This window comes from Fructobacillus papyrifericola, assembly GCF_018437235.1.
In the GTDB taxonomy this organism is placed as follows: domain Bacteria; phylum Bacillota; class Bacilli; order Lactobacillales; family Lactobacillaceae; genus Fructobacillus; species Fructobacillus papyrifericola.
In genome coordinates this window covers 280560-337763 of the sequence record NZ_JAAMFJ010000002.1, presented here as the reverse complement: position 1 = coordinate 337763, position 57204 = coordinate 280560, and the positions used below count along the sequence as shown (strand labels likewise).

57 protein-coding genes, 3 tRNA genes and 1 riboswitch (2 of these 61 running past the window's edge) are annotated in these 57204 nt (G+C 47.6%); of the genes, 49 read left to right on the top strand and 11 right to left on the bottom strand.

The annotated features are described in order from the left end of the window. Positions 1-295, bottom strand: the beginning of a protein-coding gene (locus G6R28_RS05325) for an FAD/NAD(P)-binding protein (RefSeq protein WP_213793198.1). The gene continues 1595 nt to the left of window position 1, outside the view; 295 of the gene's 1890 nt are visible here — the first part of the coding sequence; it begins with the start codon at positions 293-295; its stop codon lies off the left edge, out of view. Positions 296-736: 441 nt separating this feature from the next. On the opposite strand from G6R28_RS05325, the gene tyrS reads away from it, so the two are divergent. The 4 genes from tyrS (at position 737) to G6R28_RS05305 (ending at position 4431) form a co-directional block, all read left to right on the top strand. Beyond that, complete coding sequence (gene tyrS, locus G6R28_RS05320; protein ID WP_213793197.1) at positions 737-1984, top strand: tyrosine--tRNA ligase; 1248 nt, start codon at positions 737-739, stop codon at positions 1982-1984. Between the two features lie 353 nt (positions 1985-2337). Then, positions 2338-3252, top strand: a complete 915-nt coding sequence (locus G6R28_RS05315) for an ABC transporter ATP-binding protein (protein WP_213793196.1) — start codon at positions 2338-2340, stop codon at positions 3250-3252. Positions 3253-3273: 21 nt separating this feature from the next. Beyond that, entirely contained in the window at positions 3274-4038 is a 765-nt protein-coding gene (locus G6R28_RS05310; RefSeq protein WP_213793195.1) for an ABC transporter permease, read from the top strand. A 90-nt stretch (positions 4039-4128) separates the two neighbouring features. Beyond that, positions 4129-4431, top strand: a complete 303-nt coding sequence (locus G6R28_RS05305) for a kinase (protein ID WP_213793194.1) — start codon at positions 4129-4131, stop codon at positions 4429-4431. Positions 4432-4477: 46 nt separating this feature from the next. Here G6R28_RS05305 and G6R28_RS05300 read toward each other — a convergent pair whose 3' ends face one another. From G6R28_RS05300 to G6R28_RS05285, 4 genes are all read right to left on the bottom strand, one after another. Next, entirely contained in the window at positions 4478-5233 is a 756-nt protein-coding gene (locus G6R28_RS05300) for an ABC transporter ATP-binding protein (RefSeq protein WP_213793193.1), read from the bottom strand. Next, positions 5226-6125: an ABC transporter permease gene (locus G6R28_RS05295; RefSeq protein ID WP_213793192.1), complete on the bottom strand. Its 900-nt coding sequence runs from the start codon at positions 6123-6125 to the stop codon at positions 5226-5228. Before G6R28_RS05295 ends, G6R28_RS05300 begins: the two co-directional genes overlap by 8 nt. Continuing rightward, positions 6125-7123, bottom strand: coding sequence for a tryptophan ABC transporter substrate-binding protein (gene trpX / locus G6R28_RS05290; protein ID WP_213793191.1), 999 nt, complete (start codon positions 7121-7123; stop codon positions 6125-6127). Before trpX ends, G6R28_RS05295 begins: the two co-directional genes overlap by 1 nt. Positions 7124-7440: 317 nt before the next feature. Further along, positions 7441-8043 carry a nitroreductase family protein gene (locus tag G6R28_RS05285; RefSeq protein WP_213793190.1) on the bottom strand — a complete coding sequence of 201 codons (603 nt, stop codon included), beginning with the start codon at positions 8041-8043 and terminating at the stop codon, positions 7441-7443. Positions 8044-8124: 81 nt separating this feature from the next. Here G6R28_RS05285 and G6R28_RS05280 point away from each other — a divergent pair, with 81 nt between their 5' ends. From G6R28_RS05280 to G6R28_RS05265, 4 genes are read left to right on the top strand one after another with little or no spacing between them, the layout of a single operon-like run. Further along, entirely contained in the window at positions 8125-8589 is a 465-nt protein-coding gene (locus G6R28_RS05280; RefSeq protein WP_213793189.1) for an RrF2 family transcriptional regulator, read from the top strand. Then, a complete protein-coding gene (locus G6R28_RS05275; protein WP_213793188.1) occupies positions 8582-9001 on the top strand; it encodes a fluoride efflux transporter FluC in 420 nt (139 codons plus the stop codon). The genes G6R28_RS05280 and G6R28_RS05275 overlap by 8 nt, the downstream gene beginning before the upstream one ends. Further along, positions 8991-9329, top strand: a complete 339-nt coding sequence (locus G6R28_RS05270; protein WP_213793187.1) for a fluoride efflux transporter FluC — start codon at positions 8991-8993, stop codon at positions 9327-9329. The genes G6R28_RS05275 and G6R28_RS05270 overlap by 11 nt, the downstream gene beginning before the upstream one ends. Before the next feature lie 53 nt (positions 9330-9382). Further along, a complete protein-coding gene (locus G6R28_RS05265) occupies positions 9383-10273 on the top strand; it encodes a DegV family protein (protein ID WP_213793186.1) in 891 nt (296 codons plus the stop codon). 54 nt (positions 10274-10327) lie between these two features. On the opposite strand, the gene G6R28_RS05260 is transcribed toward G6R28_RS05265, so the two are convergent. Then, the gene (locus G6R28_RS05260) at positions 10328-10672 is read right to left on the bottom strand and encodes an iron-sulfur cluster biosynthesis family protein (protein WP_213793185.1); all 345 of its coding nucleotides are present in this window, start codon (positions 10670-10672) and stop codon (positions 10328-10330) included. Between the two features lie 180 nt (positions 10673-10852). On the opposite strand from G6R28_RS05260, the gene trhA reads away from it, so the two are divergent. The 28 genes from trhA (at position 10853) to G6R28_RS05120 (ending at position 35916) form a co-directional block, all read left to right on the top strand. Beyond that, entirely contained in the window at positions 10853-11494 is a 642-nt protein-coding gene (trhA, locus tag G6R28_RS05255) for a PAQR family membrane homeostasis protein TrhA (protein ID WP_213793184.1), read from the top strand. Positions 11495-11540: 46 nt separating this feature from the next. Next, entirely contained in the window at positions 11541-12185 is a 645-nt protein-coding gene (locus G6R28_RS05250) for a carbonic anhydrase family protein (RefSeq protein WP_213793183.1), read from the top strand. 92 nt (positions 12186-12277) lie between these two features. Continuing rightward, positions 12278-13645, top strand: a complete 1368-nt coding sequence (locus tag G6R28_RS05245) for an MFS transporter (RefSeq protein WP_213793182.1) — start codon at positions 12278-12280, stop codon at positions 13643-13645. A 98-nt stretch (positions 13646-13743) separates the two neighbouring features. Then, on the top strand, positions 13744-15633 hold the full coding sequence (locus tag G6R28_RS05240) for a M13-type metalloendopeptidase (protein ID WP_213793181.1): 1890 nt from the start codon (positions 13744-13746) through the stop codon (positions 15631-15633). Positions 15634-15699: 66 nt separating this feature from the next. Further along, a tRNA-Tyr gene (locus tag G6R28_RS05235) sits at positions 15700-15782 on the top strand. Between the two features lie 29 nt (positions 15783-15811). After that, positions 15812-15883 (top strand) — tRNA-Gln (locus tag G6R28_RS05230). A gap of 373 nt (positions 15884-16256) precedes the next feature. Then, the gene (locus G6R28_RS05225; protein ID WP_213793180.1) at positions 16257-16703 is read left to right on the top strand and encodes a hypothetical protein; all 447 of its coding nucleotides are present in this window, start codon (positions 16257-16259) and stop codon (positions 16701-16703) included. 21 nt (positions 16704-16724) lie between these two features. Further along, complete coding sequence (locus G6R28_RS05220; RefSeq protein WP_213793179.1) at positions 16725-16886, top strand: hypothetical protein; 162 nt, start codon at positions 16725-16727, stop codon at positions 16884-16886. A 104-nt stretch (positions 16887-16990) separates the two neighbouring features. Next, the gene (locus tag G6R28_RS05215) at positions 16991-17449 is read left to right on the top strand and encodes a helix-turn-helix domain-containing protein (protein ID WP_213793178.1); all 459 of its coding nucleotides are present in this window, start codon (positions 16991-16993) and stop codon (positions 17447-17449) included. A 94-nt stretch (positions 17450-17543) separates the two neighbouring features. Further along, positions 17544-18764, top strand: coding sequence for a phosphoglycerate kinase (locus G6R28_RS05210; RefSeq protein WP_213793177.1), 1221 nt, complete (start codon positions 17544-17546; stop codon positions 18762-18764). A gap of 75 nt (positions 18765-18839) precedes the next feature. Then, the gene (locus tag G6R28_RS05205; RefSeq protein ID WP_213793176.1) at positions 18840-19727 is read left to right on the top strand and encodes a DMT family transporter; all 888 of its coding nucleotides are present in this window, start codon (positions 18840-18842) and stop codon (positions 19725-19727) included. A 151-nt stretch (positions 19728-19878) separates the two neighbouring features. After that, complete coding sequence (gene helD, locus G6R28_RS05200) at positions 19879-22257, top strand: RNA polymerase recycling motor HelD (protein WP_213793175.1); 2379 nt, start codon at positions 19879-19881, stop codon at positions 22255-22257. Further along, a complete protein-coding gene (locus G6R28_RS05195; protein ID WP_213793174.1) occupies positions 22247-22957 on the top strand; it encodes a nucleoside/nucleotide kinase family protein in 711 nt (236 codons plus the stop codon). Before helD ends, G6R28_RS05195 begins: the two co-directional genes overlap by 11 nt. Before the next feature lie 90 nt (positions 22958-23047). Further along, positions 23048-24553, top strand: coding sequence for an MDR family MFS transporter (locus G6R28_RS05190; protein WP_213793173.1), 1506 nt, complete (start codon positions 23048-23050; stop codon positions 24551-24553). 1 nt (position 24554) lies between these two features. Continuing rightward, positions 24555-25223, top strand: coding sequence for a DUF4811 domain-containing protein (locus G6R28_RS05185; RefSeq protein WP_213793172.1), 669 nt, complete (start codon positions 24555-24557; stop codon positions 25221-25223). A 204-nt stretch (positions 25224-25427) separates the two neighbouring features. Continuing rightward, complete coding sequence (locus tag G6R28_RS05180; RefSeq protein WP_213793171.1) at positions 25428-25628, top strand: cold-shock protein; 201 nt, start codon at positions 25428-25430, stop codon at positions 25626-25628. Positions 25629-25755: 127 nt separating this feature from the next. Next, on the top strand, positions 25756-26466 hold the full coding sequence (gene gpmA / locus G6R28_RS05175; protein WP_213793170.1) for a 2,3-diphosphoglycerate-dependent phosphoglycerate mutase: 711 nt from the start codon (positions 25756-25758) through the stop codon (positions 26464-26466). 65 nt (positions 26467-26531) lie between these two features. Continuing rightward, positions 26532-27818 (top strand): uracil-xanthine permease family protein, encoded by a 1287-nt coding sequence (locus G6R28_RS05170; protein ID WP_213793169.1) that lies wholly within the window; start codon positions 26532-26534, stop codon positions 27816-27818. A gap of 344 nt (positions 27819-28162) precedes the next feature. Then, positions 28163-28879: a F0F1 ATP synthase subunit A gene (atpB, locus tag G6R28_RS05165; protein ID WP_213793168.1), complete on the top strand. Its 717-nt coding sequence runs from the start codon at positions 28163-28165 to the stop codon at positions 28877-28879. An 88-nt stretch (positions 28880-28967) separates the two neighbouring features. After that, positions 28968-29195: an ATP synthase F0 subunit C gene (gene atpE, locus G6R28_RS05160; protein WP_091503142.1), complete on the top strand. Its 228-nt coding sequence runs from the start codon at positions 28968-28970 to the stop codon at positions 29193-29195. 24 nt (positions 29196-29219) lie between these two features. Beyond that, positions 29220-29726 carry a F0F1 ATP synthase subunit B gene (atpF, locus tag G6R28_RS05155; protein ID WP_213793167.1) on the top strand — a complete coding sequence of 169 codons (507 nt, stop codon included), beginning with the start codon at positions 29220-29222 and terminating at the stop codon, positions 29724-29726. Positions 29727-29735: 9 nt separating this feature from the next. Further along, on the top strand, positions 29736-30278 hold the full coding sequence (gene atpH / locus G6R28_RS05150; RefSeq protein ID WP_213793166.1) for an ATP synthase F1 subunit delta: 543 nt from the start codon (positions 29736-29738) through the stop codon (positions 30276-30278). Between the two features lie 12 nt (positions 30279-30290). Next, the gene (gene atpA / locus G6R28_RS05145) at positions 30291-31808 is read left to right on the top strand and encodes a F0F1 ATP synthase subunit alpha (RefSeq protein WP_213793165.1); all 1518 of its coding nucleotides are present in this window, start codon (positions 30291-30293) and stop codon (positions 31806-31808) included. An 11-nt stretch (positions 31809-31819) separates the two neighbouring features. Further along, entirely contained in the window at positions 31820-32737 is a 918-nt protein-coding gene (locus tag G6R28_RS05140; protein ID WP_213793164.1) for a F0F1 ATP synthase subunit gamma, read from the top strand. 48 nt (positions 32738-32785) lie between these two features. Further along, the gene (gene atpD / locus G6R28_RS05135) at positions 32786-34186 is read left to right on the top strand and encodes a F0F1 ATP synthase subunit beta (protein WP_213793163.1); all 1401 of its coding nucleotides are present in this window, start codon (positions 32786-32788) and stop codon (positions 34184-34186) included. 11 nt (positions 34187-34197) lie between these two features. Then, on the top strand, positions 34198-34641 hold the full coding sequence (locus G6R28_RS05130) for a F0F1 ATP synthase subunit epsilon (RefSeq protein WP_213793162.1): 444 nt from the start codon (positions 34198-34200) through the stop codon (positions 34639-34641). Positions 34642-34801: 160 nt separating this feature from the next. Continuing rightward, positions 34802-35749, top strand: coding sequence for an aggregation-promoting factor C-terminal-like domain-containing protein (locus tag G6R28_RS05125; protein WP_213793161.1), 948 nt, complete (start codon positions 34802-34804; stop codon positions 35747-35749). 95 nt (positions 35750-35844) lie between these two features. Further along, positions 35845-35916 (top strand) — tRNA-Glu (locus tag G6R28_RS05120). 154 nt (positions 35917-36070) lie between these two features. On the opposite strand, the gene G6R28_RS05115 is transcribed toward G6R28_RS05120, so the two are convergent. Next, the gene (locus G6R28_RS05115) at positions 36071-37054 is read right to left on the bottom strand and encodes a ketopantoate reductase family protein (protein ID WP_213793160.1); all 984 of its coding nucleotides are present in this window, start codon (positions 37052-37054) and stop codon (positions 36071-36073) included. Positions 37055-37184: 130 nt separating this feature from the next. On the opposite strand from G6R28_RS05115, the gene trpS reads away from it, so the two are divergent. The 3 genes from trpS to G6R28_RS05100 all read left to right on the top strand — a co-directional run bounded on the left by trpS (position 37185) and on the right by G6R28_RS05100 (position 40627). Further along, entirely contained in the window at positions 37185-38201 is a 1017-nt protein-coding gene (trpS, locus tag G6R28_RS05110; RefSeq protein ID WP_213793159.1) for a tryptophan--tRNA ligase, read from the top strand. Between the two features lie 122 nt (positions 38202-38323). After that, positions 38324-38905, top strand: coding sequence for a hypothetical protein (locus G6R28_RS05105; protein WP_213793158.1), 582 nt, complete (start codon positions 38324-38326; stop codon positions 38903-38905). 18 nt (positions 38906-38923) lie between these two features. Beyond that, positions 38924-39095, top strand: a riboswitch (Lysine riboswitch). Between the two features lie 89 nt (positions 39096-39184). Next, positions 39185-40627 carry an amino acid permease gene (locus G6R28_RS05100; RefSeq protein ID WP_213793157.1) on the top strand — a complete coding sequence of 481 codons (1443 nt, stop codon included), beginning with the start codon at positions 39185-39187 and terminating at the stop codon, positions 40625-40627. 53 nt (positions 40628-40680) lie between these two features. Here G6R28_RS05100 and G6R28_RS05095 read toward each other — a convergent pair whose 3' ends face one another. The 4 genes from G6R28_RS05095 to G6R28_RS05080 all read right to left on the bottom strand — a co-directional run bounded on the left by G6R28_RS05095 (position 40681) and on the right by G6R28_RS05080 (position 45216). After that, the gene (locus G6R28_RS05095; protein WP_213793156.1) at positions 40681-42693 is read right to left on the bottom strand and encodes an FtsX-like permease family protein; all 2013 of its coding nucleotides are present in this window, start codon (positions 42691-42693) and stop codon (positions 40681-40683) included. Between the two features lies 1 nt (position 42694). Next, positions 42695-43450 (bottom strand): ABC transporter ATP-binding protein, encoded by a 756-nt coding sequence (locus G6R28_RS05090; RefSeq protein ID WP_213793155.1) that lies wholly within the window; start codon positions 43448-43450, stop codon positions 42695-42697. Positions 43451-43547: 97 nt separating this feature from the next. Then, the gene (locus tag G6R28_RS05085; RefSeq protein ID WP_213793154.1) at positions 43548-44543 is read right to left on the bottom strand and encodes a sensor histidine kinase; all 996 of its coding nucleotides are present in this window, start codon (positions 44541-44543) and stop codon (positions 43548-43550) included. After that, complete coding sequence (locus G6R28_RS05080) at positions 44536-45216, bottom strand: response regulator transcription factor (RefSeq protein WP_213793153.1); 681 nt, start codon at positions 45214-45216, stop codon at positions 44536-44538. The genes G6R28_RS05085 and G6R28_RS05080 overlap by 8 nt, the downstream gene beginning before the upstream one ends. Before the next feature lie 134 nt (positions 45217-45350). On the opposite strand from G6R28_RS05080, the gene G6R28_RS05075 reads away from it, so the two are divergent. From G6R28_RS05075 to nusG, 10 genes are all read left to right on the top strand, one after another. Next, on the top strand, positions 45351-46094 hold the full coding sequence (locus tag G6R28_RS05075) for a sulfite exporter TauE/SafE family protein (RefSeq protein ID WP_213793152.1): 744 nt from the start codon (positions 45351-45353) through the stop codon (positions 46092-46094). A 366-nt stretch (positions 46095-46460) separates the two neighbouring features. Beyond that, positions 46461-50090, top strand: a complete 3630-nt coding sequence (gene rpoB, locus G6R28_RS05070; RefSeq protein WP_213793151.1) for a DNA-directed RNA polymerase subunit beta — start codon at positions 46461-46463, stop codon at positions 50088-50090. Positions 50091-50112: 22 nt separating this feature from the next. After that, positions 50113-53772, top strand: coding sequence for a DNA-directed RNA polymerase subunit beta' (gene rpoC / locus G6R28_RS05065; RefSeq protein ID WP_213793150.1), 3660 nt, complete (start codon positions 50113-50115; stop codon positions 53770-53772). 106 nt (positions 53773-53878) lie between these two features. After that, positions 53879-54328, top strand: a complete 450-nt coding sequence (locus G6R28_RS05060; RefSeq protein WP_213793149.1) for a hypothetical protein — start codon at positions 53879-53881, stop codon at positions 54326-54328. 202 nt (positions 54329-54530) lie between these two features. Beyond that, the gene (locus G6R28_RS05055) at positions 54531-54950 is read left to right on the top strand and encodes a Mini-ribonuclease 3 (protein WP_213793148.1); all 420 of its coding nucleotides are present in this window, start codon (positions 54531-54533) and stop codon (positions 54948-54950) included. Then, positions 54934-55686: a 23S rRNA (guanosine(2251)-2'-O)-methyltransferase RlmB gene (rlmB, locus tag G6R28_RS05050; RefSeq protein ID WP_213793147.1), complete on the top strand. Its 753-nt coding sequence runs from the start codon at positions 54934-54936 to the stop codon at positions 55684-55686. The genes G6R28_RS05055 and rlmB overlap by 17 nt, the downstream gene beginning before the upstream one ends. Positions 55687-55725: 39 nt before the next feature. Next, positions 55726-56298, top strand: a complete 573-nt coding sequence (locus G6R28_RS05045) for a hypothetical protein (RefSeq protein ID WP_213793146.1) — start codon at positions 55726-55728, stop codon at positions 56296-56298. Between the two features lie 70 nt (positions 56299-56368). Further along, entirely contained in the window at positions 56369-56518 is a 150-nt protein-coding gene (gene rpmG, locus G6R28_RS05040; protein ID WP_213793145.1) for a 50S ribosomal protein L33, read from the top strand. A gap of 9 nt (positions 56519-56527) precedes the next feature. Beyond that, positions 56528-56704, top strand: a complete 177-nt coding sequence (gene secE / locus G6R28_RS05035) for a preprotein translocase subunit SecE (RefSeq protein WP_213793144.1) — start codon at positions 56528-56530, stop codon at positions 56702-56704. A 98-nt stretch (positions 56705-56802) separates the two neighbouring features. Next, on the top strand, positions 56803-57204 hold the 5' portion of the coding sequence (gene nusG, locus G6R28_RS05030) for a transcription termination/antitermination protein NusG (protein ID WP_213793143.1). 168 nt of this gene lie beyond the right edge of the window; the window shows 402 of its 570 coding nt (coding positions 1-402); it begins with the start codon at positions 56803-56805; its stop codon lies beyond the right edge, outside the window.

The window sequence follows — 57204 nt, the reverse complement described above, 5'->3', positions numbered from 1 at the left end:
GGTGATCATTTAAGTAGTCGAAGGCAACGGTCTGCGCCCAAGTTAAGAGGTTGGGGCGTTCGATTGGTGTTTCGTGATCCAGTAATTCATAGTCGTCAAAAAGAGTGACCTGGTTGGCGTAGGTATTCATTAAGAAGGCATGGTTATTGGTCAAAAAAGGATCCCAAACGCGGCCACCGATTGGTTGGGGGTCGAAGAGGTCGATTTCATAAGTTGCTTTTGTATTGACGGTAAAGAGTAACCGTCCTAAAATGGCCAGGTTTCTGGGACCCGCACCAATGAGTGCAATTTTCATCGAAGATTTGCTCCTGCTATTCAAACAAAAACGCCAACATCAGATGTTAGCAAGGCGAATCAAACATATATCAAGCCCGGTAATTTTGTAATCGATAATGATATGTTCTATACATACATTGTAAGAAAAAGGATGAAATATGTCAAAAATTACAAAATAGACCAATCACTTAGAATGGGCAGCCTTGAGCTGATGTGCTATAATAAATTCATCATTGTTGCAGAGCGGAAGGGCACTGGTACAAAGAGAGCTGACGGTGCTGTGAGTCGGTCTAACTCTTCCGGGTACACAACGAATAGAAAATGACGTTTAGCGCCGCGTTAAGGCCAATTAAAGTGACCCCACAAAGGGGTAATTTAGGTGGTACCGCGGTTTTTGTCGTCCTAATCCAATTGGATTAGGGCGACTTTTTTAATTGTTATAGAAAAAAGGGGGAAGAACATGAATTTTATTGAAGACTTGAAATGGCGTGGGGCACTGAACCAAATTACAGATGAAGAAGGCTTGTTGAAGGCCATGGATGAGGGCCAAATTGGCGCGTATGTCGGAACCGATCCGACGGCTGATTCCCTGCACCTGGGCCACCTAATTCCCTTCATGGTTTTGAAGCGTTTTCAAAATGCTGGTGGGAAGGCCGTCATCATTGTCGGTGGGGCTACCGGATCAATTGGTGACCCCCGGCCAACAACGGAACGCAAATTGCTGTCAGACGAACAATTAAAGGAAAACGAAAAGGGCATTTCAGCCCAGGTCACCAAGCTCTTTGGGCAAAACGGTACGACGATTGTCAACAACGCCGACTGGTTGAACAACCTCTCCTTGCCAACCTTCCTGCGTGACTTTGGAAAGCTTTTTTCCATTAACGTGATGTTGAAAAAGGACGTGGTCGCCTCCCGTTTGGAAACTGGAATTTCCTATACCGAGTTTACTTACCAAATTTTGCAGGCGATTGACTTTTTGCACCTCTGGCAAGAAGAAAACGTTCGCTTGCAAATTGGTGGGTCTGATCAGTGGGGAAACATCACTTCCGGTGTTGATTTGATTCACACGGTGGAAGGAAACGATGCCCCTGCCTTTGGTTTGACGATTCCATTGATGACGGATTCAACTGGTAAAAAGTTTGGTAAGTCTGAAGGAAACGCCATTTGGTTGAACGCTGAAAAGACTTCGCCATATACCTTCTACCAGTTCTGGTACAACCAGGCCGATGCGGATGTCGTGAAGTACTTAAAGTACTTTACCTTCCTATCGAAGGAAGAAATCGAAGAGCTTGAAAAAGAAGTGAATGAAAACCCAGGTGCTCGTCTTGGGCAAAAGCGTTTGGCCGAAGAAGTGACGGCCTTTGTTCACGGACAGGCTGCCGTAGAAGAGGCGGAGGCTTTGTCAAAGGCCCTCTTTTCTGGTGACGTAGCCGAATTAACGGTTCAGCAAATCAAGGATGTCTTTTCAGGTGTACCGGGCTTTGAAACGAGTGCTGAGAAGCAAAACATCGTTGACTTCCTTGTCGAGGCCGGTATCGAAAAGTCCAAGCGCCAGGCCCGTGAAGATGTGACCAACGGGGCAGTCCGCATCAATGGTGAAAAAGTTACCGATGTGGCAGCCGAAATTGATCCAAAGGCTGCCTATGAAGGGCAGTTTGTGCTCGTTCGGCGTGGTAAGAAGAAGTACTTCTTGGGAACGGTTAACTAAACCGATTTGATTATTTTCGATAAATTTCCAAAATTAATAAAAATAAATGGAAAGTTTAACTTGAATTTAATCTGGGCGCACCATAATAAAAGCATGATATAGCAATATATCAAGAAGCCAGGTTCCTAGTCACTATAAATACTTCTCTCTAAACCTAATTTATACCTTCTCTCCCGTACTAGGAATCTGGTGATTGAATTGCTCCCCGAAAGGGGAGTTTTTTTTATGGAATGGTTAAACTTTGCCAAATATTAGGCGGTGATTTTGCCCTTTGTTATAATAGGGGCAACTCGAAATAAGTTAAAAGCTTGCTGTAGTTAAAGCAAGGCGTTTTACAAAAGGAGACGGTGCCTATGTCACTATTAGAATTGCGTCACCTGTCCAAGCACTTTGGTTCTTACAAGGCCTTGGACAACGTATCATTTTCTGTTGAACCCGGTCGAATTGTTGGTTTGATTGGACCAAACGGAGCTGGAAAGTCAACGGCCATGCGTGCCATGACTGGTTTGATGCGCTTTGATTCCGGAGAGGTGACTTTCGACGGACAAGCGGTCAAGTTTTCAAAAACCAAGGCCTTGGCGAAGATGGGGAACTTGATTGAGTATCCTGCCATTTATCCAAATTTCACGGCCGAAGATCACATGAAGTACTACGCCATGGATTCAAAGGATCCTGAAGATATCCATGAATTGATGAAACTAACCGGAATCGATGGTGATAATTTCGGTAAACGAAAGGCGAAGAATTTCTCCCTTGGAATGAAGCAACGGCTTGGAATTGCCATTGCCCTGGTTCGTAAGCCAAAGCTGGTCATTTTGGACGAACCAATGAATGGCTTGGACCCCCAGTCCGTCCGGGAAATCCGTGCCTTGATTCAGAAGTTGGCTGGCCAGGGAATTGCTTTTTTGATTTCCTCCCACTTGCTGGATGAATTACAACGCCTGGCTGATGACGTGGTCATCATCAATAAGGGGAAGATTATTCGTCGGGCAACAATGGCGGAATTCCTCTCGGAAGACAAGGCCCAAATTAAGGTGAAGACATCGGATAACCACGCCATGGTCAAAGCCGCTGAAGCAGCTGGTTGGCAAGTGGCGATGGGGAGCGAAGACGACGTGCTGATTACGGCTGAAGAGGGCGTTAACGCCCAAGCTGTCTTGGCCAAGGCAACGGAAGCTAATTTGGAAGTGCAAGATATCCAAACGGCAACGGTTAACTTGGAAGATCATCTGATGGAAGTGCTGTCTGAAAACAGCACCCGTGCCTAAGTTGTACGTAAAGGAGAACGCATGCTTACTTTATTAAAACAAGAATGGATGAAGGCCGTGAAGCAAAACCGCTTCTACATTTGGGCAATCCTGGCCTTTGTCACACCCATTGTGGTTTTGACCTGGTTGGTTCCAGCCGATTCACAGCAGGCTGGTTATTACAGCCTTGGTGGAGCTGGCTTGATTGTTGCCATTTCGGCATCGGTGATTTCCGCTCTGACTTTTACGCAGGAATTTAATTACGGGACCATTCGTCCCTTGCTTTCCCGCCAGTACTCACGCCTCCAAGTCTTTGTTGCCAAAATCATCATGATTGTCTTCGAGTACGTTTTGGTGCTGACTTCGGCGGTCTTGGGTACGCTGGCTGGCCGGCTCATTTTCCAAATGACTAACGGGACAACCGAAACCGAGATACAGTGGCAGCCCTTCCTGTTTAACCAGGTAATGGACGTGATTATGACCCTCTTTTTCTTCGCCATTGTCTTGATGGTGTCCAATCTGGTTAAGTCTACGGCAGCAGCCGTATCCATTGGTATCGTTTTGTCTGTGGCGACGTCCATTATTGCCGCAATCACGACTTTTTTGGTGCAGTTCTGGGAACCGCTGCGTTGGAACCCATTGACGGTGGAAGCCTTCCTTTCACAATTTAACGGTCAAAAAGTCCAAAATGAATACATGATGAACTATTTTGGAACGGATGTCTGGGTTGTTTGGGCAGTATACATCTTCTATTTAGTTGTGATTTATGTCTTAACTTACCTGATTTTCCGTCGTCGATCCGTATAATAAAAGAGCAGACGCTAGTCTGCTTTTTTATTTGTCTAAATCGCTAGGTCTGACTGCTTTTTTTTGCTACAATAAGCAAAGGAGTTACGCATGTCACGAGAAAAGAACGTCTTTAACGATAAACAACGTATTTTACGTCTATATTCTATCCTGATTTCTAAACAGGCGATGTCGGTTGATCAGATTGAAGACCTCTTCTTTGTTGGTCAAAAGACCGTCCAGCGAGACATTGCGGCCATTCGTGAGTTTCTAACGGACTTACAACAGGGCGAAGACGTCCAGTCCGAAGTGGTCTACGATCGGAAATTGAAAAAGTATAAGATAACCGAACGCGATCATCTTTTTGAAGTCTTTAATAAGATCAATTCAGAGGAAAATCCCTTTGATTTTTAAACAAAGAAAAGTCCTGCTCAGCTGAGCAGGACTTTTTTGATTCATTTTAGTGAACGAAGTAGGTTAAGAGGTCGGCTTCGGTTAGCTGATTCTTTTCTTCGTCCTTGACGTCTAAGACAATCTGGCCGGCGTTTAAGACAATTAAGCGATTACCATACTTCAAGGCGTCTTTTAAATTGTGGGTAATCATCAAGGCGGTTAGCTTGTTATCCTTGACTTGGTGGTTGGTGGCGGCCATCAACTGGTCCGAAGTCTTTGGATCAAGGGCGGCCGTGTGTTCATCCAATAGGAGTAAGCCAGGCTTTACCCGAGTTGCCATCAAGAAGGAAAGGGCTTGACGTTGCCCACCTGAAAGCGAACCGGTTGCCGTTTGAAGGCGGTCTTCCAAGTTATTGCCCATTGTCTTGGTTAGCTCGAAGTATTCGGCTAACTTCTGGCTGGTCAGCTTGCGGTTCTTCAAAGTCCGCTTAGACCCGCGCTTTTCTGCGAGTAAGAGGTTTTCTGCCACCGTCATCCGGGGAGCAGTGCCAAGCTTTGGATCCTGGAAGACCCGGGCTAAGAAGGAAGTCCGCTTAACAGCAGGCATCTGCGTAATGTCTTTGCCCTCGTGTTCAACTGAACCAGAAGTGATGGGTAAATCACCAGAAATGACGTTGAAGAGGGTCGACTTTCCCGCCCCGTTCGTACCAAGGACCGTGATAAAGTCCTCTGGGTAAATGTCCAGATTCAAATCGTTTAAGATCGTAGTGCCGTTTGGCACGGTGACTGTGGCATCTTTTAATGAAAATACAGGATTAGTCATTTACTTTACCTCCCATGTGCAGGACTTTATCAAGCTTCAGATACTTTCGAACCTGAGGCAGCATCATGGCCAGAGCCAAGATGATTGATGAAATCAAGTTCAAGTCGTTTGTTGAGAAGCCAAGTTGCAAAACGGCCAGGAGAACCAAGCGGTAGATGATGGAACCGATGACAACGGCCACCAAACGTTGGTTCAAGGACAGGTTTCCAAAGGCCACTTCCCCAATGATGATGGAGGCCAGGGCGATCACGATGATTCCGATTCCCATGTTAATGTCAGCAAAGCCGTTGTTTTGAGCGATAACGGCACCACCAAAGGCGATTAAGGCGTTTGAAACCATGAGGCCCATGATGGTCATGCGGTCGGTCTTGATACCAAAGGCGGCTGCCATGACTTTGTTATCGCCGGTAGCGATAAAGGCTTGACCGAGTTCGGTTTGCAGGAACCACATGAGGAAGGCCAAAAGCATGGAAATGACGATTAATCCAAGAACGACACCATCGAAGTACTTCGGCAGATCGGAGAGGAAGGGCACGGAGAAGATGGTCTTCTGATCCAAAAGTGAAATGTTGGCGGAGCCCATGATTCGTAGGTTAATCGACAGACAGGCCGTCATGACCAGAATACCGGCCAAAAGAATGGGGATCCGTCCCTTGGTGTAGAGGACACCGGTAATCAATCCGGCGATAGCACCAACAAAGAGGGCGGCAATGGTTGCTAAGAAGGGGTTTGTGCCATGGGCAATCAAGGCAACGGCCGTTGATGCACCCAAGGGGAAGGAACCTTCCACCGTCATGTCTGCAAAGTTTAGAATACGGAAGGTCAGGTAGAGGGCAACGCCGAGAATGGCCCAGAGAATACCCTGTGAAATGGAAGAAACGATGATGGACATTAGTAGACCTCCTTGTTTGCTTTGGCATTGGCCACGATGTCTTCTGGTAAGGTGATGCCAAGGTCGGAAGCCGTCTGCGTGTTAATGGCGTAGTTTCCCTTGGAGACCATTTGAACTGGCATGCCGGAGGCCTTTTCACCCTTTAAGATGCGGGCGGCCATTTGTCCGGCTTGGTAACCGACTTGGTATTGGGACTGTGAGTAGGTGACGAGGCCACCGTCTGCGACCATGGTGTCGTTTGACGGAATGACTGGCACGTTCCGGGCCTTTGCGGCCGATACCAAAGTCTTCATCGCCGTGGCCACGGAGTTATCCTGAGGCGCGTAGATGGCGTCGACTTCACCGGCCATCGTTGTGGCGACTTGGAGCATGTCGTTGGTTGACGAAATGGTGTAGGACTTGACGTTGTAGCCGGACTTTTGCAAGGCCTTCTTCATCTGCGCGGCGTTGTAAGTTCCACCGGCATCCGAAGTCGTCGAGATAATCCCGATCGTCTTCGCCTTTGGTAAGACTTCCTTAAAGACGGACACTTGCTTTTGGTAAGGGGAGTCACCGGCAACGCCCGTGACGTTCTTGCCGGGCTTTGAAAGCGAGTTAACCAGCTTGGCGCCGACCGGGTTGGTAATGCCGGCCAAGACAACGGGCGACTGGTTCTTTGAGGCCTGAGCCAGCGACAGCGCGGCGGGCGTTGCGATTCCAACGGTCAGGTCATCGTTTTTATTAATGAAGTCCTGGGCCATTGTCTTCAGGTTGGCCTGGTTGGCCTGGGCGTTTTGGTAAGCAATTTTGACGTTCTTACCATTTGTATAGCCCCCGGCCTTCAACCCATCGACAACTCCTTGATGGATTTGGTCAAGGGCGGGGTGGGTTACCAGTTGTAAGATGCCAACGGTTGGCACTTGATTATTTTTCTTGGCGCTGCTTTGCCCCTCAGTGAAAAAGGCGACGACCAAGAAGGCTAGGATAACCGAAGTGACGGTTAGTAGACGTTTATTCATCATTCTCTCCCTTAAATTGTGTACCCAGACAGAATTTTGGGCATAAAAAAAGTCTGCCTGGGTCATGTGTTATACCCAAACAGACTTTTAACCATTACGAAGAAGCCGGTTGGGACAATACTGTCGTCACAGCTTGTCCGTTAACCGAAAAGCTGCTTTCCTACCGGCGCCACCATTGGCGATTTACTTGTGATTGGAATGCAGTCATAAAAATGCTCCTAAAGTATTAAAAGTTAAACTAATCATACAAGAGGACCTGGCTTCTGTCAAGAAAAATGAAAATAAAAAAAGAAAACCTTGCGGTTTTCTCAGAAAAATTACTGAAAGAGCTTAAAACGTGCATCGTCTGCCAGGTAGGTCTTTTCGTCAGCAGGGGCTTCGATGGAGCCAAAGGGCATTTGACCACGAAGAACCCAGCTGTCAGGAATGTTGAAGGCTTCCTTGACGGCTTCGTCAATCAATGGGTTGTAGTGCTGCAAGGAAGCGCCAATACCGGCTTCGGCCAGGGCCATCCAAACGGAATAAAGGCCAATGCCCATTGCCTCTTCTGCCCAGTCGTCAAAGTTGTCAGCATACAAAGGAGCCTGTTCTTTCAAGCCGTCGACGATTTTTCGATCGGTAAAATATAAAACGGTTCCATAGCCAGATTGAAAGGCGCCCTTGACTTTGGCAGTCGTGGCGGCAAAGGCTTCCTCAGAAGGTGACACTTCTTTCAAGGCTGTCAAAGTCATTTCCCAGAGCTTTTCGTGTGAAGCGCCCGTTAACAAGACGGCTTGGACAGACTGTGAGTTAAATGGTGAAGGGCTGTTCTTCACACTTGTTTTAACCAAGTTGAAGAGTTCCTCATCGGTTTTGTTGACCTCTTTGCCGAGGGCGTAAATGGAGCGGCGCTTTGCCTGTAGTTCGTTAAATGTTGACATCTGCTTTCCTCACTTATGTATTTCATAAAAGTACATATGTTATAGTATACTAGTAATGATAAAAATACAAGGGGTTTTAACATGAAGCCATCTTTAAAATTAACCAACGCGATTCACATCTTAATTTACATCGCCCGGGCCGATAAGGAAACTAAGTTTTCTTCTAAGGAAATTGCGGCCTCGGTCAACACGAATCCTTCACGCATTCGAGCCTTGATGGCCGACATGCAGGCGGCCCAGATTATTAAGCGTGAGGGGGACCACTTCTCACGCCCCATCTTAGCTAAGCCGGCAAAAGACATTAACATGGCCGATGTTTTACGAGCGGTCGACCCTGATTCCTCCGTTTTTCCTTTGGATAACAAAGTCAACAACGACTGCCCGATTGCCAAACAGGTCAACCCGGTTCTTTCATCATATTACGATGCACTTGACCAGAGTCTGCTCCAGAAGATGGCCGGGATTTCCTTTGAAGAAATTCTAGAAGATGTTAATCAAAAAGCTGGTGTGACCCTCTGTCACACGGGGGATGCCTTAAATGCCTGAAAGCAAACCCCAAATTGAGCTGTTAGTCGTCTTCTTTGGCGGTATGATTGGCGGCGCTGCTCGTTATTTGTTGAGCCTGGTCCCCCTGGTTGGCACATGGCCAGCCATGACGGTCTTGATTAACACGGTTGGGACCGGCTTACTGGCCTGTTTGGCTGCCTACATGAAAGAAAAGCAGGAGAAGCCGGCTTACCTGCAGTCCTTCCTCGGAACGGGGATTTTGGGTGGCTTTACGACTTTTGGGGCACTCATGGTGGAAAGTCAGCAAATGATCAAAAATAGTCATTATCTGTTCTTAGTCCTCCTTTGGGTCGCCTCGCTTGCGCTGGCTTTTCTGGCTCTTCACTTTGGGGAAAAGTTCGGACGAAAGCTTTCTTATCCACAAGCAAAGGGGGCCGACCATGTGGCTTAAGCTTTTCTTGATTATGCTCTTAACCGGTTGCGGAGCTAGCTTACGTTCCTTGCTCTTGATGCTCTGGCCGCTTCGAAACGCTTATTTAACTGGGGTCTTTTTGGTGAACTTAACCGGTTCTTTTGTCTTAGGGCTCTGTGCCGGATTGCCCTTGGTTGGAGAAAGTGCCCTCATGATTGAAACCGGCCTGCTGGGTGGTTTTACGACTTTTTCATCGATGATGACGGAAAGTGCAACGAGGGGTTCCTGGCAAAAACAGGGTGCTTACCTGCTGCTTCAAATCATGGCGGGGTTTGCCGCATTTACACTTGGTTATTGCTTTCATTAGCATTCTGTTTTAACTTATTATAGGTACATAAGAGAAGATTTAGGAGAAAAACGATGTCAAAAATTGCTGTGATTGTTGATTCCTCAGCTGCTTTACCACAGGGAATTCGCAACTCCTACAACATTATTGAGGTATCGATTCCCATTTTGTTTGGGCAAGAAACCTTCATGGGTGGGCAGGATATTACTTCCGTTCCCCAATTATTAAAGATGATCGACGAAAAAGAAGACCTGCCAACGACCTCACAGCCCTCGCCCGCACAGTGGGAGAAGGCTCTGACGGAGGCCAAGGATGCCGGCTATGACGAAGCCATCATCGTGACCCTGTCATCCGGGATTTCTGGCGCCTTCCAGACGGCAACGGTGGTTGCTTCCGAATACGAAGGACTGAAGCGAGTCGAAGTCGTTGACTCCAAGTTGGTCAACATGCCCGAAGCTGATCAGGCTCTTTTGGCGGCTAAACTGGCTGACGAAGGTGCCGACATGGATCAAATCCTTGCGGCCGTTGCGGACTTTAAAAAGCACATGGGGATTCGCCTGGTGGTTAACGATATTTCCCACCTGAAGCGGACCGGCCGCCTTTCGCGCGGCCAAGCCCTGATTGGTGGCCTTTTGAACATCAAGCCAATTCTCGAATTCGATGTTGAAGGCGATGGTAAGATTGGTGCGGTCGGTAAGAGCCGCAAGATGTCGGGGGCTAAGGAGCAGATCCAAGAGGCCTTCGAGGAATACCTGTCCAAAGTCGACTTTCCGGTTCGGGCACACATTATCGATGCTGACAACCAGAAGTTGGCAGATAAGTGGCTGAAGGACTTCAGTACCAAGTACCCAACCGTTACCTTTGAACGGGCGCCAATGGATGCCGTTATCACGGTTCACACGGGCGAGGGGGCCATGGCGGTTGTCTGGTCAAGAGATTACAAGTCTTATAAAAAAGAAGCATAATAAAAAGGCAAGTCGTTTTTCCGACTTGCCTTTTTTCTTGGTAAAATGAATGGCTTAGAGTGACTTGATTCCCAGTGCAGGATCCAAGACGCCACCACGACCTGACAATGAGTAACGAAGGTACTTTTCGTTCAAATCAACCGTCATTTCATCGTCCATTTGATCCAATGAATATGGCTTAGCGTAAACCACACCCATGTTGGAATCAATGGTTGCACCGAATTCAGATAAATCGGTATCCTTGGGAACAAAGAGTAAGTTGAAGGACAAAGCAAGGGTGCAGTTAGCTTCATCTGAGAATGGGCCAACCCCGTCATCAAAGTCCAAAACCATCTTCTTGTCTGGTCCGGCAAGCTTTTCCAAACGAGCCTTTGCAGCATCACTAAACGTTAACTTCATGTGACGACCTCCTGTGTCTTCAATTTCTACTTAAGATTATAAGTAAAGTATAAAAGTCTTCAGCCAATTTGTCAATTGGTATAGTTTTGATTTTGTATTCCTTGGATTGCTTTTGCTAAAAAGGAAAAACTGGTATAAACTGTTAAAAAAGCATTTTACCCCCACTTTTCAGGAGTTAACATGAAAACCAGGACAAAAACGTATCAAATTGTCTATGAAGTCTTAAACGCCGTCACCCATGGGCTCGGCTTTGTGCTGGCCCTTGTGGCGGCGCTCTTTCTGGGGCTAAAGATTGCAAAAGAATCGGCTAGCCCGCTGGAAATCGGGGCGGTCACCGTTTACCTGCTCTCGATTTCACTCTTCTTGCTGGCTTCGACACTTTTCCACTCCCTGGTCTTCACTAAGGCTGCCAAAGTGTTCCAGTTCATGGACCACGCTGGCATCTACTTAGTGATTCTGGGATCCTATACACCATATACCTGGCTTGTCTTAAAACAACCAGTTGGCTGGATCATCTGGACGGCCATTCTCCTCATGGCCATGGCCGGCCTCGTCTACGACATCTTTTTTGTCGGCCGCTGGCCCTGGGTGGCCGTGACCATTTACCTGGTCATGGGTTGGCTCATTATTTTGGTCATGCCCATGATGTGGACTAGCCTGGCACCGGCCGCCTTTTGGCTCTTGCTGGCGGGTGGGGTGGTTTACTCTCTGGGAACGATTTTCTACTTAGTACCAGCCATTCCGATGGGCCACGTTTATTGGCATATCTTTGTCATCGTCGGTGCCGGATTGATGTATTTTTCCATTTATCAAAGCATTTGAACCACTTCGTTAACGTAATAAAGGATAAGCAAAAAAAGAAAGCCTCATGAATAAACTTGACTACCACTATCAGGACGCCTGGCGCTTCACGACCACGGCCACCTGCCAATCGCCAATTGATGTAGTGGCTGCAAGACTGTCGGATGGACCAGCAATGGTCATCGATTGGTCCGGCTTGCAGACAACTGCCATAAGCAAAAAAGAACAGGTCATCGGGGACCAGTTTTTTTGCCGGGGCAAGCTGCTGATTGATGGACAATCATTCGAACTGATCCGCTTCCACCTGCACGATGGCTTTGAGCACCTTTTTGATGGACAGGGTGGGACGGCCGAGCTGCACTTTGTTTTTGAACGGCCCGATGGGGGAACCTTGGTTTTGGCGGTTTTCTTCGATGAAGATGTCAGCGCAGCTGACCGTTTTAAAGACCTTTGTTCCGGTCAGCAGACCGAGGCCGATTTGCAGGACTTTTTACCAAAGAATGCCTCAACTATCATTTCATACCAAGGAACGCTCACAACGCCACCATTAAAAGAGGACGTTCAATGGCTCCTGGTTCAAGAACGCCTAACCATTAGTCCGGCCGATGTCTTGGCTTTGAAGCAGGCTTATCCCGAAAACCACCGAGCCGTTCAAGCCGATGGTGGCCGGGCGGTCAGTCGGCATAGCCTTCGTCTTCTTTCCAATCCTTGACCTGGTGTGCTTGAAAAGAGTAAAGTAAATAAGAAGAAAAAGCAGGACAACCCTTGTTGGCCCTGTTTTTATTTTGCTAAAGGAAGTTCATTATGAAAGAAGCAACGTTAAAACGAGCCGCCTTAGTTGTGGCGGCCGCCCTTTTTATGCAGATGCTGGATTCAACCATTGTGACCACAGCACTGCCACAGATTGCCATTGATCTGGGCGTCAACCCATCGACCGCCTCGCTTTTGGTCTCGGTCTACATGCTTTTTGCCGCTATTTTCATTCCCCTTTCGGGCTGGCTTTCCCGCCGGATGAGTCGCAAAGCGCTTTTCTTGCTGGCGGTAACCGTCTTTACCCTGTCTTCCGTGGCTGTCGGTCTGTTCGATAACTTGCTTTATATTTTGGTAATGCGGGCCCTGCAGGGAATGGCGGGTGCGATGATGATTCCGGTTGGAAAACTGATCATTCTTGAAAACGTGGAGTCAAAGAACCTCCTTCAGATTCTTTCCTTTCTGGTTTGGCCGGCTTTAATTGCCCCTGCCATTGCCCCATTGCTTGGTGGCTATATCGTCTCAGCGCTTTCCTGGCACTGGATTTTCTTCTTGAATCTGCCGATTGGACTGGGTATTTTGGTTGCTGGCTACTACTTGATTCACGATGAAAACGCCCGGCAAAAGACACCCTTTGACTTGCTTGGCTTTATCCTGGTGGCCGCTTCTGCCGGCTTAATCTTGATTGCCGCAGAATTGCTCTCGCACGGCTTGCAGACCCTTCTTATTGGTGCTTTGGTTCTGCTTCTCGGCCTGGTCTTGTCCGTCTTTGCCTTCTTGCACTTGCAAAAGGCAGAAGAACCACTCTTTGCCTTGGACGCTTTAAAAGTCAAATCTTTCCGCATCTACCAAACGGGGGGCTCCATCTTTTGGATGACAATTGGCGCGCTGCCATACCTGCTAACGCTCTTACTGCAGGTTCCTTTCCACTGGACGGCCGTTGAATCGGGGACTTACGTGATTTTCATCTTCCTTGGGAACTTGGCCATTAAGCCCTTTACGACACCCATCATCCGTAAAATGGGCTACAAGTACGCCTTGGTTTTGGCCCTTGGGCTTGCAACCATGGCGACTTTCCTAATGGCCGCCTTTAACCAGGAAACTGTTAAAATTTGGATTGCAACCGTTGCCTTCCTGTCAGGAGTGGGCCGTTCCCTTGCGCTGACATCCTACAACTCCTTGGCCTTTGCCGAACTGTCCAAGGAAGAAAAGAATGCCGCCAACACGTTGCAGTCGGTTATGCAGATGTTGTCGCAGGCCTTCGGGGTCGGCTTTGTTGCCACCCTCGTGGCGCTCTTCTCCCAAATCTTTGTCGTTAGCCTGGCCTATCAGGTGACGCTGTTCTTGGTCGGCTTGCTCTCGCTCTACCCATTGATTGAAGTGCTGACTTTGCCTAAGAACGTTGGGGATAAAACACTATAAAAAGTCTTATAAGTCCGCAATGCGGACTTTTTTATTGCAAAAAAATGAGAACTACTGGATAATGGCGGTAAGAATTCATGTTATAAAAGGGGGGCAACATGGCAAAGACGAGATTTCAAGACGACTTTTACCAGGCGGTGAACGGGGAGTGGATTGAGCAAGCGACCATTCCGGCCGATCGACCAGTCACAGGTGGCTTCTACGACTTGGTGGAAGGAATCGAAAAAGAAGAACGACGGGTTCTTGCTGCAATTGAAAAGGGCGAACAGCAGGTCCCAGAAGGTTTGGGCGAGTTTGTTAAGTTGCACCGCTTAACCAAGGATTGGCAAGGGCGCGAAGCGATTGAAACAGCGGAAGTAAAGAAGTTTTTGCAGCCGCTGTTGTCTTTGACTTCCTGGGCTGATTACCAGGAAAAAGAGGGGCTGTTGATTCAGAAGGGCTACACGACCCTTTTAGCCCCAACCATTAGTCCGGATTCAAAGAACACCAGTCGCAATGAACTTTGGCTGGCCAGCCCTGACTTGATTTTGCCCGATACGACTTCCTATCAGGACAAGGATCAAAAAGAGGCGCTTTTACAGACTTGGACTACGATGGTTGAAAGCCTTTTGCAACGCCTGGACTTGACGGAAGAGGGGGCGAAATGGGTAGACCAGGCGATTGCCTTGGACGCGCTCTTGGCCGACCGAGAATCCTCTTCGGAAGAACTTTCAGATTCGTGGAAGAACTATCACCCAATGACCCTTGCAGAAGCAAGTGAGAAGCTGCCGGAAGTAAAACTAGGTGAAACCTTGGCCACAATTTTGGGGCAGCAACCAGAAAAGGTGATTATCTATGACGGCCCCTTCTTTGATCGAGCATTTGAGCTTTATGCTGAAAAGAACTTTGACAAAATCAAAGGCTGGTTGCTTGTCCAAAACCTGCTTGAAGTGACGGCCTTCTTGGGAAACGACACCCGTGTCTTGGCCGGTAGCTACGGTCGGGCCCTTTCCGGGACGAAGGAAGCGATTAGCCCTGAAAAGTCGGCCTTCCGTCAGGCCAGGGCCTTCTTCAGTCAGGCAGTCGGCAAGTGGTACGGGGAGACCTACTTCGGACCAAAGGCCAAAGCCGATGTGGAACAAATGGTTCAGGAATTGATTCAAGTATACGAAGGCCGCTTTGATCAAATTGACTGGTTGTCGGAAGAAACACGGGCCAAGGCCAAGGTTAAGCTAGCGGCCCTCGGTGTCAAAGTCGGCTATCCTGAAAAACTGCCGGACTATTTGGCAAAACGACGGGTCGATGAAAAGGCCTCGCTAGTCGAAAACGTTCAGCGCTTTTCAGAAGAAGCGGTCAAAGAGCACTTCTCAAAGTGGGGCGAAAAGCCGGACAAGTCTCGCTGGGGCATGTCGGCGGATACGGTCAACGCTTACTATTCACCGGACTTTAACCACATTGTCTTCCCAGCGGCCATCCTACAGGCGCCTTTTTATGACTTGAAACAAACGGCCAGCCAGAACTTTGGTGGGATTGGGACGGTCATTGCCCATGAAATCACTCACGCCTTTGATACCAACGGGGCCCGCTACGATGAGCAGGGAAACCTGAAGGAGTGGTGGACTAAGGAAGACTTTGAACGTTTTGAAGAAAAGACAAAAGCAGTTGTCGAAGCCTTCGACGGCTTGGATTCGGCCGGTGCCAAAGTCAATGGCCACCTGACCGTGTCAGAAAACGTGGCCGACCTTGGTGGTGTCTCGGCTGCCTTGGCTGCAACGAAGGCAAGTGGCGATGCTAATCTCAAGGCCTTCTTTGAAAACTTTGCCACCCTTTGGCGGCAAAAGGCTGAACCAAAGTACTTGGCCTTGCTGGCCACGATTGATGTGCACGCCCCAGCCAAGCTGCGCACGAATGTCACCGTGAAGAACTTTGACGACTTTGCAAAGAGCTTTGCCGTTAAAGAGGGGGATGGCATGTACTTGGCTCCGGAGAAGCGGATCCAAATCTGGTAAAAAGTTCTTGAAAAACCTTGTCAGAGAACAGCTTTCTTGTTAATATAGAGAAGTTGTTTAAGACATGGGAGTGTAGCGAAGTCTGGCTAAACGCGACGGACTGTAACTCCGTTCCTTCGGGTTCGTAGGTTCGAATCCTACCGCTCCCATTGCCTCGCTTCAGGCAAATTTGAAGCATTGCCCCTTGGCCAAGTGGTAAGGCAGAGGTTTTTGGTACCTCCATGCGCTGGTTCGATCCCAGCAGGGGCAATCAAGTAAAAAAAGCAGACCGAAAGGTCTGCTTTTTTTGTGGACTGAAACTTATTTGGAATTTTTTGAACAACTTATTAGACTGTTCTTCCAATCTTGTTTAACATCATCAAACTCCCTATCCAAAGGCGTTTTAGTGGTGTAAGATAAGGATAAATTAAAGGGGAAAACTGGAAACTTCCCCGCAAAAGTTTCTTGGATAAAGTGGTGGAAGAGTGCTTTATCATTTTCGTCTGAAGGGATCAAAATGATGATGATTACTGCCTACCACGGAACTAGCAAAAAGAACGCTAAACAAATTCTAGAAAAAGGTTTTCGAATAAAAAGATGAAAAGCTTTATCCAAATGATTTGGGGCATGGTATCTATGGCTACATGGATAGTGAAACTGCAAGTGGTGATACGTACTTTATGCAGAGCGCAAAAGAGAGCGCGTTTCTTTTTGCAAAGCAAATTCGTAAGATAGCTGAAAAGGATGTGGCTATATTAAGAATGGACATTGAAATCAATAGTACCGAGTATCTTGATTTGAATGAAGTTGAAAATCGTAATCACGTTGTCCATCTTTACCAAGAAGTTTTGGCGGATTTATTGATTGATATTAGGATCAAATATCCTGTCAATCGGTCAAGTCGGCGAAAACAAATGGATGGTGTTGTGCTTGAGAAATTAAATCAAGATGCTTTGATGAACTTGCCAGAAGTTATCATAAAAGATACTTATACACGGTTTTCTGGTATACTTTCAAATTTTACCAATGGACGCGAAATTGTCATTCTAAATCCTAAAGTTATAAAAGCAATTCGACTCTTAAATGTTTAAACCAATAGTGGAGAAGAGAACATGATTATTAATGGACGAGAAGTTAAGGGGGTTATGTTGGGACCGGTTGACAAAGAAATGGTCCGAGAAAAATTAACCCCAAAAGTTCGCCAAGAGTGGTTGGAATTACTGGAGGAACAGGATCGCCGGATCGCCCAATGGGAGAAGGAGCACAACTTCTAAAGTTGTTGATTTTACCGACTTTTTTCCGGAGGCAAAAAATCTTTGCTTGGCCTACAGAAAGGAATTTTGTAAGGTAAAGGTAAAGATTTCTGGAGGCGGCGATAATGGAGTTTGGAAAACGGTTAAAAGCGCTAAGACAAGAAAAGGGACTGACTCAAGAAGACTTAGCGAAGGAATTTTACACGAGCTGGCAGAACATCTCGTCCTGGGAAAATGGCAAAAGTTATCCAAACATGACGGATTTGATTCGCCTTTCGGATTTCTTTGATGTCAGTTTGGATGTTTTCTTAAAAGAGGATGGACAGGTTCAGGAGAGCTTGGAAAAGGCGCCGGTAAAAAAGATCTTACGAAGTGTTTTGCTCACCTTAACTTTTTTGGACCTGTTATTTGCCATAGCCCTTCTCTTGAAGCATCTGAATGTGATTAATTTGGGAAAGATTGCCAGCATATTAATCACCCTTTCACTCTTTGTTGTCATTGCTGCGATTATTAATCTTCGACGCTTCGGCAAGGCCTTTGACATTGACATGACTTTTCCTTGGCAACTGCACCTCCGCAAGTAACAAAATGTACAAATTTAGCAGACCCTGCAGACATTTGCTAATATTTGCTTTATAATTGGTCTTGTTAAATAAAGTAATGATTTGGGAGGCAGACATGGCAAAATTGACTGTTCAAGATTTGAAGAATTTGGCCGGTAAGAAAGTACTGATGCGAGTGGACTTTAACGTCCCTATTAAGGATGGCGTTATCGGAAACGATAACCGTATCGTGGCTGCTTTGCCAACCATCAAGCACGTCATCAAGGAAAACGGACGTGCCGTTTTGTTCTCACACTTGGGTCGTATCAAGACCGAAGAAGATAAGAAGGAATTGTCATTGGCACCCGTTGCCAAGCGCTTGGGTGAATTGTTGGGACAAGAAGTCATCTTCGTTCCTGAAACCCGCGGTGCTAAGTTGGAAGAAGCTATCAACAACTTGCAAGATGGTCAAGTTTTGATGGTTGAAAACACCCGTTTTGAAGACGTGAAGAACGGCGAACAAGTTAAGCTTGAATCAAAGAACGACCCTGAATTGGGAAAGTACTGGGCTTCACTTGGTGACGACCTCTTCATCAACGATGCCTTTGGAACGGCCCACCGTTCACACGCATCAAACGTTGGAATCGCCTCAAACGTTGACCAAGCAGCTGCTGGTTACTTGATGGAAAAGGAAATCAAGTTCTTGGGCGATGCCGTTGATACGCCAAAGCGTCCATTTGTTGCCATCATTGGTGGTGCCAAGGTTTCTGACAAGATCGAAGTTGTTCAATCTCTGTTGAAGAAGGCTGACAAGGTCATCGTTGGTGGTGGAATGGCTTACACATTCGACGCTGCCAAGGGTTACAAGATTGGTAACTCATTGTTTGAAGAAGACAAGGTCCAAACTGCTAAGGACTTGATGGCAGAAGCCGGCGACAAGTTGGTATTGCCAGTTGATTCAGTTGCAGCCGACGCCTTCTCAAACGATGCCAAGACTGAAATCGTCGATGGTGCTGCTGGTATCCCTGATGGTTACATGGGTCTTGATATCGGTCCTAAGTCAGTTGAATTGTTCAAGAACGTCTTGAACGATGCCAAGACGGTTGTTTGGAACGGCCCAATGGGTGTCTTTGAAATGCCAAACTTCGCCAAGGGTACTTTGGCCATTGGTGAAGAACTCGTGAAGGTTACGGAAAAGGGTGGTACGACCATCGTTGGTGGTGGTGACTCAACGGCCGCTGTTCAAGCCTTGGGTGTGGCCGACAAGTTGTCCCACATCTCAACGGGTGGTGGTGCTTCACTTGAATACCTCGAAGGTAAGGAATTGCCTGGTATCGCTTCATTGACGAACAAGTAAATTTAATTTTAAAAAGTCGGCTTCGGCCGACTTTTTTAGTGGATGACGAATAATCGATCAAGAATGGAGAACATGATGGGTAAACCGAAAACTGGAATCTTCTTAGCAGTTATTGGCGCTTTTTTCTGGGGAGCCTCTGGTACGGTTGCGGAAGCCCTGTTTCATCAGCAAACAGTTTCAGCCACTTGGTTAGTTGGTTTACGCCTTTTTTCCGCTGGTATTTTGCTCTTGCTACTAGCAAAGGGATTGCGTCTATCCATTTTTTCGATTTGGCAGAATCGTAAATCGGCAATTTTGCTTCTCTTGTTTGCTTTTCTAGGGATGTTACCCTCTCAGTTGGCCTACTTCATGGCCATTCAATATGGGAATGCACCGACGGCAACGGTGCTACAATTTTTAGGGCCGATTTTTATCATTCTCTACTTAAGTTTTGCTAGTCACACTTGGCCGAGCCGAGTGAAAATGCTGTCAATCATGCTAGCAGTTGCTGGGACCTTTCTTTTAGTAACAAATGGGCGCTTCGATACCTTATCCTTTGCCTTACCAGCAATTTTATGGGGGATCGGGGCCGGGCTAAGTCAAGCTTCCTATACCCTATTGCCAAAAGAGCTACTTGAAGAATTTGACGCCACGGTTGTCGTTGGCTGGGGAATGTTCCTCAGTTCCTTACCATTTCTTCCGACTTTGGTTCGGGAACCCGTCAAAGTCGATCAGCCGCAAACAATTTTAAGTGTCCTCTTTATTATCTTGTTTGGGACAATGATTGCTTATTTGTTCTATTTAAAGTCGACCCAGTACATCTCGCCTTCAATCACCGGAATGTTGAGTGCGGTGGAACCGCTGACAGCAACGGTGATGTCCCTGATTTTCTTGGCTACGCCGCTTGGTGGCATTCAACTAATCGGAGGGGGAATGATTCTTTCGACCGTCTTTATTCAGTTTGGATTTAAGGACGTGGAATAAGCAAGCGGTTTTCGGTAAAGTCGGCTTCGGCCGACTTTTTTGCTGTCCAAAGGATGAGGCAAAATTTCGGGTGTGCATTTTGTGACAATGGTATCTTTCTAAATTGGATAGGCGTATAATGGATACAACGTAAATTATGGAGAGGTGTACTGTGGCAAACGAGCAAAAAGTCCGCGAACAAGAATACCTAGATCAAACGCTGAAGCAAATCGACTTGGCCCAATTGGAGGCGCAAGAAGAGATTAAGAAGTCCAAGGGCTCACTTTCAGACGTTGCTTCCGGCTGGGACGATGTCCGTGTCAAGACTTCCACTTATTCTGGAATTGTCGAGACCGCGATGTCGATTCGCCAGCAACAGCAGGCCATTGAAGAACGCCAATCCGCCAAGTCCCGTGCCGAAGACCGCTACCAGACTTTGGCCAAGCAGAAGGAAAAACCCTACTTTGCCCGCATCGACTTTATCGACGATGCCGAAGAGAAAAGGGAGAAGGAAACGGTCTACATCGGCCTGGCCTCCTTTGCAGACGATGACGGCAAGTTCTGGGTCTATGATTGGCGAACGCCAGTTGCCTCGATCTACTATGATGGCGGCCTTGGTAAAGTCGATTACCAAACACCGGCTGGTAAGCAGACGGCAGACGTGACCTTAAAACGGCAGTTTGAAATCGAGAAGGGTGTAATTGTGACCCTCTTTGATACGGAAGAGGCAATCGGGGATGCCATGCTCCTGAACGCTCTGTCTGGTGAATCGACAACCAAGATGAAGTCGATCGTCACCACCATTCAAAAGGAGCAAAACAAGATTATCCGTAACACGGATGCCGATTTGCTCTTTGTCCAAGGGGCGGCCGGTTCTGGTAAGACCGCGGCCATCATGCAGCGCGTTGCCTACTTGCTCTACCGCTACCGCGGAAAACTGAACTCTGGTCAGGTGGTGATGTTTTCACCTAACCAGCTCTTTAACGACTACGTTGACCAAGTCCTGCCCGAACTTGGTGAACAAAACTTGGTTCAATTGACCTTCTACCAATACGCCTCCCATCGCTTGCCACGCTTTGAAGTGCAAACTCTGGAAGAGCGCTTTGAGAGCAACCACCAAAACGAAAAGATTGAACGCCTACTGGGTTCCTTGGACATGTTCAAAGCCGTTCGGGCCTACGCAGAGGACCTGAATCAATCCGGCCTCAAGGTGCGGAATTTGAACTTCCGTGGGGACGTGCTCCTTTCAAAGGAGAAGATTCAATCGATTTACTACCAATATAATGAAAACTATAAACTGTCCCAGCGTCTCGAGGCCACCCAGGAAAGCCTGATTCGTTCACTGCGTTCCCAGGTTGGTGCGCAGATGAAGCAAGACTGGGTTGAATTAGCCATCGAAAACCTGTCAAAGCAGGAATACGATGAAATGGTTGGTGCCGGACAGGTCCGCCTGGGGGATGATGAAGTCAACGATGCCGGTGACTTGACCCGCCTCCACCAGTTGGGAGAAGGGCCAAAGGAAAGAACCTTTGCCTCCGACAAGCAGGAACGAAACTTCCTGGCTAAAAAGATTGTCACCCAGGCATTGCGGCCATTAGCAAAGCGAGTTCGTCGAGCCGGCTTCATTAACATTAACGCCCAGTTCGTCGACTTGCTTCGGGCCTTGCCAAAGTATTTGTCACTGGCTGATTACCAAATTAGCGAAGCAGAATGGCGGACTTATGTCGATGCCTTCGTTGCGTCTTTGAAGGAGAAAAAGCTTTCACTGCCAGCAACGACTATCTACCTGTACCTCTATGATTTGATTACTGGAAAGCACGGACAGCGCGAAATTCGTTACCTCTTCATTGACGAAATTCAGGACTACACGCCTTTCCAGCTGGCCTTTTTGAAGTTCTCCTTCCCAAACGCCAAGTTTACAGTCTTGGGCGACTTGAACCAGGCCATCTTTACGCAGGACTGGGCCTCTTCTTTGGAAGAGGACTTTGCCTCCCTCTTTGACCCTGACAAAGTCGACTTTGTCGAATTGACGCAGACCTACCGGTCAACCAAGCAAATCACGGACTTTTCAAAGGGCCTGCTACGGGATGGTAAGACCATCGAGGCCTTTAACCGGTCCGGTGATCTGCCGGTCATGAAGTTGGCAAAGACTGAAGGGCAAGCGATTGACGAAGTTAAAGCTCAGTTAATAAAGAACGCGCAAGATGGGGAACAGACAGCGATCATTACCCAAACCCTGGCTGAAGCAAAGGCCCTGGCAAAGGAATTGGCCGATCAAAAGATTACGCTGATTCGTTCCGAAAACCAGCGTCTTGCACCCGGCGCCGTAATTTTGCCTTCGTATTTGGCCAAGGGCTTGGAGTTTGACGCCGTCATTGTTTGGCAGGCTGATGCTTCTCACTACAGTGAAGAAAACGTCCGCCGCTTGCTCTACACGGTCACTTCCCGTGCGATGCACCGGCTGACTTTGATTGGATCAGGCCAACTGTCACCAATGATTGAGGAGCTGCCAAAGAGTCTCTACAAGTTGGAGGATGGCCATGCTAAATAAAGTAATTGAACGCTTGAAAAAGTCCCAAACGGGGGCTTTTTTTACCGTTGGGATAACGGGTTCGGTGGCCGTTGGTAAGTCGACTTTGGCTGAGCGTTTGGCCAGTGGCTTAGAGGCCGTCGGCTACCGGGTAGCTGTGCTATCAACGGACGCCTTTTTGAAGAGCAACCGCCAACTGCACGAAGAGGGAATCTTTGATGAAAAGGGCTTTCCCAAAAGCTACGATCTAGAAGGCGTAGAAAAGCTAATCAAAGCCTTTGCTGCTGGTGAAAAAATTCAAAAAACCGCTAGTTATTCACAGACTTTGGCAGACATTGTGCCCGGTAAGGAAATGTTTGTTAATCGGCCGGACATTCTGATTCTAGAAGGGGTGGTTGCCTTGCAGCTCCCAAGTGACTTGCTGGATGCGACTTTCTTTATTGAAGCCGACATGGCAGATGTGAAGGACTGGTATTTGGAACGCAATCTGCTGGCCACGGTTAAATCCGTGAACGAACCGGCTTCCTGGCGGGCTCAGTATGCCGATATGCCGTTGGTCGACTTTTACCGCTTAGCCATGTCGGTTTGGGAAAAAACCAATCAGAAAAACTACGTTGACTACATTGTTAAAACGAAGGCCAAAGCCGATTGGGTTCTGAACCTTGATCATTACCACCAGCTGGTCGCAGTTGAAGCCGGGAAACGCTTGGCAGAAGGATAAACTTTGTGCAGATTTTCGATTAGTTGACTTTGTGTTTTTTTAGAAGTAACATGTCTATCTGGATTATTTCTTAACAAATAGGAGGAAGAAATGGCAAATTCAAATGAACAAGTCACCGGGAAACCGATGAATAAAATTGCCATGATGGCCTTGCTGATGATTGGTTCTTTCGTAATCATCTTGATGCAGACCTCATTGGGAACGGCGTTGCCCGCTTTAATGACGGCGTTTAACGTTGATTCAGCCACGGTTCAGTGGCTGACGACCATCTTCTTGATGGTCAACGGAATCATGGTGCCGGTTTCGGCATACATGACGACTCGAATTCCAACTAAGTACCTTTATCTTTCGGCACTGGCCGTTTATATTTTGGGAACCTTTATGGCCTGGACGGCCCCAACTTCAGCCTTCTGGGTAATGATGCTGGCCCGTGCGCTTCAAGCCATGGCAGCTGGAATCGTGATGCCTTTGATGCAGGTTGTTGCTTTGACCCTCTTTTCTGAAAACTCCCGAGGTAAGGCCTTGGGTTCAATTGGATTGGTGATCGGAATGGCACCTGCCATTGGACCAACGCTTTCTGGTTGGATCTTGGATGGTAAGCACAAATTCTTGGGCTTGACCTGGGGTGGCGACTGGCGTTCAATCTTCGGATTGGTGCTGCCACTGGCCATCATCGTTTTCTTCCTTTCCATCTTCTACTTCAAGAACGTCTTGGAAACCCAGAAGGTTTCTTTGGATATTCGTTCATTGATCGAATCAACGGTCGGCTTCGGCTTTTTGCTCTTTGGATTTGCCATGGTTTCAAACCACGGTTGGGGATCCTTTAGCTACGTCATCACGCCAATCATTGTTGGTGTCTTGGTGATTGCAGAGTTTACCCGCCACCAGTTGCACATGGAAAAGCCATTCTTGGATGTCAAAGTTTTGATGAACAAGCAATTTGCTTTGACGACGACCATGGTGTCGTTGACGTTCATCGCCATGTTGGGTGTTGAAATGGTCTTGCCAACCTACATGCAAACGGTTCGCGGCTTGACTGCTTTGGATTCTGGTTTGACTTTGTTGCCTGGTGCTTTGATGATGGGCTTGATTTCACCAATCGCCGGCTCGTTTTACGATAAGTACGGTGCCAAGCGTTTGGCCATCTTCGGCTTTGCTTTGGTCACGATGGCGACCCTGCCATACTACTTCTTGACGGCAGAAACACCAACGATTTACATCACGGCCTTGTACATGGTTCGAATGGCCGGTATCGCCTTCACGATGATGCCGCTGACTTCATCTGCCATGGGTGCCTTGCCTAAGGAACAAAATGCACAGGGAACGGCCGTTAACAACACGGCCCGTCAGATTGCCGCTTCACTTGGAACGGCTGTTTTGGCCTCTGTTATGCAATCGGTTGCAAATGATAACATGCCAGCCAACTCACTTAAGGCAGCTGATCCATTGGCTTACGGTTCAAAAGCGATTACGGCGACCTTGGATGGTTTCCACACCTCCTTCTTCGTGGCGGCTTGCTTTGCTTTTGCTGCCTTCGTCTTGGCTTTCTTCTTGCACAGTGGCAAGGTGAACCAACCAGAAGGAAAGGAGAAATAACATGATCATTATTCTATTAATTCTCTTTGTCATCCTGGCCTTTTTCGCCATTATGTTGGTGAAGGATGCTAAGTTGCGTTGGTTGTACACGGCCTTGTCATTTGCTGCCGTTGCCTTCTGCCTTGTTTTGATCACGGGAAACGCCCACGATCACTGGGGTATGAAGGTGAAGACCACAACGAAAAAAGTCCAAATTTACTCGGCCCAAGACCAAAACACTTACGGCGTTTTGGCCTATCAACCGGTGGGGACTTCCGGCCGCGAAAAGGCCTTTGTTTATAAGGCAAGCACCACGGCTAAGGAAGCAACGGTGGCAAAGCCCGACTTGAAGACGAAGACGGCCATCCAGGATATTGATGGCAACCAGGCCTTCCAAGTCACAAAGACTAAGGAATACATTTACGATAACGGCTTCTACCAGTTCCTCTTCGGTTGGGCTGGTAACAATCACGAAGTCAAGTCCAAGCAGGTGACTTACCAAGTCCCTGCCACTTGGATTGCCTTGTCGACGCAGGACGGTGCCAAGTTGAAGGCCATCTTGGCACAAAAGATGGGGGATGCCGACTTTATTTCTTGGATCCAACAAAACAAGCAAGAGGCAGCCGACGACCCTGATCAAGCAGCCAAGGATGCGGTTTCTTACTATAAGAACGTCTTAGCTAATGGCTAAAGATAGTATACTTTTGTAATTATTTTGTAACGTTTGAAACATTATTTAGCGAATTCATTGTAAAGTTGATTCGACTATGCTACACTTAACTTGTATTTAAGTTTGAATTTTGATTTTGATTTGTTTTTTTCGGAAGGCGTCATACCAAAACCATCATATTTATATACATCACACAGATGGGATGAACCCAAAGGAGAAACAATCATGGAAAAAGGCACTGTAAAGTGGTTTAACGGCGAAAAGGGCTACGGCTTCATTACTCGCGAAAACGGTGAAGATGTGTTCGCACACTTCTCAGCTATCCAAGGCGAAGGCTTCAAGACTTTGGAAGATGGCCAAAACGTAACGTTTGATGTTGAAAACTCAGACCGCGGTTTGCAAGCTGTTAACATCGTTAAGGACTAATTCATCGAATTAGTTTAAAAGCACAGACATTTGTCTGTGCTTTTTCTTTTGCCCGAAAGCCTGCAAAGAAGCGGGGGAATGTTGTATAATAAACAAGAATTATTCAAGCAAACAAAGGAGCTAGAACATGGCAAAATTAGTTTTGATCCGTCACGGACAAAGTGAATGGAACGCATTGAACTTGTTTAACGGTTGGGTGGACACGAAGTTGTCTGAACAAGGAATTGAACAAGCCAAGCACGCGGGTGAATTGTTGAAGCAAGAAGGGATTGCCTTTGACCAAGCCTACACGTCAGTTTTGACTCGTGCTATCACGACTTTGCACTACGCTTTGGAAGAAGCTGGTCAACTTTACGTTCCAGAAGAAAAGTCATGGCGTCTAAACGAACGTCACTACGGTGCTTTGCAGGGACAAAACAAGGCGGAAGCCGCTAAGAAGTGGGGAGACGAACAGGTTCACATCTGGCGTCGTTCATACGATGTTTTGCCTCCATTGCTTGAAAACTACGAAGAAACAGTTGAAGTACAGGGTAAGACTTACCCTGCTTTTGACGCTCGCTATGCCGATGTTCCTTACGGTGAATTGCCATTGGGTGAAAACTTGAAGGTTACTTTGGAACGTGTTTTGCCTTTCTTTGATGAAAAGATCAAGAAGGACTTGGAAGCTGGCAAGGACGTTGTCATCGCTGCCCACGGAAACTCACTCCGTGCCTTGGTTAAGCACTTGGAAAAGATCTCTGATGATGACATTTTGAACGTTGAAATTGCCAACGGACAACCAATCGTATATGATTTGAACGCTGATTTGTCAATTAACGACAAGAAGACGTTGAAGTAAAAATAAAAAGCCTACTGAAACTCACGTTTTAGTGGGCTTTTTCTGCAGGAAAACAGGAGCGCATCATGCAAGCAAAAAACGACAATAACGCCCCACGCTACTCACTTTATGAACGACCACCCTTTCCAACACTAGTTGGCTTGTCACTGCAACATCTCTTTTCGATGTTTGGTGCGACGATTCTCGTGCCCTTGTTGGTTGGTCTGAATCCCGGCGTGGCACTCTTTTCATCTGGAATCGGAACGCTGATTCACTTACTCGTGACAAGGGGCCGGGTTCCAGCCTACATGGGCTCTTCCTTCGCCTTTATCATTCCGATGACCTCCCTTTTAAAAACCTTTGGCTATCCGGCAGTTGGGCAGGGCGTTGTGGCCGTTGGTTTATCCTACCTGGTCATCGCCTTAATCGTTGCCAAAGTCGGAACCGGCTTTATGGACAAAATCTTTCCACCCGAAGTCGTCGGACCGGTCATCATGGTGATTGGTCTTTCCCTAGCGGAAACGGCGGCTCAGTCCGGTACACAAATTAACGGGCACTACGATTGGCGGGCCTTTTTGGTTGCGTCTTTGACGCTACTGGTGATGATTTTTAGTAACCAATACCTAAAGGGCTTTCTTGGTATGATTCCGGTTTTAATTGGGATTGCCTTTGGCTATTGCCTGGCCTTGGTCTTTGGCTTGGTCGACTTGTCTCCTGTGCAAAGCGCCGACTGGTTTTCAATGCCAAAGTTCGACTTTCTCTTTATGAACCACGGGCACTTTGACGGGGCCTTCTACCCATTGGCCATGTTGACCATGGTTCCGCTGGTTTTGGTCACGCTCTCGGAACACCTGGGTCACTTGCTGGTCTTGAAGAAGATTACGGGGCATGACTTTTTCGTGGATCCCGGTTTGAACAAGACGCTTGCAGGCGATGGTTTAGCCTCCGTCTTTGCTGGTTTGGTCGGCGGTCCTGCCGTGACCTCCTATGGTGAAAACATCGGGGTGATGCAGCTGTCCAAGGTTTATTCGGTCTGGGTCATTGGTGGAGCCGCTGTTTTGGCTTCTGGCTTTGCCTTCATTGGCAAGCTGTCGGCCATGATCCAATCCGTTCCAGCCGCTGTGACCGGTGGTGTCGGATTAATGCTTTACGGTGTGATTGCCACGGCCGGTCTGCAGGTTTTGGTGGACAACAAGGTCAACTACAGTCAGAAGCGAAACTTATTAATTGCCGGACCGGTCATGGTGATTGGAATTGGAAACTTCCATTTGGCCCTTTCCTCCCAAGTGGACTTTTCCGGTGTGGCACTGGCAACGGTGCTGGGGGTTATCCTAAACCTCCTGCTCCCAAAGGAAGGAAGAGCGGCCAAATAAGGCGCTTTAAAAACACATGATTTTTTTATCATTGTTTGGATAATAATTCACAAAAAGCAAAAAAATGTCCTTTATTTTACGCGTTTTTTGTAAAATACGAAGGCCTTAAATTTTAATTTTATTGTTATAAAAGGCTTAATAAAGCCTTTTTATGGCATTTCAACAACAGAAATTCGTTTCTGTTGCATAAAAAGGCAGAAGAAAAAAATCTTCCCTTTTTTGTTGTGAAATAAGCACAAAATCACTTGTATTTAGAAAATAGTGGGCGTATTATTGGGGGTATATTTTGAGGTAGAAGATGATGTCTTGCGTCAAAATAGAAACATGCAGAAAGGAGAAAACCGATGGATGAAGCGACATCAACCTTTTCTTTCCTGGGTTTGACTTTCACCTGGACAACAGTGCTTTCGACTTTACTGGCGATGACCGTTGTTGTCTTGTTGGCAGTCTTTCTCACACGGAAAGTGGCCATTCGGCCGAGTCGTGGTCAAAACGTCATTGAATACGTTTTGGACTTTATAAGAGGAATCTTGGGCGACCAGTTGCCGAATAATCTCGCTCGTCAGTTTGGGCTTTACGGCTTTACCCTGTTCTTGTTCTTGGTCGTTTCAAACGAAATGGGCCTCCTTCTTCAGGTGAAGAACGCCTCTGACGTCACCTTGATTAAATCGCCAACGGCTGATCCACTCATCGCCTTTAGTTTGGCTATCATGTCCTTGACGCTAGCCCACGCAACCGGAATTAAAACGCTTGGTTTTGGTGGCTATCTGAAGAACATGTTTTTGAAGCCATACGCAGCGATGTTTCCGCTAAACGTAGTCGAACAAGTGACCAACTTCTTGACGCTGGCACTGCGACTCTTTGGAAACATCTTTGCGGGTGAGCTGATGTTGAACTTGTTGGCAAGCATGGCCTTTTCATTACACGGCTTCGGCTGGATTGCCGCCTTGCCGCTTGAAATGGCCTGGCAGGCCTTCTCATTATTGATCGGTGGGATCCAGGCCTACGTCTTCGTGATGTTGACGGCTGTCTTCACGGCCCAGTTGTCGGGTGAAGAATAGGAACTGACTGCTGATCTTGCAGACGCGGGGGACCGTTATCATCCAATAGTAAAGAAGAAAGCTCTTTCGTATTTAAAGGAGAAAGCAAATGGATTTACAGAACTTAGGTGTCATTGCAGCTGGAATCGCCTTCGCCGGAGCCGCCATTGGTGGTGGTATCGGTGTTGGTGTGATGTACTCACAGTTTTTGGCCGGTATGTCTCGCCAGCCTGAATTGGCTGGAAAGCTTTTGTCACGTGCCTTCCTTGGGTTGGCCTTGGCCGAAGCCCTGCCAATCATCGTTGTTGGTATGGCCTTTACTTTGATCAACAAGTAAGAGGACCTTTAGAGGAGATAGAAGATGGCGCAAACATTAATTATGACAAAGGCAATGCCACTTGGTGATATGGTCTTTATTATCGTCGCCTTCCTCCTACTGATGCTCATCCTGAAGAAGGTGGCCTACGGACCTTTAACACAGGTTTTGGACCAACGAGCAGATAAGATTAACAAGGACTTGGACGAGGCGGCTCAAAAGAGTCAAGACGCCGCATCCTTGGTTGATCAACGAGTTAAGGAACTGGCCCAATCAAAAGATCAGGCCAGCCAATTGATTGCGACGGCGAAGAAATCCGCCAAGGAACAATCCGACTCCCTGATTCAAGCAGCAAACACGCAGGTTGCTGGCATGCGCCAATCAGCCGAAGAAGATGCTGCTCAGATGAAGGACGATGCAATGAACACGGCGAAAAAAGACGTGGCGGACTTGTCCGTACAAATTGCATCCAAGTTGATTCAAAAAGAATTATCTGCGGATGATCAGCGGGCCTTAATCGATGCCTATTTGGCAGAATTAGGTCAGCAGTAAGGAGGACAGATGGCTAACAAGAAAGAAAAAGTCGTCGACCAATACGCCAAGGCGCTCTTGGCATACGGCGAAGACCAAGATTCTTTTGACAGCCTACTGGCTGACTTGAAAACCGTTGTCGACGTGGTAGCAAGCGAACCGAAATTAACGGCCCTGCTATCCGCCCAAACGATTTCAGAAGAAGACCAAGTCTCCTTATTGGACACGTTAACAAAGGGTGCCGATCAAGCGGTGGTGAACTTAACGAAAATTTTGTTAAGCCACCATCACTTCGCCCTCTTGGAAGACGTTTCAAAGCGTTTCGTTGATTTATATCAGGATCGTCAAGGAATTCAATCCGTGACAATCACAACTGCCGTGGCAGTTGATGATGATCAGAAGAAGCGGTTGGAAGACGCCTTTCAAAAGCAAAGCGGTGCCAAGAAGGTCGAAGCAAGCTATCGGGTTTTGCCCGACTTGTTGGCCGGCGTGTCCATGCAATCCAAGTCAATTTTGATTGACGGATCGCTGAAGACAAAGATTGCCAAATTACAGGCAGAGTTACTAGGTTAGTGAGGAAAAGACATGGCGATTCAAGCTGAAGAAATTTCTGCTTTAATTAAGCAGCAGCTCGAAAAGTTCGACACAAAGCTGACTGTAGAAGAAATTGGAACCGTTACCTACATCGGTGATGGGGTTGCACGTGCAACGGGATTGGCAAACGCCCTTTCCGGTGAATTGGTAACCTTTAACAACGGTGCGTACGGAATGGTCCAAAACCTGGAAGAATCCGAAGTTGGAATCATTGTTTTAGGTTCCTCAGACGGTATTCGTGAAGGGGACACAGTTAAGCGAACTGGTCACGTAATGGAAGTACCAGTTGGTGAAGAATTGATCGGGCGTGTCGTCAACGCTTTGGGACAACCCATTGATGGTTTAGGCGACTTAAACACAACAAAGACACGGCCTGTCGAAGCCAAGGCACCTGGTGTCATGGCTCGTAAGTCCGTTTCCGAACCCCTTCAAACGGGAATCAAGGCGATTGATGCCCTTGTTCCAATTGGTCGTGGTCAGCGTGAGTTGATCATCGGAGACCGTAAGACTGGAAAGACATCAATTGCCATCGATACAATCTTGAACCAAAAGGATCAAGACATGATCGTTATTTACGTAGCGGTTGGTCAAAAGGATTCAACGGTTCGTGAACAGGTTGAGACTTTGAAGCGCATGGGCGCAATGGATTACACCATTGTCGTGAACGCAGGGCCTGCTGAAGCAGCTGCCTTGCTTTACTTGGCACCCTATGCCGGTGCTGCCATGGGTGAAGAATTCATGTACAACGGTAAGCACGTCTTGATTGTCTTTGATGATTTGTCAAAGCAAGCAACGGCATACCGTGAGATATCCTTGATTCTTCGTCGTCCGCCTGGTCGTGAAGCCTACCCAGGTGACGTCTTCTACTTGCACTCACGTTTGCTTGAACGTGCAGCCAAGTTGTCTGACGAACTGGGTGGTGGTTCAATGACGGCTTTGCCAATCATTGAAACCCAGGCTGGTGATGTTTCGGCCTATATTCCAACGAACGTGATTTCCATTACCGATGGACAGATCTTCTTGGATGCCGATCAGTTCTACGCGGGTGTTCGTCCTGCCATCGATGCCGGAACTTCTGTTTCCCGTGTCGGAGGAGACGCCCAAATCAAGGCAATGAAGAAGGTTTCTGGAACGTTGCGTCTGGACCTGGCTTCATACCGTGAATTGGAATCGTTTGCCCAGTTCGGATCCGACTTGGATGCCTCAACGCAAGCTAAGTTGAACCGTGGTAAGCGAACGGTCGAAGTCTTGAAGCAACCATTGCACAAGCCAATGGCTGTTCAACACCAAGTCTTTGTTCTCTATGCTTTGACACACGGCTTCTTGGATGATGTTGAAGTATCCGATATCCAACACTTCCAAGAGGAATTCATTGCCTACTTGAACGCCAGCCAAAAGGCTTTGTTGGACGAAATCGTTTCAACGAAGCAATTGCCTGACACCGATAAGATGGATGCAGCAGTGAAGGCCTTTAAGGACAGCTACACGGGTTCTTCTGCTGATCAATAAAAGGAGGCAAGATGGCTTCTTTACAAGACATTAAACGGCGTATTGCCTCGACGAAAAAGACCCGTCAGATTACCTCGGCCATGCAAATGGTCTCGACGGCCAAGTTGAGTCAGATTCAACGTTCAACGACTGGTTATCACGAGTATGCCTACCGCTTAAAGGCGGTGGTTTCCCACTTGATTGAAGCCCATGTTTTGGACAACGTTGATTCTTCCCACTTACCAATGGTAGCCAAGCGACCAATCAAAAAGACTGGTTTGCTCTTGGTGACTTCTGATCGTGGTTTGGTCGGTTCATATAACGCCAATATCATCAAGAAGACAAACGCCTTGATGAAAGAACAAAACTTAACCCCAGACAATACGGTTATTTTGGCAATCGGGGGTAACGGGGCCGACTTTTATAAGAAGCGTGGCTTTACCGTTGCCTTGGATCACCGCGGGATTTCGGACGTACCAACCTTTAACGAGGTTCGCCAAGTCCTGAAAACGGTGATTTCCCTGTACGAATCAGAAGCTTTTGACTCCCTTCACTTGGTTTATAACCACTTTGTTAACCGTTTGCAGGCTGACCAACGAAACGTTCAGCTCCTGCCTTTGACAAAGGAAGTGGTCGAGGAAGCCAGGGTGGAAGAGGGCGCGGATGGACGTGAACAGTCCTTCCAAACGAATTCCGCTTATGATTCGGAGCCAGATACGACGACGGTTTTGAACGTGGTTTTGCCACAGTACATTCAATCGTTGGTCTTTGAAGCCTTGCTCGATGCAAAAACTGCCGAGCACGCCGCTTCATCAACGGCCATGTCGTCTGCAACTGATTCTGCTGATGATTTGATTTCAACGCTTGGTTTGCAATATAACCGGGCCCGTCAATCGCAAATCACGACCGAAATCACCGAAATTACCGGTGGTATGGTTGCACTGGAATAAGTATATGATGGCGGTGTTTGACACCGTATACACAGAAAGGAAACAAGCATGACTACTGGAAAAGTCGTACAAGTGATCGGTCCAGTCGTTGATGTGGCCTTTGACGAAGGCGTCGAAATTCCTGAAATCAACAACGCCTTGTTGGTTGATTTAGGGGAAGGTAAAACGCTGACGATTGAAGTTTCGTTGGCGATGGGAAACGGCGTTGTCCGGACCATTGCCATGGACGGAACCGATGGGTTGCAACGCGGTATGGAAGTGACAGACACTGGTAAGCCAATTGAAGTTCCCGTTGGGGACGCCACTTTGGGCCGTGTCTTCAACGTCCTTGGCCAACCGATTGACAACGCCGGAGCCATTGATGATTCAGTGGACCGCCACCCAATTCACCGGGCAGCACCGGCTTATGACGAATTAACAACCTCACGAGAAGTTTTGGAAACCGGAATCAAGGTCATTGATTTGCTGGCCCCATACATTCGTGGAGGTAAGATTGGACTTTTCGGTGGTGCCGGTGTTGGTAAGACCGTTTTGATTCAAGAGTTGATTCACAACATTGCCCAGGGTCACAACGGTATCTCAGTCTTTACTGGTGTCGGGGAACGTACCCGAGAAGGTAATGACATGTACCACGAAATGAAGGAATCTGGCGTTTTGAAGCAAACCGCCATGGTTTATGGTCAGATGAACGAACCACCAGGTGCACGTATGCGTGTTGCCTTGACTGGTTTGACGATGGCCGAATCATTCCGTGATAACGAAGGAAAAGATGTTTTGCTCTTCATCGACAACATCTACCGATTCACGCAGGCCGGATCTGAAGTTTCTGCCTTGCTTGGACGTATTCCTTCAGCCGTTGGTTACCAGCCAACCTTGGCTTCTGAAATGGGTAAGCTCCAAGAGCGAATTACGTCAACGAAGAAGGGTGCCGTTACTTCTATCCAGGCCGTTTACGTGCCTGCCGATGATTATACCGACCCTGCTCCTGCCACGACTTTTGCCCACTTGGATGCGACGACCAACTTGGAACGTTCATTGACGCAGCAAGGTATTTACCCTGCCGTTGATCCTTTGGCCTCAACTTCATCCGCTTTGGATCCTGAAGTTGTTGGACAAGACCACTACGAAGTGGCAACCGAGGTACAACGGACACTTCAGCGCTACCGCGAATTGCAAGACATCATCGCCATCTTGGGTATGGATGAATTGTCAGATGAAGAGAAGGTCACGGTTAACCGTGCCCGTCGTATTCAATTCTTCCTCTCACAACCATTCTCAGTTGCCGAAACCTTTACTGGTGTAAAGGGTGAATACGTCCCAATCGCTGAAACGGTTCGCTCATTCAAGGAAATCTTGGCTGGTAAGTATGATGACCTGCCAGAAGATGCCTTCCGAAACGTTGGTCCTATCGAACAAGTGGTGGACAAGGCGAAGTCAATGGCCCAATAAGGGGGTAATCCATGGCTGAACAAACACAAGAAAAGACTGGTATCACTGTTAAAATCGTGACACCTGAAGGTCAAATTTATGACCAAGCAGGTGCTGAAATTGCGGTTATTAACACTAAGGGTGGCCAGTTGGGAATCATGGCGGGCCACGAACCAATTTTGGCGGCTTTAGCCATTGATGAAATGATTGTTAAAAAAGACGATCAAAAGCGATCGCTTGCCGTTAATGGCGGTGTGGCGGAATTTTCAAACAACCTGTTGACTGTGATTGCTGATTCAGCTGAAGTGGCGGATGATATAGACATCAACCGTGCACAAAACGCGAAGAAGCGGGCGGAAGACCGTTTGGCACAGGCACAGGAAGTGAAGAACCAACGCGAAATTGATATGGCGCACGTCGCTTTGATGCGGGCCATTAACCGAATTCACGTGGGATCCGTTCAAGGCAATCGTTAATTTAGGAAGAAGACTAGCTTAGCTAGTCTTCTTTTTTCTTTAGACTTTCTTATCCCTTATTTAATCGGTACTTAATCTTTGAAAGCGTATGATAAAGGTAAGAGTAATTTCGGGGAGTGGACCATTTTCCGAAATGAGTCATAGAAAAGGAGAATACGATATGACAATTAAAAATAAGTTGTTATTTGCTGCCGGTTTGGCTGGTTCGGTTGCCCTTGGGCATCAAGCTGCTTCTGCCGACCAGGTACAACAACACACGATTAAGTCAGGGGAAACGTTGACGGCCATTGCCAAGTTGTACAACACAACGGTGGCACAGCTGGCCAAGGATAACAACATCCAAAACGTCGACCAGATTTATTCGGGTGAAAACCTGGTAATCGGGCAGGCTACTTCAAAGAACCAAGCCACAACGACAGCGACAACTGAGACACAAGCCACGGGGGCTTCAAACACGAACGCCTACACGGTGAAGTCTGGTGATAACTTGTGGACTTTGGCACAGCGTTTTAACACGTCCGTTGCTAACTTGGCTTCTTGGAACAACATCCAAAACGTGAACCAACTGTCCGTTGGTCAGGTCTTGAAGACGGCCGCCGCAACAACTGCTACGACCGCTGAGAACCAAAACAACGGGGCTGACTCACAGGCTCAGGCCGATTCAGGCGCAGCTCAAAGTCAAGCGGACGCCCAAACAGCAGCAGCTGCCCAAGCACAAGCTGATCAAGCTGCACAACAAAAGGCTCAAGCAGATGCACAGGCCCAAGCGGACGCCCAGGCAGCGGCACAAGCGCAAGCAGCTGCTCAAGCACAGGCTCAGGCTGATGCACAAGCACAACAAGCTGCCAGCCAAGCGCAAAGTGACGATAACGCGGAAAACGATGCCTTGCAGACGATTATCATGCTGGAATCTGGCGGAAACGTCAACGCCCGCAATGGTATTTACTTTGGTATCGGACAGTTGTCACCAAGCCTGCGTCAAGCATACGGCATTGGGGATAGCACGGATTACCAAGCACAGTTGCACGCCATGCAGCAATACATTGCCGACCGTTATGGTTCAGCACAAGCCGCTTTGGCCCACCACCGTCAGTACCACTGGTATTAAAATTAATTTTTTTGATTTTTCTATTGACGAGGGTAGCGTCGCCTTGCTATACTAACATAGTTGTTTGATAGCAATACCAAATAACAACTGACCATGGCCCGTTGGTCAAGTGGCTAAGACGCTGCCCTTTCACGGCGGAATCGAGAGTTCGATTCTCTCACGGGCTACTAAAAAGGTTCTACATCATTTATTGGTGTAGAGCCTTTTTTGTTTGCATTTTTCGAATTTGGCCAAAAGAAAAAGCCCTCGAAAGGGCTTTTGAATAAAAACTTCGGTCAATCATGCAACAAAAAGCTCTCGTAAGAGAGTTTTTTTACTGCTTTACTTTTGTGCCAACTGGTTAACAGGTGGGTTGAATTCACGCATGGCTTCGGCCAAGTGAACCAAACCAGTGATAAAGCGCTGCGTTGGGGCAGCAACACCGTGTTCTTCAGCCAAGTCGGCGATCCATCCATTAATGTAATCCACTTCTGTTGGACGTCCCTTAACAAAGTCTTGGTACATGGAAGGGAAGTGCAAAGGCACAACTTCGCGGGCAACGTAGTCCACTTGAACCAACATCTCTTCGCGAGTTTCAAGCAAAGTGATACCAGCTGCGTCAGCGGCATCGTAGGCTTCGTCAACCAAGGGCTTAGCGATGGTTGGAACAAATTGGTCGTATGAGAGCAAGTTTCCCATTCGTGCCTGGAACATCGTCGCGATGGAGTTTTCAACGGCGTTAAAGAACACCTTCGTCAACAACGTACCCATAAAGTTGTTTGAATAAGTTGGGTTCAAGTGGGCCGCTTGGAAGTCCTTCATGACTTCCTTGGTTTCTTCCGTTTCAATACCGGCACGATTTGAGTAGGCAGAAGCACCTGTGTTAGCCTTACCGATAAAGTCGACATCGCCATAGTCATTTAAAATCGTGGCAATCATGGCCGTTCCACCGATGATCTTCTCATCCTTGAAGTAAGACTGCAACTTTTCGATGTGGCCCATCCCGTTCATGGCACCAACGGCCACTTGATGGTCCTTGAAATGAGGCGCCATACGCTTCAAAGTCTCTTCCATCTGCATTTGCTTCATGAAGAAAATCCAAACGTCGGGATTGCCTTCATATTCTTCCGGTGAATAAATATTCACGGCCACCGGATGCTTGTCTTCGTGGTCTCGTGATTGATAAACCAAGTTTCCCTGGGCTTTAATCTTATCAACGGAGGCCTGCGTTGGTTCGACAAAATCGACGTCTTTTCCAGCCACTTCTTGGAGCAATAAACCGTAGCGCAAGCCCATGGCACCTGCCCCAACAACTGCATATTTCATACGTGAACCTCCTTTTGATTAAAGTTTTATCATTTGTTCTTAATAATATACCAATAATAAAGCGACCCTGCAAGACTTTTAACAATTCGTTATAATGAAAGAGTTAGAAAATAAAGGATACGACGTTGACATGGAAAAAGAAATTTACCTGACCGGTGATCGGCCAACTGGAAAGCTACACATTGGACACTACATTGGTTCTTTGAAGAACCGGGTGGCCATGCAAAACGAGGGGATTTATGATCCCTACATCATGATTGCCGACACACAGGCCTTCACTGACAACGCGCGCGATCCCGAAAAGATTCAGCGTTCATTGGTCGAAGTGGCCTTGGACTACTTAGCGGTTGGTATCGACCCAAGCAAGTCGACCATCTTCGTACAGTCCCAAATCCCTGCTCTGGCAGAGTTGACCATGTTTTACATGAACTTGGTTTCTTTGGGCCGTCTGGAACGAAACCCAACGGTCAAAACGGAAATTAAGCAGAAGGAATTCGGGGAAAGTATCCCCGCTGGATTCTTGACTTATCCGGTTTCCCAAGCCGCCGACATCACGCTCTTTAAGGCGACGAAGGTGCCGGTCGGTGACGATCAGCAGCCCATGATTGAACAAACCCGTGAATTGGTGCGTTCCTTCAACCACGCCTACAACACGGACATTTTGGTCGAACCCGAAGGGGTCTTTCCACCAAAGGGCCAGGGCCGTTTGCCTGGTATTGACGGCAATGCCAAGATGTCGAAGTCTCTAAACAACGGGATTTACTTGTCAGACGATGCCGAGACTTTGGCTAAAAAAGTCAAGTCTATGTACACCGACCCAACCCACGTCCGTGTGGAAGACCCCGGACACGTGGAAGGCAACGTGGTGTTCACTTACTTGGACATTTTTGATCCCGATAAAAAGCGGGTGGCTGAGTTGAAAGAACACTATCAACGGGGTGGCTTGGGTGACATGAAGCTCAAAAAGCACCTCTTGGAAGTGATGGAGGCTGAATTGGCACCAATTCGCGAACGCCGGGCCGAATACGCCAAAGATATGCCAGCCGTCATGGCCATGCTCGAAGAAGGCTCAAAGAAGGCCAACGAAAAGGCCGAAGCAACCATGAAACAGGTTCGGGCCGCCATGGGGATTAACTACTTCGGTTAACACGCTGCCTAACCTTAATTGACAGATTGGAAAGAAAGGTCGCAAATTAATTGATTTACCCACTGAAAAGAAGGCGGTATTTACCATTTTTGTCCCTGTTAATTTTCATTGTTTTGTCCGCCATGCTGCGTTTTAATAGCTCTTTTTTGACACTTTTAGACGCCTGCTCGACGATTATTATTCAAACGATTGCGAGTTCGAAGATTGGTTTTCTGCTGATTCCCTCCTACTTTTTGAAAAGTTTTTGGCTGGCCTGGGTCGTGACCATCCTCTGGGCCATCTTTTTGCGGGCCCTGAACTTTAAAGTCGGCTTTTGGTGGGTACTGGCTTCTTCATCGATTTTGATTATCTTTTCCTGGGGATGGTCTTTGCTGACTTTCTTATACTGGGATAACGGACCCGTCATGTTGCAGATGATGCCACCGGTTGGGAACGTTCTCTGGTCCTTTTTCCTTTTCCAGGTGCAACAGGTGCTCGTTGTCCGCCTGCACTTGGCCGCTTGGTTTAAGAAGACCTTGGGGGCCTTGCTGATTGCCTTCTGGCTCTTCTTGGCGGCCGCTTCGATTGTCGAACACGACCTGTCAACCACCACCATTATTGGCGCTGCGCTCTTTGGTTACTACTTCTTTCGCCTAACGGCGGGACTTTATATTCGTAATGGCAAACGCTGGCAACAGTTTTTTGGTGTTGACGGTAAAATTTAGTTGTGCTAATCTAAAGTCAACAAACAAAGAGGTTGCGACCAAGATGAGTCGCACCGGGGAGTCCACCCAGGGCTTTGATCCGGTGTTAAAGGCGCGGTTGCCGAAAGTTTCTACTCGGGGGAGTAGAGGCTTGGGACGGGGAAGAAGATTTCTCGGACTGTCGTTTTTTAAACGGTGCGCTTTGCTATCATTTATCAAATGTGATGACAGATCGACTCTTTGTGTGGACAAAGGGTCGATTTTTTTGTTTGTTAAAAACAAAATGGAGGTTTTTGCAAAATGGCAGAAACAAGTGGTAATACAATTCAACACCAGCTCCAAACAAGACACGTCTCAATGATTGCCTTGGGCGGGTCGATTGGAACTGGGCTCTTCTTGACTTCTGGGGCTTCGGTCTCAGAGGCTGGTCCCTTTGGGGCCATCCTGGCTTACTTGGCCATCGGGGTTATGGTTTACTTCCTGATGACTTCGCTTGGTGAAATGGCGACTTTTGCCCCAACGTCAGGTTCCTTTGCAGAATATGGGAACCGCTTCGTTGATCCAGCCTTTGGCTTTGCCCTTGGTTGGAACTACTGGTTTAACTGGGCCATCACCCTGGCCGTTGATACGGTGACGGTTGGACTGGTTGCCCAGTTCTGGTTGCCCCAAGTGCCATCCTGGATCTTTTCGGCAATTGCTCTGGTTTTGATTTTCCTGATTAACCTCTTCTCCGTCCGGACCTTTGGTGAAACGGAATTCTGGTTGTCCTTGATCAAGGTGATCACCATCTGTTTCTTCCTCTTCATCGGGGTCTTGGCCATCTTTGGCATTATTCATTCAAACACCAACGTGATGCGGAACCTGTCCGTTGGCCAGCACGGCTTTGTCGGCGGTTGGCAGGGTGTCTTGTCGGTCTTTGTTGTGGCCGGCTTCTCCTTCCAAGGAACGGAATTGATAGGAATTACTGCCGGTGAAGCAAAGGATCCAAGCAAGTCCGTGCCAAAGGCCATTCACTCCGTCTTTTGGCGAATCTTGCTCTTCTACATCGGGGCCATCTTCGTGATTTCTGCCTTGGTTTACTACCAAGATCCCCGCTTGATGTCCGCTGCGGATTCCGGTAACGTTTTGATGTCACCATTCACGATTGTCTTTAAAAACGCCGGCATCGCCTTTGCCGCTTCCTTGATGAACGCGGTTATCCTGACTTCCGTTTTGTCAGCGGCTAATTCTGGAACCTACGCATCAACGCGTACACTCTACTCACTGGCTGAAAAGGGCCAGGCACCAAAAATCTTTGCTCGCTTGACAAAGAACGGTGTTCCTTGGGCTTCTTTGCTCTTGACCATGGCCGTTGGTCTGGTTGCTTTCACTTCCGAAATGAAGGGTGGCAACATTGTTTACGGTTGGTTGGTTTCGGCTTCTGGTTTGACCGGTTTTCTGGCCTGGATGGGGATTGCCATTGCCCACCTACGCTTCCGGAAGGCCTACGTGGCTCAGGGCTACAACGTCGATGACTTGGTCTACAAAGCAAAGTGGTTCCCCTTCGGCCCGATCTTTGCCTTGCTGATGTCCTTGCTGGTTGTCTGCCTGCAGGATCCGGCCTCCTTTGCCAACTGGCAATGGGATAAGATTGCCGTGACTTACCTGTCCGTGCCAATCTTTGTAATTCCTTACTTGGGCTACAAGTGGTCCAAGAAGACGAAAGTGATTCCGCTAGAAGAAGTGGACCTTTCGGGTAAGTAATAAACTAAAAAAGTCGTTTCCTCTATGCAAGGAGGAAACGGCTTTTTATTTGCTTAATCTCGAAAAGCAGTTACTTGCTTGAAGTAGGTGCGCGAGGTTAACTTGTAAATCAAGAAGTAGATGATCACCATCAAGGTGATGGTTACTGCCATTATCCAATAAACGGCAGAGGTCATGGGTACGGCAAAGGCGAGAAGCAGCTTTTGAATCATCGGGAAAGCAAATCCCAAGTGCACAATTGAGACGACAATTGGTAATCCGAATAACCAGACAATCTGTGAACGGATTGTCTTTTTTATTTCGTCTTCGGACATACCGACTTTTTGTAAAATCTCAAACTGGCTCTGATCGGCCTTTCCTTCAGAAATCTGCTTGTAGTAAATCATTAGTCCTGTCGCTAAGATAAAGGACAAAGAGAAGAGAATTCCAATAAAGAAGAAGCCACCATAGAGGGCGTTAGCAATCTTTTGGTTGTCTTCTTTGTCTTCCAAATCAAAGAAGGGGTTCTGGGACTTTTGCTTAATGTTCTCATAGAAGGCCTTCTTCCGCGCCCCTTTAGCAGTGATGTCCAAGTAGAACTGCTGACTTTCTTTTTGCGCAAAGCCAAGGGAAAGTCCATGAGTACTAAAGGCAGAGGAAAGGTCCGATACATCGACAAATTGGTTGACTAGTTTCGTATAGGCGGAATCAGCGGTTATGATGACTAGCTGCGGATAGAGCTGATTGCTTCCCTTAGGGTAGCCGCTTAGCGAATCAAGAGTTTTAGTAATCTGGTAATTCTGACCATCCATCTCCAAAGAGTGGGTCTTGAAGAGGTTACTATCCGCAGTGTTTTTCCCAGCACCTTGGAACAAAGCGATTTGCTGGTCTGACAAGCGAATCTTCTTTCCAGTCAGTTTTTGATAATTTTCTTGACTCATGAAGGCGACGTTGCGAAGCTGACTGCTTTCAGAAGTGTTTGGTTTTGAAAGCTTGCCGGACTTGTTCAATTGAAGTGTTTCATTATTTGAAGTGGTTACTTCGTAAGCCTTTTTGATTGAAACAGAATCTTTTTTAGCCAACTGTTTAATTTCTGCCAGGGAGAGATTGTTTCCTGTTGTTCGAACGATCGTATCCGTTGGAAAGAGATCGTTCATGAGATTGGAACGCCCAAAGAACATGGTTGCGGTTGTTAGAGACACAACTAAGGTCATGGTTGACAACAACGTGATGGAAGCCAATCCAACCGCATTTTGCTTCATGCGAAATAGCATATTGGAAACGGTGATGAAGTGCTTACTCTGATAGTAGTAACTCTGATTTTTTTGCAGTGTTTTCAATATCAAAGTCGACGCCGCAATGAAGAGTAAGTACGTGGCCACGATAATCAAAAGTGCTGCAAAAAAGAATTGTTTGACTGCCTTAAGTGGTGTCGGCACCGTCAAAGATAGACCGTATCCGATCGTAAGAGCGATAAAGCCAAGTAGAAACAGAATCCAGCGATTCTTTGGTTGGCCTTCGACTTTCTTTTCAGACTTCATCAAATCCAAAGTATTGGAGCGATAAACGGCAATCGTGTCGACAATCGTCAAAATGATGAAGATTAAAGCGAACAATAAGACGGTAAAGAGAAGAGCGGGGATGGACAAGGTCATCTTGAAAGAACTTCCGTCTATTAGCTTAATCAAAAGCATGATCATGACTTTGGCAAAAACAAATCCAGAAATGAGTCCGATGATCAGGCTAATGCAAAAGGAGAGAAACTGCTGGATGAAAGAGATTTTCAACAAATTCTTTTTTTGCATTCCGAGAATGCTATAGAGACCAAATTCCTTTTGTTTCCCCCGATTTAAAAAGGAGTAGGAGTAAATCATGATGACAATCGACAAAAGACCGATAATGACCTGACCGAGAACCAAGAGGAGACGGACGATTTCGGCTGCCATTAGCCCCTTCACACCAGGTGCGTAGATCAAAAGTTGCATGAGGAAGTTCAGGGCAATGGCTGACGAGGAGGCAAGTAGGAAAGGCAGATAACTTTCTTTGTTTTTTCGAAGTGAATCGAAGGCAAGTTTGAAGTGAAACATCTTATGACTGCCCTCCCAACAAGTTGGTCATGGCATCGTTGATGGCCAAAAGCATTTCTTGTTCGGACTTGTCGCCGCGGTAAAGTTGGTGGAAGACGCGTCCATCCTTGATAAAGAGTACGCGACCAGCGTGTGAAGCCGAAAGGGAGGAGTGGGTCACCATGAGGATGGTTTGGCCGTTTTGGTGGCAACTGTCAAAAAGGTTCAAAATATCAGCAGCATTCTTGGAATCCAAGGCACCGGTTGGCTCATCACAGAGAAGTAGTTCGGGTTTTGTAATTAATGCGCGACCAATGGCCACACGTTGTTGCTGACCACCGGATAATTCGTAGGGGTACTTGTCTAACAAATCGCTGATGCCTAGTTGCTTGGAAAGTACTGCTAGCTTTTCTTCCTTACCCTTGGTATTTTTTGCCAGAACAAGTGGTAGATAAATGTTGTCCTTTACGGTCAAGGTATCGAGCAAGTTAAAGTCCTGAAAGACAAAGCCCAAGTGATCCCGTCGAAAGGCAGCTAGGTCCTTGTTTTTCAAGTTGGCCAAATCATCTTCTTTTAGGAGAATGTGACCGGCTGTTGGCTTGTCCAAAGTGGCGATACAGTTTAACAAAGTCGACTTTCCTGAACCAGACTCGCCCATAATCGCAATGAATTCGCCCTCATTGACCTGAAAGTCAACGTCCTTTAGGGCCTGGACTTTTTGAATCGAACGCTTGGATTTGTATTCTTTTTTCAAGTGGTTAACGGATAATAGTGTCATTTTTGACTCCTTATTTTCTAAGATATCCTTAGCTTAACTTAAAAAGGACGACCCCCGTGCTAACAGCAGGGTCGGTCATCCTTACAATCTTGTTAGGTTAGCGCAATGTCTTCTGCCGACAGTCAATCGTTACGGTCGTTCCTTGTCCAATCTCGGAGTCGATTTGAATGGAATGGCCCAGTTTGTCTAATATCTCTTTGACTAAGTAGAGACCGAGACCAGAAGCATTGTCTTCAACGCGTCCGTTAAAACCTGTATAGCCCTGATTAAAAATCTGAGGTAGGTCGGCTTTGTCGATACCAATTCCTCTATCTTGTATGATAATTTTCTGATCTGTGGTGCAGTTAATGGTCAATCCGCCGACTTTTGTATACTTAATCGCGTTATAAATGACCTGTTCGAGAACAAAGGTCAGCCATTTTGAATCAGTCACCAAATCAAAGTCACTATCACCAAGCGATAGTGACAGATCCTTTTCAATAAAGAAAACCTTGTATTCTTTGACAACTCGGAGAACTAACTCCTTCGCCGATTGCGATTTGAAGACTAAGTCAGATGAAATGTCTTGTAAACGAATGAAGGAAAGGAGCATGTCCAAGTATTGGTTCACCAAGAAGAGTTGTTCCTTGGTTTGCCTTTGGTCAACCGTTCCCGTTTGATTCATCAAATCCAAGACGGACAGGGGGACTTTGATCTGGTGGGCCCAGAGGGCGTAGTAATCCTTTAATTGCTGGTTTTCCTCCTGCTGCTGATCGGAAAGCGCCCGCTTTTCATGCAGGACCTTTTGCAGGAGTTCCGTCAGTAATTTTTCCTGACTACTGTTGGCCACTTCTGCCCGGACGGTCTCCAATTCGCTTTCATTAAGAAGACGAAGCGCCGACCGGCGTTTTTTCTGCCAGCGGTAGGCCAGTAAGCAAGTGATGATAGCAATTAAGTAGCACTCGGGGATGAGTAGGTCGCTTAAGATGGCTTGTCCATTTGGATGAAGTAGGGCAACCCAGACTTGAAGGGCGATGGTGAGGGCAAAAAAGAGGTAGAGGGAGAGGTGGTCTGAAAGGAAAAGTCGACTGTTTTTGATAAAAGACTTAATCATGGAGCGAAAGCCCCTTTCCCTTCACTGTTGCCAAATGTTCGTCAAAGCCGATTGCCTTAGTCTTGGTGCGAATTCGGTTGACCATGACTGACAGGGTGTTGCGATCGACGAAGAGTTCGTCATCCCAAAGGGCTTCCATCAGCGTTTCTTTGGATACGACCTGGCCGGCCTTTTCAAAGAGGGGAAAGAGCAGCTTGGTTTCGTTTTTGCTGAGTGCGATGCTGTCGCTCCCCTTGACCAATTCGTTTTCTAAGATATTTAGGGAAAAGTCGCCAAAGGAGAGAATGGTCTGGTTAGCCGGACTCGTTTTTGCTGAACGGCGGAGCAGGGCCTGGATTTTAACAATCAGCAAGTCTAGGTTGAAGGGCTTGGTCATGTAATCGTCGGCGCCAAGATTCATGGCCATGATCTGGTCGGTGTCTTCCTGCCTTGACGAGAGAAAGAGGATGGGTACTGAGGCTTTTTTACGGATTTCTTGGGTCCAGTAAAAACCGTTCCGGAAGGGCAGGTTGACATCCATGATGACTAAATCGGCCTTGGACGCGGCGATTTCTTTGTCAACGTCGTGAAAGTCCTGGCAGGCGGTTGTGGAAAAACCCCAGCCAGAAAGTCCTTTTTCCAAAAGCTGGACGATTTCTTGATTGTCTTCGACGATGAAGAGCCGTTCGGACATGTGCCTTTCCTTTCTTTCATACAAAACATGGCATAATCTGCCCTTATCTTAACACAGAAGGAAGGGCCGACCGGTTTAGACCGCAGGAGTGCTATACTGATGCTAGATTGACTAAAGGATTTTTGGAGGGTCAGATGCTTTCTTTCTTCTATTTATTGATCATGAGTCTCTTTGCTGGTATTTTAAACGGGATTGTGGGGATGGCAGCCCTCACGCTCTACCCGGTCTTGCTTTCGCTTGGGATTTCGCCAGTTGCTGCCAATGCGACCATCACGATTTCCCAGAGCGGTTCCGGGGTTGGGACCCTTCTTTCTTCATTAAAGGAGTTACGACAGCACTGGCAGCAGGCCATCTGGATTGCCGTGCTGAACACGGCGGCCGGCGTTGTTGGGGCGCTGTTGTTAATTCATAGCTCGAATGCCGACTTTAAAAAAGTCGTGCCCGTCTTCATTCTGATTGCTGCCATCATGATTCTTCTGCCAAAAAAGGCCAAGCAGCAGGGGCAGAAAAGTGCCTTCGTTCGCTTCATTAGCTGGGCCGGGATTTGCTTGGTCGGTCTCTACATTGGCTATTTCGGCGCTGGCTCTGGCCTGCTGATGATTGCCGTTTTGTCTCGGGCTTTAAATGAAAAGTACGCTACCTATAACGCCATTCGCAACTTCGCCACTTTCCTGAATAACGGCGTGGCTGGAATTCTCTTTGCCTTTACCATGCCCGTTCACTGGGCGGTGATTCCGGTGCTCTTAATCGGACTCTTTGCCGGTGGCTACATCGGGCCGATTGTCGTCCGCCATGTGCCCCAGGATAAGATTGAACGCTACGTTGGCATTTTTGCGCTGCTGCTTTCAGCAGTGCTGGCTTGGCAGGCTTACTTTTAATATTTTCGCCATGGCACTGCTTGCTTTTTCTTACATCAAAGAATAATCCGTAAAAAGTCGTCTTTTGGGTCGACTTTTTCTATTGGTCCGTACCTTTACTCGTTTTTGATAAATTTGTCAAGAACTTCCCTTGTATTTTTCGAAAAGACCCGTATAATAGTATTCAGTAACACTGTAAATAAATATGGCGGCTGGTGATCTATTGTCCATCAGAGCTCTTATAGTAGGCAAGGTCCACAACTTTTTAAGTTGCAAGACTTGCTTTTTTTGTGCCTTTCGGAGCAAAAATAAGGGCTTTTTCGTTAATTTTTAAAGAAATTTTATATTTATTTTGCATGAACAGTGAATTTAGATGAGGTGATAAGTGTGGCAGGACATTTAGTAAAATACGGTAAGCACCGTACCCGTCGGTCTTATTCGAAGATTAAGGAAGTCCTTGATCTCCCTAATTTGATCGAAGTGCAGACAGCATCTTATAAGTGGTTCCTTGATGAAGGAATCAAAGAGATGTTTAACGACATTATGCCAATCGAGGACTTCCAAGGAAACTTGTCTTTGGAGTACGTTGACTACCAGTTGATGGAGCCAAAGTACAACATCGATGAAGCCCGTGAGCATGATGCAAACTACTCAGCACCTTTGCACGTGACGCTGCGTTTGACGAACAAGGAAACTGGTGAAATCAAGTCGCAAGACGTCTTCTTTGGTGACTTCCCATTGATGACGGAACAAGGTACCTTCATTATTAACGGTGCCGAACGTGTTATCGTTTCACAGCTTGTGCGCTCACCTGGTATTTACTACAACCAGGAAGCCGACAAGAACGGTCGTCCACACTTTGGTACGACGGTTATTCCTAACCGTGGTGCTTGGTTGGAATACGAAACGGATGCCAAGGGTATCGCCAACGTTCGTATCGATCGTACGCGTAAGTTGTTGATGACGGAATTGGTTCGTGCCCTCGGCTTTGGTTCAGATTCTGATATCTTGGATATCTTCTCTGACCAATACGATGCCTTGAACATGACTTTGGAAAAGGACGTTCACAAGAACATGTCCGACTCCCGTGTTGAGGAATCATTGAAGGACATCTACGAACGCTTGCGTCCTGGTGAACCAAAGACGGCCGACTCATCCCGTGCCCTCTTGGTTGCCCGCTTCTTCGATCCAAAGCGCTACGATTTGGCACCAGTTGGTCGTTACAAGATCAACAAGAAGTTGTCATTGAAGAACCGTTTGTTGAACCAGACTTTGGCCGAAACTTTGGCTGATCCTGATTCTGGTGAAATCATCGCGGAAAAGGGAACGGTTGTGGACAAGGCTGTCATGGCTAAGTTGGCACCATTCTTGGACAACCCAGACTTTAAGACGGTGACCTACATGCCATCCGGCGATGCCGTTTTGCAAGACGAAGTGGTTTTGCAAAAGATTAAGATTGAATCACCTGAAAACCCAGACAAGACGTTGCTCTTGATTGGTAACGGTCACTTGCCTGAAAACGAACACAACGTTCGTCCAGCCGACATCATTGCGGGCATGAACTACTTCATGAACTTGCAAGAAGGTGTTGGTTCAGTCGATGACATCGATCACTTGGGTAACCGTCGTATCCGTTCTGTTGGTGAATTGTTGCAAAACCAATTCCGTATTGGTTTGACTCGTATGGAACGTGTTGTTCGCGAACGCATGTCCATCCAAGACGCTGCAACGGTAACGCCACAGCAATTGATCAACATCCGTCCGGTTGTTGCCTCAATTAAGGAATTCTTCGGTTCATCACAGTTGTCACAGTTCATGGATCAGACCAACCCGCTTGGGGAAATGAACCACAAGCGTCGTTTGTCAGCCCTTGGACCTGGTGGTTTGACTCGTGACCGTGCCGGCGTTGAAGTTCGAGACGTTCACTACACCCACTATGGCCGTATTGACCCAATCGAAACGCCCGAAGGTCCTAACATTGGTTTGATTAACTCCCTGGCCACTTACGGTCGTATCAACAAGTATGGTTTCATCGAGACACCATACCGTCGTGTTGATTGGGGAACCCACAAGGTTACCGACAAGATCGATTACCTGACGGCCGATGAAGAAGACAACTACATCGTTGCCCAGGCCAACACGGAACTGGAAGACGATGGTTCATTCGTGCACAACACAGCCATGGCCCGTTTCGGTGAAGAAAACATCGAAACGCCAGTCGAAAAGATCGATTACGTCGACGTTTCGCCTAAGCAGGTTGTTTCCGTTGGAACTTCCGTTATTCCTTTCTTGGAAAACGATGATTCCAACCGTGCCTTGATGGGTGCCAACATGCAGCGTCAGGCCGTGCCTTTGCTCGACCCACACGCCCCAATCGTTGGTACTGGTGTTGAATACAAGGCTGCCCACGATTCCGGTGCCGCCGTTATCTCAACGGCCGCTGGTGAAGTGGAATACGTTGATGCCAAGGAAATCCGCGTGCGTCGTGAAGACGGTCAGTTGGATACCTACGAATTGATGAAGTTCCGTCGTTCAAACGGTGGTAAGAACTACAACCAGAAGCCAATTGTCAAAGTCGGTGAACAAATCGAAGAAGACCAAGTCTTGGCCGATGGACCATCGATGGAAAAGGGGGAATTGGCCCTTGGACAAAACCCCGTCATTGCCTTCATGACTTGGCATGGCTACAACTTCGAAGATGCCATCGTTTTGAACGAACGTTTGGTTCGTGAAGACGTTTATACGTCAATTCACATCGAAGAATACGATTCAGAGGCTCGTGATACAAAGCTTGGCCCTGAAGAAATCACCCGTGAAATTCCAAACACCGGTGAAGAACAACTGAAGGACTTGGACGAAAACGGAATCATCCGTGTCGGTGCCGAAGTTAAGGATGGGGACATCCTGGTTGGTAAGGTAACACCGAAGGGTGTCACTGATCTGTCAGCCGAAGAACGACTTTTGCACGCCATCTTCGGTGAAAAGGCTCGCGAAGTTCGCGATACGTCATTGAAGGTGCCACACGGTGGTGGTGGTGTTGTGCAGTCCGTCCGCGTCTTCACACCTGAAAACGGTGACGAACTCGCACCAGGCGTGAACCAAATGGTTCGTGTCTACATCGCGCAAAAGCGTAAGATCCAGGTCGGTGACAAGATGGCCGGTCGTCACGGAAACAAGGGTACTGTTTCAGTCGTTGTTCCCGAAGAAGACATGCCATACTTGCCAGATGGAACGCCAATTGACATCTGTTTGTCACCCATGGGTGTGCCATCTCGTATGAACATCGGACAGGTTTTGGAATTGCACTTGGGATTTGCCGCTAAGAAGCTTGGCATCCACGTTGCCTCCCCTGTCTTTGATGGAGCAACCGATGACGAAATCGAAGAAGCCTTGGCCGAAGCTGGTTTGCCAGCCGATGGTAAGACGGTCGTTTACGACGGTCAAACCGGTGAAGCCTTCGATAAGCGTGTTGCAGTTGGTGTCATGCACTACTTGAAGTTGGCCCACATGGTCGACGACAAGATCCACGCCCGTTCAATCGGTCCTTACTCCCTTGTTACGCAGCAGCCATTGGGTGGAAAAGCCCAGTTCGGTGGACAGCGTTTCGGAGAAATGGAAGTTTGGGCTCTGGAAGCCTACGGTGCCGCTTACACCTTGCAAGAAATCTTGACTTACAAGTCAGATGACGTTGCCGGTCGTGTAAAGGTTTACGAATCAATCATCAAGGGTGAAGCCATTCCTAAGCCTGGTGTGCCTGAATCATTCCGTGTTTTGGTCAAGGAATTGCAAGCCCTTGGATTGGACATGCGTGTCTTGAACCAAGAAGGTGAAGCCGTTCAATTGAAGCAAATGGACGAAGACGACTCCGTCTTGCCTGTTGACGCTTTGGAAAAGTTGGCCCGTACCAACCCAGATTTGCTGAACCGTGACGATGAAGAAGTCAAGGTTGCCTTTGATAAGGTGGATGGTCAAAAGGAAGCACAAGAACAAAGCACCTTTAGTGACGAAGAACAATAATTTTAGAAAGGTGACCGAATAGATGGCAATTGATGTTAACAAGTTCGAATCAATGCAAATCGGTCTTGCTTCTCCCGACCAAATCCATGACTGGTCTCATGGTGAGGTAAAGAAGCCAGAAACGATCAACTATCGAACACTCAAGCCAGAAAAAGACGGCTTGTTTGATGAACGTATCTTTGGGCCTACCAAGGACTACGAATGTGCCTGTGGAAAGTACAAGCGCATCCGTTATAAGGGAATCGTCTGTGACCGCTGTGGTGTTGAAGTTACTTCAGCAAAGGTCCGCCGCGAACGGATGGGTCACATTGAATTGGCCGCACCCGTAACCCACATCTGGTACTTCAAGGGAATCCCTTCACGAATGGGATTGGTCTTGGACATGTCACCACGTTCACTGGAAGAAGTAATCTACTTTGCTTCTTACGTTGTGGTTGACCCAGGTGATGCACCGGTCGAAAAGAAGAAGCTTCTGACGGAACGCGAATACCGCGACTTGAAGAAGGAATACGGTGCAAACTTTAAGGCAGGAATGGGTGCCGAAGCCATCAAGGAATTGTTGGCCGACGTCGACCTGGCTGGTGAAGCCGCTGCCTTGAAGGCTGAATTGCAGGAAGCAACTGGTCAAAAGCGTGTCCGTGCGGTTCGCCGTTTGGACATCATTGAAGCCTTCTTGCAATCGGACAACAAGCCGGAATGGATGGTCATGGATGTTATTCCTGTTATCCCACCTGACTTGCGTCCGATGGTTCAATTGGAAGGTGGCCGTTTTGCCACTTCTGATTTGAACGACTTGTACCGTCGTGTGATTAACCGTAACAACCGTTTGAAGCGCTTGTTCGACTTGCACGCACCTGGTATCATCGTTCAAAACGAAAAGCGTATGCTTCAAGAAGCCGTCGATGCCTTGATGGATAACGGTCGTCGTGGCCGTCCCGTTGCCGGTCCTGGTAACCGTCCATTGAAGTCCCTTTCACACATGTTGAAGGGTAAGCAAGGACGTTTCCGTCAAAACTTGCTTGGTAAGCGTGTCGACTACTCTGGTCGTTCCGTTATCGACGTTGGGCCATTCTTGAAGATGAACCAAATGGGATTGCCACGTCCAATGGCAATCGAATTGTTCCGTCCATTCATCATGAAGGAATTGACGGCCCGCGGTTTGGCAGGCAACGTTAAGTCTGCTAAGCGTAAGATCGACAAGGCCGATGAAGACGTCATGGACGTATTGGAAGACGTAATCAAGGAACACCCAGTTCTTTTGAACCGAGCACCTACCTTGCACCGTCTTGGAATTCAGGCCTTCGAACCAGTTTTGGTTTCAGGTAAGGCCATGCGTCTGCACCCATTGATCTGTGAAGCCTATAACGCCGATTTCGATGGTGATCAGATGGCCATTCACGTGCCTTTGTCTGACGAAGCGCAGGCGGAAGCCCGTTTGCTGATGTTGGCCGCCGGCCACATCTTGGCACCAAAGGATGGAAAGCCAATCGTTGCCCCTTCTCAGGATATGGTTATCGGTAACTACTACCTGACCACTGAAGAAGCCGGCCGCGAAGGAGAAGGCATGATCTTCTCCTCTGTTGACGAAGCCCGTTTGGCCTTTGAAAACAAGTTGGTTCACTACCACACGCGTGTTGGTATCCAGACGTCATCATTCCCTGAAGAAAAGCCATTTACCGATGAACAGCGCGGTAAGATTATGGTCACTTCAGTTGGTAAGCTCTTCTTTAACGAAATCTTGCCAGTCGACTTCCCATACATTAACGAACCTTCCGATGAAAACTTCGAAGGAATCTCAGACGACTTCTTCATGGAAGCCGGTGAGAACATCCACGACTTTTTGGATGGTAAGGCAGCCATTAAGCCATTTAAGAAGGGCTTCTTGTCTGACATCATCGCGGCCGTTTACAAGCAGTACAAGGTGACGGAAACGTCATTGCTCTTGGACCGCATGAAGGATATCGGTTATGACATCTCAACCAAGTCTGGTTTGACGGTTGCCATGACTGACGTTACGGAACTTTCTGACAAGCCAGAAATTCTGGAAAACGCCCACAAGGAAGTGGCAACGGTAACTAAGCAGTTCCGTCGTGGACTGATTACCGATGCCGAACGTTACCAACGAGTAATCGAAATCTGGTCAAAGGCCAAGGATATTATCCAAGACGAATTGATTCAGACGTTCGACCTCCGAAACCCAATCTACATGATGCAGGATTCTGGTGCTCGTGGTAACATCTCGAACTTCGTTCAGTTGGCCGGAATGCGTGGTTTGATGGCCGGACCTGGTGGTAAGATTATCGAATTGCCAGTTACATCAAACTTCCGTGATGGTCTGACTGTTATGGAAATGTTTATCTCAACCCACGGTGCCCGTAAGGGTATGTCCGATACGGCCTTGAAGACGGCCAACTCAGGTTACTTGACCCGTCGTTTGGTCGATGTTGCCCAGGACGTTATCGTGCGTGAGTATGACAATGGTTCTGACCGCGGTGTCAAAGTCGCAGCCATTACCGATGGTTCATCTGTTGTGGAACCATTGTTCGACCGTATCCTTGGTCGTTACGCAATGAAGACGGTCTTTGATCCAGAAACTGGTGAAAAGATTGTTGCCCGCAACGAAATGATCGACGAAGCCGCTGCCAAGAAGATCGAAGCAGCCGGTATTGAAGAAGTAACCATTCGTTCGGTCTTCACGTCAACAACGGAACACGGTGTTTCAGTTCTCGACTACGGTCGTAACTTGGCCACTGGTGAAGAAGTTGAAGTCGGTGAAGCCGTTGGTACGGTTGCCGCTCAGTCAATCGGTGAACCAGGTACGCAGTTGACCATGCGTAACTTCCACACGGGTGGAGTTGCCGGTGGAAACGATATCACGCAAGGTTTGCCTCGTGTGCAAGAAATTGTGGAAGCACGTATTCCTAAGGGACGTGCCGAAATTTCTGAAGTCACGGGTAAGATTACTGCGATCGAAGAAAACCCAGCCGAACGTACCAAGGACGTCACAATCGAAGGTGAGACCGATACTCGGACTTACACTTTGCCTTTGACGGCCCGCATGCGCTTTGGTGAAGGTGACTTTATCAAGCGTGGTGAAGCCATCAACGAAGGACCAATCGATCCGAAGGAATTGTTGGCCGTAACCGATACGTTGACGACGGAATCATACATGCTTTCTGAAATTCAGAAGGTGTACCGTTTGCAGGGTATCGAAGTGTCCGACAAGCACATCGAAGTAATGATTCGTCAGATGCTGCGTAAGGTGCGCGTCATGGATCCAGGTCAGACTGACTTGCTTCCAGGAACGCTTCTTGATATCGCTGACTTCAAGCGTGCCAACGAACCAGCGCTCTTTGCTGGTAAGGTACCCGCAACGGCTCGTCCTGTCTTGCTTGGAATCACCAAGGCTGCCTTGGAGACAAACTCCTTCTTGTCAGCCGCTTCCTTCCAGGAAACGACGCGTGTCTTGACGGATGCCGCCATCCGCGGAAAGAACGACCCATTGGTCGGATTAAAGGAAAATGTTATCATTGGTAAGATTATTCCTGCCGGAACGGGTATGACGGAATACCGTAAGATTAAGCCAGAAGTTGTTGGTGAAGTTGTGGCAAAGCCCGACGAACCAGCTGCTGAAATTCAATCATTAGACGACGTGGCCCAAAAGATGGACCAGGAAGACTAAGATAAGAAAACCAGTTCGTATTGCCGAAAGGTGTACGGACTGGCTTTTTTATTGAGGGAAGCGGGAAAATAGAGTAGACTAGAAGTAGTAAATAAAGGAGGCTTGTATGGCACAAGTGACAATTGACTGGGTCGACTGGGTTAAGAAGTGCACGAAGAAACAACTTTGGGCAATCGCCATCGGACCGGTTATTCTCATCCTCGTTTTATTCATTTGGCGCTTGGCATCCGGCAACTCGGAATATAGCGTCAACTGGTTTGCTTATGCCTTAGCGGTATACTACGCCTTGGCCTTTAGTCCGGCCGGCGAGCAGGTCCAATACCGGCTCTTTCCAAAGGCGGTTCCCAACAACCAGTACCAGGTCACAAGCTGGACACAGTGGACGCAGGCCTTGATGGCAACCGTTGTCTTGCTCATTTTGGCGCTCTTGATTTGGCCGCCACAAAACCAGGGCGAAATCGCGGTGCACGTGATTGCTTCGGTTGTCTTGGGCTTTATTGCTATGTGGTCATGGCGTTGGTTTAACGGAATTAAGGCACAACGACAATCAAAGTAAGAACTTTAAAAGGCCCAGTCTGGCGCGTTTTTCAGGCTTGGGTTCTTTTTTCTGTTTAGTAGGCACTTTTCGGGGTGACTTGGATAAAAAAGTCTTGTAACTGTCAGTTATGACAAAATAGGGTCTTGATCGACGGCTTTGCGTGTAACTATTCCAAAACGGAATATACTGAAGTTGTTCGAGGGATCGATTGATTGGAAAAATGGAAAAACTCGATTACGAACAAATGAACGGGCTGTCTCTTGCCTACATTGGTGATGCAATCTATGAAATCAAAGTGCGTACCCACTTGGTGCATTCGGGCTTAACGAAGGTCAACGACCTACAGAAAAAGTCCCGCCACTACGTTTCCGCCAAGGCCCACGCCGCGCTTTTTGACTTGATGCGCGAAGATGAGTATTTAACGGATGAGGAACTGCACTACTTCAAGCGGGGCCGAAACGCCAAGTCCTATACTAAGGCGAAGAATACCAACGTGGTGGCCTACCGGATTTCAACCGGGGTCGAAGCGATGGTGGGTTATCTTTACCTATCGGGTCAAAGCGAGCGTCTAGAAGAAATGATGCAATGGATTTATCAGCAAGTTGAAAACGGGAGAACAGACGATGCCAAAACAAAGTGAACAGGCCTTTATCTATGGGCACCATGCGGTGATTGAGGCCTTAAAAGGTGACCAAAGCCTAAACAAGTTGTGGATTCAAACCGGCTTGAATCCCCGCCTTGCTCAGGAAGCAACCAAGCTGGCCAAGGAACGCGGCCTTGTCGTGACTCAGGGACCTAAGGGAAAGCTGGATGAACTGGCCGACCGAGGCAACCACCAGGGGCTGGTCTTGTCCGTTGCTGCCTATGATTACGCAGACTTGGTCGACTTGTTCAAGAAGGCAGAAGAGGCAGGGGAAGAACCCTTTTTCTTAATCCTGGATGAGATTGAAGACCCCCATAACTTGGGCTCCATCATGCGAACGGCTGATGCCGCTGGTGTGCATGGCATCATCATTCCAAAGCGCCGTTCCGTCCAATTAACGGGAACTGTGGCCAAGGCTTCGACTGGTGCGATCGAGCACGTACCGGTTTGCCGGGTAACCAACCTTGTGCAAACGGTCAAGACTCTAAAGGAACGCGGGCTCTGGGTCTTTGGTACCGACATGGACGGACAGGATTACCGGACTTGGGATGCCAAGGGGGCGACGGCCTTAATTATTGGAAACGAAGGCAAGGGCATTTCACCTCTTTTGAAAAAGCAGGTGGACGCCATGCTGACGATTCCGATGATCGGACATGTGCAGTCACTGAACGCTTCTGTCGCAGCATCGCTTCTAATCTACCAAGCCTTTGGCACGAGACATCCTAAAAACTAGGTAGGTCTTCCACCTACCGAAATTTGGGAGGTGTGATGGATGGGGCATGATCGGTTGTTGCCGGTAGTTTTGGCTGCGCAAAGGGGGCACGAATGTGCCTATGCTTTTTTGACAAAGGCAACGGTTGGCTTAGTCAGGCGGGTCTATGATGACCGCCTGGTCGGCCTTTTACCCTATTTTGATTGGGAGTCGGAGGCACTGATTGTGCTGTTAAACGCCATTCGTTGCTTCGATGTTAAAAACCACACCGCCCGTTTTTCGACCTACTACATGCAGTCGCTATTAAATAAGGCAACGGACTTAAAGCGGAAGGAAAACAGTCAAAAGGAGCAGTTTCAAGAAAAGATGCTGACCTACGAAACAACCGGTAGCGACCGTGAAATGGGTCAGACAAACGCTGAAAATCCGGAAGAGCTATTTTTATTGAAAGAAACGATTGAACACTTGGCTCTACGAAAGGGGCAAACATACGCCCGCGGTGTCGCTCAGTTGACGGGTGAACAGCCGCTTTCAAAAGGCTTAGTTGGAAAAGAAAAAAGACAGTTAGAACAAGTGCAGTATCATTTTAAGAAATTGCTGCAACAAGCATTGGAAGAAGGGAAAGAGAAGTGAGGTGGACAGGCGGTCCCTTTCTTGTTCTCCTCTTCAAATCGTGCTATGATAACAGGAAGTGAGGTTTAATATGCCGAGTCAAAAAGCATCGTTAGCCTGTGACGTTTGTGGTTCGAGAAACTACACGGTGACCCTTTCAAAGGGCCGCAGTGAACGTCTGGGTGTTAAGAAATTCTGTCCGCACTGCGGTAAGCACACCTTCCATCGAGAAACTAAGTGAGGTTTTTTCATGATTACTTATTTTAAAAACGTGGCTTCAGAAATGAAGAAAGTGACCTGGTTGTCCTGGGCCCAAACGAATCGTGAAACGATCGCTGTGATTTTCATGTCGATCCTCTTTGGTGTCTTGATTGGCGCCTTTGATTGGGTCTTGAAGCAGGGTGTTAATTTCTTAGTGGCACACTAAGAGAAGCTGTAGTATACTAAAAACAGCCGAAAAAGAGTCGTTTGACTCTTTTTTATTTACCAAAAATTCAAAGGAGGGCGAGCAGCGCTCGCGGCATTATGACGGATTCAATCGAAAAAGCATGGTTTGTTGTGCACACTTATTCAGGATACGAACACAAGGTTCAGGCAAACCTTGAATCACGTACGCAAACAATGGGGATGGCGGATCAAATCTTCCGTGTTCTGGTTCCCGAACAAGAAGTGTCAACGGTTCAAGACGGTGAAGTGAAGACGTCGATTGAAAACGACTTTCCTGGTTATGTCTTGGTCGAGATGGCCACGCCACAAGATGGCAACATGACCGATGAAGCATGGTATGTCGTTCGTAACACGCCGGGTGTTACTGGTTTCCTTGGTTCCCACGGAGCCGGATCAAAACCAAACTCCCTCTTGCCTGAAGAAGTTGACTTGCTGATGAAGCGCATGGGCATGACTGGTGAAAAAGTCGTGGACTTGGAC

Bases quoted from the DNA above. Each gene is read 5' to 3' on its own strand.
- G6R28_RS05140 (WP_213793164.1), top strand. From the start codon at position 31,820: ATGGCTTCTTTACAAGACATTAAACGGCGTATTGCCTCGACGAAAAAG.
- G6R28_RS05055 (WP_213793148.1), top strand. From the start codon at position 54,531: ATGGAAAAACTCGATTACGAACAAATGAACGGGCTGTCTCTTGCCTAC.
- atpB (WP_213793168.1), top strand. From the start codon at position 28,163: ATGGATGAAGCGACATCAACCTTTTCTTTCCTGGGTTTGACTTTCACC.
- atpF (WP_213793167.1), top strand. From the start codon at position 29,220: ATGGCGCAAACATTAATTATGACAAAGGCAATGCCACTTGGTGATATG.
- G6R28_RS05220 (WP_213793179.1), top strand. From the start codon at position 16,725: ATGATTATTAATGGACGAGAAGTTAAGGGGGTTATGTTGGGACCGGTT.
- trhA (WP_213793184.1), top strand. From the start codon at position 10,853: ATGAAAACCAGGACAAAAACGTATCAAATTGTCTATGAAGTCTTAAAC.
- G6R28_RS05190 (WP_213793173.1), top strand. From the start codon at position 23,048: ATGGCAAATTCAAATGAACAAGTCACCGGGAAACCGATGAATAAAATT.
- G6R28_RS05315 (WP_213793196.1), top strand. From the start codon at position 2,338: ATGTCACTATTAGAATTGCGTCACCTGTCCAAGCACTTTGGTTCTTAC.
- G6R28_RS05210 (WP_213793177.1), top strand. From the start codon at position 17,544: ATGGCAAAATTGACTGTTCAAGATTTGAAGAATTTGGCCGGTAAGAAA.
- G6R28_RS05105 (WP_213793158.1), top strand. From the start codon at position 38,324: ATGCTGCGTTTTAATAGCTCTTTTTTGACACTTTTAGACGCCTGCTCG.
- tyrS (WP_213793197.1), top strand. From the start codon at position 737: ATGAATTTTATTGAAGACTTGAAATGGCGTGGGGCACTGAACCAAATT.
- G6R28_RS05225 (WP_213793180.1), top strand. From the start codon at position 16,257: ATGGATAGTGAAACTGCAAGTGGTGATACGTACTTTATGCAGAGCGCA.
- G6R28_RS05095 (WP_213793156.1), bottom strand. From the start codon at position 42,693: ATGTTTCACTTCAAACTTGCCTTCGATTCACTTCGAAAAAACAAAGAA.
- G6R28_RS05300 (WP_213793193.1), bottom strand. From the start codon at position 5,233: ATGACTAATCCTGTATTTTCATTAAAAGATGCCACAGTCACCGTGCCA.
- G6R28_RS05195 (WP_213793174.1), top strand. From the start codon at position 22,247: ATGCTAAATAAAGTAATTGAACGCTTGAAAAAGTCCCAAACGGGGGCT.
- G6R28_RS05305 (WP_213793194.1), top strand. From the start codon at position 4,129: ATGTCACGAGAAAAGAACGTCTTTAACGATAAACAACGTATTTTACGT.
- atpH (WP_213793166.1), top strand. From the start codon at position 29,736: ATGGCTAACAAGAAAGAAAAAGTCGTCGACCAATACGCCAAGGCGCTC.
- G6R28_RS05275 (WP_213793188.1), top strand. From the start codon at position 8,582: ATGCCTGAAAGCAAACCCCAAATTGAGCTGTTAGTCGTCTTCTTTGGC.
- G6R28_RS05260 (WP_213793185.1), bottom strand. From the start codon at position 10,672: ATGAAGTTAACGTTTAGTGATGCTGCAAAGGCTCGTTTGGAAAAGCTT.
- G6R28_RS05170 (WP_213793169.1), top strand. From the start codon at position 26,532: ATGCAAGCAAAAAACGACAATAACGCCCCACGCTACTCACTTTATGAA.
- G6R28_RS05130 (WP_213793162.1), top strand. From the start codon at position 34,198: ATGGCTGAACAAACACAAGAAAAGACTGGTATCACTGTTAAAATCGTG.
- G6R28_RS05215 (WP_213793178.1), top strand. From the start codon at position 16,991: ATGGAGTTTGGAAAACGGTTAAAAGCGCTAAGACAAGAAAAGGGACTG.
- atpE (WP_091503142.1), top strand. From the start codon at position 28,968: ATGGATTTACAGAACTTAGGTGTCATTGCAGCTGGAATCGCCTTCGCC.
- G6R28_RS05280 (WP_213793189.1), top strand. From the start codon at position 8,125: ATGAAGCCATCTTTAAAATTAACCAACGCGATTCACATCTTAATTTAC.
- atpA (WP_213793165.1), top strand. From the start codon at position 30,291: ATGGCGATTCAAGCTGAAGAAATTTCTGCTTTAATTAAGCAGCAGCTC.
- G6R28_RS05180 (WP_213793171.1), top strand. From the start codon at position 25,428: ATGGAAAAAGGCACTGTAAAGTGGTTTAACGGCGAAAAGGGCTACGGC.
- G6R28_RS05205 (WP_213793176.1), top strand. From the start codon at position 18,840: ATGGGTAAACCGAAAACTGGAATCTTCTTAGCAGTTATTGGCGCTTTT.
- atpD (WP_213793163.1), top strand. From the start codon at position 32,786: ATGACTACTGGAAAAGTCGTACAAGTGATCGGTCCAGTCGTTGATGTG.
- G6R28_RS05240 (WP_213793181.1), top strand. From the start codon at position 13,744: ATGGCAAAGACGAGATTTCAAGACGACTTTTACCAGGCGGTGAACGGG.
- G6R28_RS05045 (WP_213793146.1), top strand. From the start codon at position 55,726: ATGGGGCATGATCGGTTGTTGCCGGTAGTTTTGGCTGCGCAAAGGGGG.
- G6R28_RS05115 (WP_213793160.1), bottom strand. From the start codon at position 37,054: ATGAAATATGCAGTTGTTGGGGCAGGTGCCATGGGCTTGCGCTACGGT.
- G6R28_RS05285 (WP_213793190.1), bottom strand. From the start codon at position 8,043: ATGTCAACATTTAACGAACTACAGGCAAAGCGCCGCTCCATTTACGCC.
- trpX (WP_213793191.1), bottom strand. From the start codon at position 7,123: ATGAATAAACGTCTACTAACCGTCACTTCGGTTATCCTAGCCTTCTTG.
- G6R28_RS05080 (WP_213793153.1), bottom strand. From the start codon at position 45,216: ATGTCCGAACGGCTCTTCATCGTCGAAGACAATCAAGAAATCGTCCAG.
- G6R28_RS05075 (WP_213793152.1), top strand. From the start codon at position 45,351: ATGCTTTCTTTCTTCTATTTATTGATCATGAGTCTCTTTGCTGGTATT.
- gpmA (WP_213793170.1), top strand. From the start codon at position 25,756: ATGGCAAAATTAGTTTTGATCCGTCACGGACAAAGTGAATGGAACGCA.
- G6R28_RS05060 (WP_213793149.1), top strand. From the start codon at position 53,879: ATGGCACAAGTGACAATTGACTGGGTCGACTGGGTTAAGAAGTGCACG.
- G6R28_RS05090 (WP_213793155.1), bottom strand. From the start codon at position 43,450: ATGACACTATTATCCGTTAACCACTTGAAAAAAGAATACAAATCCAAG.
- G6R28_RS05085 (WP_213793154.1), bottom strand. From the start codon at position 44,543: ATGATTAAGTCTTTTATCAAAAACAGTCGACTTTTCCTTTCAGACCAC.
- G6R28_RS05245 (WP_213793182.1), top strand. From the start codon at position 12,278: ATGAAAGAAGCAACGTTAAAACGAGCCGCCTTAGTTGTGGCGGCCGCC.
- rlmB (WP_213793147.1), top strand. From the start codon at position 54,934: ATGCCAAAACAAAGTGAACAGGCCTTTATCTATGGGCACCATGCGGTG.
- rpoC (WP_213793150.1), top strand. From the start codon at position 50,113: ATGGCAATTGATGTTAACAAGTTCGAATCAATGCAAATCGGTCTTGCT.
- G6R28_RS05310 (WP_213793195.1), top strand. From the start codon at position 3,274: ATGCTTACTTTATTAAAACAAGAATGGATGAAGGCCGTGAAGCAAAAC.
- G6R28_RS05250 (WP_213793183.1), top strand. From the start codon at position 11,541: ATGAATAAACTTGACTACCACTATCAGGACGCCTGGCGCTTCACGACC.
- G6R28_RS05270 (WP_213793187.1), top strand. From the start codon at position 8,991: ATGTGGCTTAAGCTTTTCTTGATTATGCTCTTAACCGGTTGCGGAGCT.
- G6R28_RS05100 (WP_213793157.1), top strand. From the start codon at position 39,185: ATGGCAGAAACAAGTGGTAATACAATTCAACACCAGCTCCAAACAAGA.
- trpS (WP_213793159.1), top strand. From the start codon at position 37,185: ATGGAAAAAGAAATTTACCTGACCGGTGATCGGCCAACTGGAAAGCTA.
- G6R28_RS05265 (WP_213793186.1), top strand. From the start codon at position 9,383: ATGTCAAAAATTGCTGTGATTGTTGATTCCTCAGCTGCTTTACCACAG.
- rpmG (WP_213793145.1), top strand. From the start codon at position 56,369: ATGCCGAGTCAAAAAGCATCGTTAGCCTGTGACGTTTGTGGTTCGAGA.
- secE (WP_213793144.1), top strand. From the start codon at position 56,528: ATGATTACTTATTTTAAAAACGTGGCTTCAGAAATGAAGAAAGTGACC.
- G6R28_RS05295 (WP_213793192.1), bottom strand. From the start codon at position 6,125: ATGTCCATCATCGTTTCTTCCATTTCACAGGGTATTCTCTGGGCCATT.
- G6R28_RS05125 (WP_213793161.1), top strand. From the start codon at position 34,802: ATGACAATTAAAAATAAGTTGTTATTTGCTGCCGGTTTGGCTGGTTCG.
- G6R28_RS05185 (WP_213793172.1), top strand. From the start codon at position 24,555: ATGATCATTATTCTATTAATTCTCTTTGTCATCCTGGCCTTTTTCGCC.